Annotated in this window: 49 protein-coding genes and 2 tRNA genes (2 of these 51 cut by a window edge); 37 read left to right on the forward strand and 14 right to left on the reverse strand. The window is 40.8% G+C overall.

Going from position 1 to position 57,671, the window contains the following annotated elements; all coding sequences use genetic code 11:
* Window positions 1–715: the 5' portion of an NO-inducible flavohemoprotein gene (gene hmpA, locus M992_RS07465; RefSeq protein ID WP_053907992.1), read on the reverse strand. It extends 476 nt beyond the left edge of the window; the window shows 715 of its 1,191 coding nt (coding positions 1–715); it begins with the start codon at window positions 713–715; the stop codon falls past the left edge of the window.
* 360 nt (window positions 716–1,075) lie between these two features.
* Between hmpA and glyA the strand changes: the two genes are divergently transcribed.
* Both glyA and M992_RS07475 read left to right on the forward strand, forming a co-directional pair.
* A complete protein-coding gene (gene glyA / locus M992_RS07470; protein ID WP_053907993.1) occupies window positions 1,076–2,329 on the forward strand; it encodes a serine hydroxymethyltransferase in 1,254 nt (417 codons plus the stop codon).
* 161 nt (window positions 2,330–2,490) lie between these two features.
* Window positions 2,491–3,639: a 3-phenylpropionate MFS transporter gene (locus M992_RS07475; protein WP_053907994.1), complete on the forward strand. Its 1,149-nt coding sequence runs from the start codon at window positions 2,491–2,493 to the stop codon at window positions 3,637–3,639.
* Window positions 3,640–3,820: 181 nt separating this feature from the next.
* On the opposite strand, the gene suhB is transcribed toward M992_RS07475, so the two are convergent.
* On the reverse strand, window positions 3,821–4,624 hold the full coding sequence (suhB, locus tag M992_RS07480) for an inositol-1-monophosphatase (RefSeq protein ID WP_047256026.1): 804 nt from the start codon (window positions 4,622–4,624) through the stop codon (window positions 3,821–3,823).
* Between the two features lie 124 nt (window positions 4,625–4,748).
* Here suhB and trmJ point away from each other — a divergent pair, with 124 nt between their 5' ends.
* The 21 genes from trmJ to der all read left to right on the forward strand — a co-directional run bounded on the left by trmJ (window position 4,749) and on the right by der (window position 31,818).
* Complete coding sequence (gene trmJ, locus M992_RS07485) at window positions 4,749–5,531, forward strand: tRNA (cytosine(32)/uridine(32)-2'-O)-methyltransferase TrmJ (RefSeq protein WP_053907995.1); 783 nt, start codon at window positions 4,749–4,751, stop codon at window positions 5,529–5,531.
* 100 nt (window positions 5,532–5,631) lie between these two features.
* Entirely contained in the window at window positions 5,632–6,135 is a 504-nt protein-coding gene (iscR, locus tag M992_RS07490; RefSeq protein WP_053907996.1) for a Fe-S cluster assembly transcriptional regulator IscR, read from the forward strand.
* A 255-nt stretch (window positions 6,136–6,390) separates the two neighbouring features.
* Window positions 6,391–7,605 carry an IscS subfamily cysteine desulfurase gene (locus tag M992_RS07495; RefSeq protein WP_047256029.1) on the forward strand — a complete coding sequence of 405 codons (1,215 nt, stop codon included), beginning with the start codon at window positions 6,391–6,393 and terminating at the stop codon, window positions 7,603–7,605.
* A gap of 24 nt (window positions 7,606–7,629) precedes the next feature.
* The gene (gene iscU / locus M992_RS07500) at window positions 7,630–8,016 is read left to right on the forward strand and encodes a Fe-S cluster assembly scaffold IscU (RefSeq protein WP_047256030.1); all 387 of its coding nucleotides are present in this window, start codon (window positions 7,630–7,632) and stop codon (window positions 8,014–8,016) included.
* A 314-nt stretch (window positions 8,017–8,330) separates the two neighbouring features.
* Window positions 8,331–8,654: an iron-sulfur cluster assembly protein IscA gene (gene iscA / locus M992_RS07505; protein WP_047256031.1), complete on the forward strand. Its 324-nt coding sequence runs from the start codon at window positions 8,331–8,333 to the stop codon at window positions 8,652–8,654.
* Window positions 8,655–8,774: 120 nt separating this feature from the next.
* A complete protein-coding gene (hscB, locus tag M992_RS07510) occupies window positions 8,775–9,296 on the forward strand; it encodes a co-chaperone HscB (protein WP_047256032.1) in 522 nt (173 codons plus the stop codon).
* 11 nt (window positions 9,297–9,307) lie between these two features.
* Entirely contained in the window at window positions 9,308–11,158 is a 1,851-nt protein-coding gene (hscA, locus tag M992_RS07515; RefSeq protein ID WP_053907997.1) for a Fe-S protein assembly chaperone HscA, read from the forward strand.
* Between the two features lie 2 nt (window positions 11,159–11,160).
* Window positions 11,161–11,496, forward strand: a complete 336-nt coding sequence (gene fdx, locus M992_RS07520) for an ISC system 2Fe-2S type ferredoxin (RefSeq protein WP_047256034.1) — start codon at window positions 11,161–11,163, stop codon at window positions 11,494–11,496.
* Between the two features lie 26 nt (window positions 11,497–11,522).
* Window positions 11,523–11,723 (forward strand): Fe-S cluster assembly protein IscX, encoded by a 201-nt coding sequence (iscX, locus tag M992_RS07525; protein WP_047256035.1) that lies wholly within the window; start codon window positions 11,523–11,525, stop codon window positions 11,721–11,723.
* A 403-nt stretch (window positions 11,724–12,126) separates the two neighbouring features.
* Window positions 12,127–13,422: an aminopeptidase PepB gene (pepB, locus tag M992_RS07530; RefSeq protein ID WP_053907998.1), complete on the forward strand. Its 1,296-nt coding sequence runs from the start codon at window positions 12,127–12,129 to the stop codon at window positions 13,420–13,422.
* A 185-nt stretch (window positions 13,423–13,607) separates the two neighbouring features.
* Complete coding sequence (locus M992_RS07535) at window positions 13,608–14,069, forward strand: enhanced serine sensitivity protein SseB C-terminal domain-containing protein (protein WP_047256037.1); 462 nt, start codon at window positions 13,608–13,610, stop codon at window positions 14,067–14,069.
* Window positions 14,070–14,509: 440 nt separating this feature from the next.
* Window positions 14,510–19,531: an alpha-2-macroglobulin family protein gene (locus M992_RS07540; protein WP_053907999.1), complete on the forward strand. Its 5,022-nt coding sequence runs from the start codon at window positions 14,510–14,512 to the stop codon at window positions 19,529–19,531.
* A 174-nt stretch (window positions 19,532–19,705) separates the two neighbouring features.
* Window positions 19,706–22,036 carry a peptidoglycan glycosyltransferase PbpC gene (gene pbpC, locus M992_RS07545; RefSeq protein ID WP_053908000.1) on the forward strand — a complete coding sequence of 777 codons (2,331 nt, stop codon included), beginning with the start codon at window positions 19,706–19,708 and terminating at the stop codon, window positions 22,034–22,036.
* A 290-nt stretch (window positions 22,037–22,326) separates the two neighbouring features.
* On the forward strand, window positions 22,327–22,752 hold the full coding sequence (gene ndk, locus M992_RS07550; protein ID WP_053908001.1) for a nucleoside-diphosphate kinase: 426 nt from the start codon (window positions 22,327–22,329) through the stop codon (window positions 22,750–22,752).
* A 268-nt stretch (window positions 22,753–23,020) separates the two neighbouring features.
* Entirely contained in the window at window positions 23,021–24,208 is a 1,188-nt protein-coding gene (gene rlmN, locus M992_RS07555; protein ID WP_053908002.1) for a dual-specificity RNA methyltransferase RlmN, read from the forward strand.
* Between the two features lie 341 nt (window positions 24,209–24,549).
* On the forward strand, window positions 24,550–25,521 hold the full coding sequence (gene rodZ, locus M992_RS07560; RefSeq protein WP_053908003.1) for a cytoskeleton protein RodZ: 972 nt from the start codon (window positions 24,550–24,552) through the stop codon (window positions 25,519–25,521).
* Window positions 25,522–25,731: 210 nt separating this feature from the next.
* A complete protein-coding gene (ispG, locus tag M992_RS07565) occupies window positions 25,732–26,853 on the forward strand; it encodes a flavodoxin-dependent (E)-4-hydroxy-3-methylbut-2-enyl-diphosphate synthase (RefSeq protein ID WP_053908004.1) in 1,122 nt (373 codons plus the stop codon).
* A gap of 241 nt (window positions 26,854–27,094) precedes the next feature.
* The gene (gene hisS / locus M992_RS07570; RefSeq protein WP_053908005.1) at window positions 27,095–28,372 is read left to right on the forward strand and encodes a histidine--tRNA ligase; all 1,278 of its coding nucleotides are present in this window, start codon (window positions 27,095–27,097) and stop codon (window positions 28,370–28,372) included.
* Between the two features lie 10 nt (window positions 28,373–28,382).
* Window positions 28,383–29,003: a YfgM family protein gene (locus M992_RS07575; RefSeq protein WP_053908006.1), complete on the forward strand. Its 621-nt coding sequence runs from the start codon at window positions 28,383–28,385 to the stop codon at window positions 29,001–29,003.
* A gap of 24 nt (window positions 29,004–29,027) precedes the next feature.
* Window positions 29,028–30,200 (forward strand): outer membrane protein assembly factor BamB, encoded by a 1,173-nt coding sequence (gene bamB, locus M992_RS07580; protein WP_053908007.1) that lies wholly within the window; start codon window positions 29,028–29,030, stop codon window positions 30,198–30,200.
* 142 nt (window positions 30,201–30,342) lie between these two features.
* Window positions 30,343–31,818 carry a ribosome biogenesis GTPase Der gene (der, locus tag M992_RS07585; protein WP_053908008.1) on the forward strand — a complete coding sequence of 492 codons (1,476 nt, stop codon included), beginning with the start codon at window positions 30,343–30,345 and terminating at the stop codon, window positions 31,816–31,818.
* A gap of 138 nt (window positions 31,819–31,956) precedes the next feature.
* Here der and M992_RS07590 read toward each other — a convergent pair whose 3' ends face one another.
* Window positions 31,957–33,096, reverse strand: coding sequence for a M4 family metallopeptidase (locus tag M992_RS07590; protein ID WP_053908009.1), 1,140 nt, complete (start codon window positions 33,094–33,096; stop codon window positions 31,957–31,959).
* A gap of 174 nt (window positions 33,097–33,270) precedes the next feature.
* Window positions 33,271–34,182 (reverse strand): oxygen-dependent coproporphyrinogen oxidase, encoded by a 912-nt coding sequence (gene hemF / locus M992_RS07595; protein WP_053908010.1) that lies wholly within the window; start codon window positions 34,180–34,182, stop codon window positions 33,271–33,273.
* A gap of 136 nt (window positions 34,183–34,318) precedes the next feature.
* On the opposite strand from hemF, the gene M992_RS07600 reads away from it, so the two are divergent.
* The 8 genes from M992_RS07600 to cysM all read left to right on the forward strand — a co-directional run bounded on the left by M992_RS07600 (window position 34,319) and on the right by cysM (window position 42,082).
* Window positions 34,319–34,750 carry a GNAT family acetyltransferase gene (locus tag M992_RS07600; RefSeq protein WP_047256050.1) on the forward strand — a complete coding sequence of 144 codons (432 nt, stop codon included), beginning with the start codon at window positions 34,319–34,321 and terminating at the stop codon, window positions 34,748–34,750.
* A gap of 266 nt (window positions 34,751–35,016) precedes the next feature.
* Window positions 35,017–35,619 (forward strand): RpoE-regulated lipoprotein, encoded by a 603-nt coding sequence (locus tag M992_RS07605; protein WP_053908011.1) that lies wholly within the window; start codon window positions 35,017–35,019, stop codon window positions 35,617–35,619.
* 254 nt (window positions 35,620–35,873) lie between these two features.
* Window positions 35,874–36,770, forward strand: coding sequence for a Dyp-type peroxidase (locus M992_RS07610; protein WP_053908012.1), 897 nt, complete (start codon window positions 35,874–35,876; stop codon window positions 36,768–36,770).
* A gap of 364 nt (window positions 36,771–37,134) precedes the next feature.
* On the forward strand, window positions 37,135–38,172 hold the full coding sequence (locus tag M992_RS07615; RefSeq protein WP_072165928.1) for a sulfate ABC transporter substrate-binding protein: 1,038 nt from the start codon (window positions 37,135–37,137) through the stop codon (window positions 38,170–38,172).
* A complete protein-coding gene (cysT, locus tag M992_RS07620) occupies window positions 38,172–39,002 on the forward strand; it encodes a sulfate/thiosulfate ABC transporter permease CysT (protein ID WP_047256054.1) in 831 nt (276 codons plus the stop codon). The genes M992_RS07615 and cysT overlap by 1 nt, the downstream gene beginning before the upstream one ends.
* Window positions 39,002–39,859: a sulfate/thiosulfate ABC transporter permease CysW gene (gene cysW / locus M992_RS07625; RefSeq protein ID WP_053908013.1), complete on the forward strand. Its 858-nt coding sequence runs from the start codon at window positions 39,002–39,004 to the stop codon at window positions 39,857–39,859. Before cysT ends, cysW begins: the two co-directional genes overlap by 1 nt.
* Window positions 39,860–39,881: 22 nt before the next feature.
* Window positions 39,882–40,970: a sulfate/thiosulfate ABC transporter ATP-binding protein CysA gene (gene cysA / locus M992_RS07630; RefSeq protein ID WP_053908014.1), complete on the forward strand. Its 1,089-nt coding sequence runs from the start codon at window positions 39,882–39,884 to the stop codon at window positions 40,968–40,970.
* A 230-nt stretch (window positions 40,971–41,200) separates the two neighbouring features.
* Window positions 41,201–42,082, forward strand: a complete 882-nt coding sequence (gene cysM, locus M992_RS07635) for a cysteine synthase CysM (protein WP_053908015.1) — start codon at window positions 41,201–41,203, stop codon at window positions 42,080–42,082.
* A 95-nt stretch (window positions 42,083–42,177) separates the two neighbouring features.
* Here cysM and melB read toward each other — a convergent pair whose 3' ends face one another.
* Together melB and melA are read right to left on the reverse strand one after the other, a co-directional pair.
* Window positions 42,178–43,635 (reverse strand): melibiose:sodium transporter MelB, encoded by a 1,458-nt coding sequence (gene melB, locus M992_RS07640; RefSeq protein ID WP_053908016.1) that lies wholly within the window; start codon window positions 43,633–43,635, stop codon window positions 42,178–42,180.
* Between the two features lie 125 nt (window positions 43,636–43,760).
* Window positions 43,761–45,116: an alpha-glucosidase/alpha-galactosidase gene (melA, locus tag M992_RS07645; protein WP_134473571.1), complete on the reverse strand. Its 1,356-nt coding sequence runs from the start codon at window positions 45,114–45,116 to the stop codon at window positions 43,761–43,763.
* Between the two features lie 417 nt (window positions 45,117–45,533).
* Here melA and melR point away from each other — a divergent pair, with 417 nt between their 5' ends.
* Entirely contained in the window at window positions 45,534–46,448 is a 915-nt protein-coding gene (gene melR / locus M992_RS07650; protein WP_053908018.1) for a transcriptional regulator MelR, read from the forward strand.
* A 158-nt stretch (window positions 46,449–46,606) separates the two neighbouring features.
* Here the strand turns inward: melR and crr are convergent, their stop codons facing one another.
* From crr to cysK, 4 genes are all read right to left on the reverse strand, one after another.
* Complete coding sequence (crr, locus tag M992_RS07655; protein WP_053908019.1) at window positions 46,607–47,116, reverse strand: PTS glucose transporter subunit IIA; 510 nt, start codon at window positions 47,114–47,116, stop codon at window positions 46,607–46,609.
* A gap of 53 nt (window positions 47,117–47,169) precedes the next feature.
* Window positions 47,170–48,897 (reverse strand): phosphoenolpyruvate-protein phosphotransferase PtsI, encoded by a 1,728-nt coding sequence (gene ptsI / locus M992_RS07660; protein ID WP_053908020.1) that lies wholly within the window; start codon window positions 48,895–48,897, stop codon window positions 47,170–47,172.
* 149 nt (window positions 48,898–49,046) lie between these two features.
* Entirely contained in the window at window positions 49,047–49,304 is a 258-nt protein-coding gene (gene ptsH / locus M992_RS07665; protein ID WP_047256063.1) for a phosphocarrier protein Hpr, read from the reverse strand.
* A 361-nt stretch (window positions 49,305–49,665) separates the two neighbouring features.
* The gene (gene cysK, locus M992_RS07670) at window positions 49,666–50,619 is read right to left on the reverse strand and encodes a cysteine synthase A (protein WP_053908021.1); all 954 of its coding nucleotides are present in this window, start codon (window positions 50,617–50,619) and stop codon (window positions 49,666–49,668) included.
* Between the two features lie 157 nt (window positions 50,620–50,776).
* Between cysK and M992_RS15555 the strand changes: the two genes are divergently transcribed.
* Window positions 50,777–50,902 (forward strand): hypothetical protein, encoded by a 126-nt coding sequence (locus tag M992_RS15555; RefSeq protein WP_255314096.1) that lies wholly within the window; start codon window positions 50,777–50,779, stop codon window positions 50,900–50,902.
* 45 nt (window positions 50,903–50,947) lie between these two features.
* Here the strand turns inward: M992_RS15555 and cysZ are convergent, their stop codons facing one another.
* A complete protein-coding gene (gene cysZ, locus M992_RS07675; RefSeq protein ID WP_053908022.1) occupies window positions 50,948–51,709 on the reverse strand; it encodes a sulfate transporter CysZ in 762 nt (253 codons plus the stop codon).
* Window positions 51,710–51,931: 222 nt separating this feature from the next.
* Between cysZ and zipA the strand changes: the two genes are divergently transcribed.
* The 4 genes from zipA to M992_RS07695 all read left to right on the forward strand — a co-directional run bounded on the left by zipA (window position 51,932) and on the right by M992_RS07695 (window position 56,790).
* Entirely contained in the window at window positions 51,932–52,924 is a 993-nt protein-coding gene (zipA, locus tag M992_RS07680) for a cell division protein ZipA (RefSeq protein WP_053908023.1), read from the forward strand.
* Window positions 52,925–52,982: 58 nt separating this feature from the next.
* Window positions 52,983–55,004, forward strand: coding sequence for an NAD-dependent DNA ligase LigA (ligA, locus tag M992_RS07685; RefSeq protein ID WP_053908024.1), 2,022 nt, complete (start codon window positions 52,983–52,985; stop codon window positions 55,002–55,004).
* A 222-nt stretch (window positions 55,005–55,226) separates the two neighbouring features.
* On the forward strand, window positions 55,227–56,411 hold the full coding sequence (locus M992_RS07690; RefSeq protein ID WP_053908025.1) for a NupC/NupG family nucleoside CNT transporter: 1,185 nt from the start codon (window positions 55,227–55,229) through the stop codon (window positions 56,409–56,411).
* 163 nt (window positions 56,412–56,574) lie between these two features.
* Window positions 56,575–56,790: a DUF3820 family protein gene (locus M992_RS07695; RefSeq protein ID WP_053908026.1), complete on the forward strand. Its 216-nt coding sequence runs from the start codon at window positions 56,575–56,577 to the stop codon at window positions 56,788–56,790.
* Between the two features lie 379 nt (window positions 56,791–57,169).
* Here M992_RS07695 and M992_RS07700 read toward each other — a convergent pair.
* From M992_RS07700 to M992_RS07710, 3 genes are all read right to left on the reverse strand, one after another.
* Window positions 57,170–57,245 (reverse strand) — tRNA-Ala (locus M992_RS07700).
* An 87-nt stretch (window positions 57,246–57,332) separates the two neighbouring features.
* Window positions 57,333–57,408 (reverse strand) — tRNA-Ala (locus tag M992_RS07705).
* 217 nt (window positions 57,409–57,625) lie between these two features.
* Window positions 57,626–57,671, reverse strand: partial view of a two-partner secretion domain-containing protein gene (locus M992_RS07710; RefSeq protein WP_053908027.1) — the end only. Its footprint extends 992 nt past the window's final position; only the last 46 of its 1,038 coding nucleotides appear in the window; its start codon lies off the right edge, out of view — the gene reads right to left on this strand; it ends in the stop codon at window positions 57,626–57,628.

A 57,671-nucleotide genomic window follows, 5' to 3' on the forward strand; every position in this document is an offset into this window, starting at 1 on the left:
GGTTTAAATGCTGATGCAGGTAATTCGATACTGCACCTTTTGATTCGCGCTTAACCGCAATTCGATAGCTATGACCATTAGCTGCTTCAGTTAATGAATATTGGCGAATTTCTTGATTATCAAATCTAGCATCATTGATATAAATAGTAAGATATTGGCCGGGTAAATAATCTACCACCGGCTGACCATCGACAGGGGCAAATTCAAAACTGGTAATCAGTTCGCTTCGCGGTATTTTTTTTACCAGTGTAAACTCACGTAGTCCCTGCCAGCCGCCAACTTTCTGTTTATTTTTTTGATAAATTTCAGCTTCACGTTGAATAAAAATATTTGCCAATACGCCATAGGCTCGTCCCCATGCATCTAATACTTCTTGTCCCGGGCTGAGTAATTCATCAATAGCCGCCAGTAAATTCTCGCCAACAATCGGATAGTGTTCTGGTTTAATATTTAAACTAGCGTGTTTTTGAGCAATTTTTTCAACTGCTGACATTAGTACTTCTGGGGTTTCAATATTGATAGCGTAGGCACAAATAGCATTAAATAACGCTTCGCGTTGATCCCCGGTTTCTTGATTACGCATATTAAAAATATCTTTTAACTCCGGATGATGTTTGAACATCCGTTCATAAAAGTGCGCGGTTAATTTAGGGCCGGTCGCGGCGATAGCGGGAATAGTTGATTTAACAATTGCGATAGTCTGGTGATCGATCATGCAGGTTCTCCTGAACATTTCTCATTATATCATGAAAATTTATAACATGTATTATAGATGCAACTTATATCGTTTTAAAGGTAAAGTAAATAGTCAGATTTTAATAAACCTATTTAAAGTCATGGCTTGCTAACTATCGATTAATATAAGGCGTATTTTTAGTGATATATGTCAATTTATATTTTATTAATAGTATTTAATAATGTTAATAGATTGTAGCTAAAATAATTTTAAAAATAATGCAATCGATTGCGTAATATTTGATGTTAGGGCTATCACCATGAAGAAAAAGAGTTTACACTGTTGGCATTCAGGTTCGAATGATTGACTACTTTGTATTAGCTGAGGCAGGAGAAGCGAATGTTAAAGCGTGAAATGAATATTGCAGATTACGACCCACAACTGTGGGAAGCGATGGAAAATGAAGTAAAACGTCAGGAAGAGCATATTGAGTTAATTGCTTCCGAAAACTACACTAGCCCACGAGTTATGCAAGCTCAGGGATCTCAGCTGACCAATAAGTACGCCGAAGGTTATCCAAGCAAACGCTATTATGGTGGTTGCGAATTTGTTGATGTGGTTGAGCAATTAGCCATTGACCGTGCAAAAGAGCTGTTTGGTGCAGATTACGCTAACGTACAGCCACATTCAGGTTCTCAGGCAAATGCAGCTGTATATATGGCATTACTGAAACCAGGTGACACTGTTTTGGGCATGAACCTAGCACACGGCGGACATTTAACCCACGGTTCACCAGTAAACTTCTCCGGCAAATTATATAATATCGTTCCTTACGGTATCGACGAAAGCGGTAAAATCGACTATGACGATATCGCTGCTCAAGCTAAAAAACATCAGCCTAAAATGATTATTGGTGGCTTCTCTGCCTATTCTGGCGTTGTAGACTGGGCTAAAATGCGTGAAATCGCTGATAGCATTAGCGCATATTTATTTGTTGATATGGCGCACGTTGCTGGTTTAGTTGCTGCAGATGTTTATCCTAATCCGGTTCCACATGCTCACGTTGTTACTACCACGACTCATAAAACACTAGCCGGCCCACGTGGTGGCCTGATTTTAGCTAAAGGTGGTGACGAAGAGCTGTATAAGAAGCTGAATTCAGCGGTATTCCCAGGTTCACAGGGCGGTCCTTTAATGCACGTTATCGCGGGTAAAGCGGTGGCATTAAAAGAAGCTATGGAACCAGAATTCAAAGTTTATCAACAACAAGTTGCTAAAAATGCTAAAGCCATGGTTGATGTGTTTCAACAACGCGGCTATAAAGTGGTCTCAGGCGGTACAGAAAATCACCTGTTCTTAGTTGATTTAGTTGATAAAGACATTACTGGTAAAGATGCCGATGCTGCATTAGGTCGTGCGAATATTACCGTCAATAAAAATAGCGTACCTAACGATCCTAAAAGTCCGTTTGTAACTTCTGGCGTACGTATTGGAACACCAGCAATTACTCGCCGTGGTTTTAATGAAGCTGATGCACGTGAATTGGCGGGCTGGATGTGCGATATTCTTGATGATCTTAATAACGAAGCAACAATCGAGCGTATTAAGCAAAAAGTATTAAATATTTGTGCTAAATATCCAGTCTACGCTTAAGTTAATATAAATTATATTCCTCAGATATTAAAAATTCTAGGTCCAAGCCACGTTTATTGACTTTTGTACCTACAATTTAGGCCATAAGGGGATATAATCTCTAACCCGCTGCGATAACCTCGCATAGCGGGTTTTTTGTTTTCTAAAAATGGGGGATAGGGATGGTCATTCCATCAACACGCTGGCTAGCGATAGATTACTTCACCTACTTTTTTGCCTATGGTATTTTCTTGCCCTTTTGGTCAATCTGGTTACAAGGAGAGGGTATCGATGCGCAGATGATCGGCTTATTACTTGGCATCGGATTATCTGCACGTTTTATCGGGGCACTGCTGATTACGCCAGCGGTTAAAGATCCCGCTAAATTGATCTCAGCATTGCGTATATTAGCGCTACTTACATTGATATTTGCGGTCGGTTTTTCTTTTGGTTCCCATTGGGCATGGTTATTTTTTGTAATGATAGGTTTTAACCTCTTTTTTGCTCCTATGGTGCCATTAAGCGATTCATTGGCGGGTACTTGGCAAAAGCAATTTACCTTTGATTATGGTCGATTACGTGTTTGGGGCTCGATAGCCTTTATTATTAGTTCCTCGCTAATTGGTTATTTGTCCGGTGTTTGGGGGCATAAAACTATCATGATCGCGCTGATTATCAGTATATTAGCGCTGCTACTTGCCACGTTACTCAAGCCTGCCATCATGCCCGCGGGGATCAAAAAATCAACCCATGGGCCTAAAATTTCGTTCAAACAGTTGATTGCTGACAGCTCCGTTTGGCGCTTTTTAGTCTGCGTTACGCTGCTTCAGGGCGCTCATGCGGCTTATTACGGTTTTGCATCGTTGTATTGGAAAGAAGCCGGCTATTCGGATTCGGTGATTGGTAATTTATGGTCATTGGGCGTGGTAGCTGAAGTAATTGTTTTTACTATTAGCCATCGCTTATTCCGTCGCTGGAGCGCACGTAATTTATTGTTATTATCCGCTATTATTGGAGTGATACGCTGGAGTTTGATGGGCGCATTTACCGCATTACCTGTGTTAATCGTGGTGCAAATATTACATGCGGGAACATTTACCGTATGTCATCTTGCAGCTATGCGATTTATTAGTGCGCGTAAAGATGATGAAATCATTCCGCTACAGGCTGCTTATTCAGCGTTAGCCATGGGCGGTGGATTAGCCATCGTTACTGTTATTGTGGGCTTTATATATGAACGGGTGCCTGATCAACACAGCTTAGTATTTTATTTTATGGCGTTATTAGCCCTACCGGCAATTTTTGTTCGACCTAAAATTGTAGCGCAGTAGCAGTAATCGGTTTGTCTTAGCCATTATTTAGAAAGTAATTTATGGATGATAAAGCAATGCGTAGATGAAACAGCGTGGCTAGTAAAACTAAAAGGCCAGAGTGAAGACGTTTCATTCTCTGGCCTTTAAATATCCGGCTTTATACAGGAGCCTTTAGAATAGACTAAAACGCGGAGTTAAATTAACGTTTTAAGGCTTCATTTAGCTCATCACGCATTGACGCTAATATATCTTTAACGACACGTGGATTACCCGCAACAATGTTACCAGAAGCGATGTAGTTATGACCGCCAACAAAGTCAGTCACAATGCCGCCTGCTTCACGCACAATCAATTCGCCAGCAAGGAAATCCCAAGGTTTTAAACCGATTTCAAAATAACCATCGACACGGCCTGCCGCAACGTAAGCTAAATCTAATGCTGCTGAACCTGTACGACGGAAGTCAGCACAGCTTTCAAACAGCTTAGTCATAATTTTCATATAAACAGCAGAATGCTGTTTTAATTTGAAAGGAAATCCGGTAGCAATAATAGTGCCTTCCAGTTCGCGAACATCAGAGCTACGTAGACGATAACCATTTAATTGAGCGCCTTGGCCACGTACCGCCGAGAATAATTCATTGCGCATTGGATCATAAACAACAGCTACTTCTGTACGGCCTTTAACGCGTACAGCGATAGAGACTGAGAAATGAGGAAGACGTTTAGTGAAGTTGGTAGTGCCATCCAGTGGATCAATTACCCATTGTATATCCTGATCTTTACCTGATAACTCACCACTTTCTTCGGTGATAATTGTATGATCTGGGTAAGATTTATGAATGATGTCAATAATCAATCGTTCAGAGTCACGGTCAACATTAGTGACGAAATCATTCATACCTTTCTGTGTGACTTGAATATTGCTCGGATTTTCGTAATTTTGAGCGATTTTATTTCCCGCCTTACGTGCAGCACGTATGGCGATATTGAGCATCGGATGCATGGGTTTTTTCCACCGGGATGTTAAAGAACGAATTTAAGAGCTGCATACTATACAGTTATTCGGCATCGTAATCAATTTTGTGTTAAGCTTGTGAGATCTTTTTTCGAAAAAAACGCAAAATATCATGCTAGACAATATCCGCATTATCCTCGTTGAAACTTCCCATACTGGTAATATGGGCTCTACCGCTAGAGCCATGAAAACCATGGGGCTATCGAATCTGTATTTAGTCAATCCATTAGTTCAGCCTGATTCTCATTCTATTGCGCTTTCTGCGGGGGCGAGTGATGTGATTGGTAATGCCAAAATAGTTAATACCTTAGATGAGGCATTAGAAGGGTGTGAATTAGTTATTGGCACCAGTGCACGCTCTCGAACATTATCATGGCCAATGGTCGAGCCGCGTGATTGTGGTGAAAAAGCGGTGACTCAATCTCAACGTTCGCCAGTCGCCATTGTTTTTGGGCGTGAGCGTGTGGGTTTGACCAACGAAGAATTACAAAAATGCCAGTACCATTTATATATTCCAACCAATCCAGAATACGGGTCGTTGAATTTAGCCATGGCAGTTCAGTTAGTTAGCTATGAGATCCGTATGGCATTTCTGGCTCGTCAACAGAAAAACGACACAGTCACCGAAGAAGAACATACGGTAGAATATCCTCCATCGGAAGATATCGAACGTTTTTATGTGCATCTTGAGCAGGTATTAAACCATTCAGGGTTTATTCGTAAAGCCCATCCAGGGATTATAATGAGCCGTTTACGTCGCTTATTTACCCGAGCTCATGTAGAGACCCAAGAGCTGCATATTTTGCGTGGAATTTTAACGTCGATGGAGAAGTGGGCAAGTGGCGCACCGAAAAGTGGCGATGAAAAAAATAGTGATGAAAAAGTATCAAAATAAGCATTGAAATAATAGTTGAGTGAAATAGTCAGGTAAATAGTTGACTAAATTACTCGGGAATGACACAATTTCATCTATTATTTACCTCGGAGTATACACTATGAGACTCACTTCTAAAGGGCGTTATGCGGTAACAGCTATGCTGGATGTTGCGTTACATTCTCAAACGGGACCTGTCCCTCTGGCTGACATTTCAGAACGTCAGGGAATTTCGCTTTCTTATCTTGAGCAGTTGTTTTCTCGTTTACGTAAAAATGAACTGGTTTCTAGTGTCAGAGGTCCGGGCGGCGGGTATTTATTGGGTCGCGAACCCGGTCAAATTTTTGTTGCTCAAGTTATTGCTGCGGTTGATGAATCTGTTGATGCCACCCGTTGTCAGGGGAATAAAGACGGTTGCCAAAATGGTGATCGTTGTTTGACTCATTCACTGTGGCGTGACTTAAGCGACCGTATTACAAGTTTCTTAAGTGGTATTAGTCTTGAGGAACTTGTTAATAATCATGATGTTATGGTTGTTGCTGACCGTCAAAATCAAAATAATAGCGGTCGTAAAACAGCCCCTTTAGGGATTACGCCTGAATCTATTATTAATGTAAGAGCATAATTCGGCAGTATTCACGGTAATCCAGTTATTAATTGATTGCCGTGCGAGTTATGTAGTTAGTATGCAAATAGATTATATCTAAACCGATTATATAAAACCGATTATATCTAAGTTAAGGATGAGTTAGGCAAAGTGGCAAACGAGAACATCTTGGACATCAGATGATTCTACAATAATAGCGCAGCTAACTCCCTTGAAATACAATAGATAGAATTGAATATTGAGACAACTTTTGTCTTACGGAGCAAGTGAGTAATGAAATTACCGATTTATTTAGATTATTCAGCAACTACCCCGGTTGATCCGCGTGTTGCTGAAAAAATGATGAAATGCCTAACAATGGATGGCGTGTTTGGTAACCCAGCATCCCGTTCTCACCGTTTTGGTTGGCAAGCTGAAGAAGCTGTAGATATTGCTCGTAATCAAATTGCTGAATTAGTGAATGCTGATCCGCGTGAAATCGTATTTACCTCTGGTGCGACAGAGTCTGATAATTTGGCGATTAAAGGCGCAGCCAATTTTTATCAGAAGAAAGGTAAGCACATCATTACCTGTAAAACTGAACATAAAGCGGTTCTTGATACTTGTCGCCAGCTAGAGCGCGAAGGTTTCGAGGTTACTTATCTTGCCCCTGAAAGCAATGGCTTAATTGATTTAAGCAAGCTAGAAGCTGCCATGCGTGAAGACACTATTTTAGTGTCTATTATGCACGTTAATAATGAAATCGGCATCGTGCAAGATATTGCGACTATCGGTGAATTATGCCGTAGTCGTGGTATTGTTTTTCATGTTGATGCGACGCAAAGCGTTGGTAAATTACCTATCGATTTGGCAGCACTGAAAGTTGATTTAATGTCTTTCTCTGCGCATAAATTATATGGTCCTATGGGGATTGGTGCTCTTTATGTGCGTCGTAAACCCCGTATTCGCCTTGAAGCCCAACAACATGGTGGCGGCCATGAGCGCGGTATGCGTTCAGGTACTTTACCGGTTCATCAAATTGTGGGCATGGGTGAAGCTTACCGCATTGCTAAAGCTGAAATGGCTGAAGAATCAGAACATTTACGTCAATTACGTCTACGTTTATGGAACGGCATTCAAGATATTGAAGAAGTTTATCTGAATGGTGATTTAGAAAATGGTGCTCCCCATATTCTAAATGTCAGCTTCAACTATGTTGAAGGTGAATCATTGATGATGTCTCTAAAAGATCTGGCTGTATCGTCAGGTTCTGCCTGTACTTCTGCGAGCTTAGAACCTTCTTATGTTCTGCGCGCACTTGGCATGAATGATGAACTGGCTCACAGCTCGATTCGTTTCTCCTTCGGTCGTTTTACCACTGAAGAAGAAATCGATTATGCCATCGTGCAAATTCATAAAGCTATTGAACATCTACGTGCATTATCTCCTTTATGGGATATGTATAAAGAAGGTGTGGATATCAGCAGCATCGAATGGTCTCATCATTAATTAGGCAGTTTCAGGAGTTTAAACATGGCTTATAGCGAAAAAGTAATTGATCATTATGAAAATCCACGCAATGTCGGTTCTTTTGACAATAGCGATCCTTCAGTAGGAAGCGGCATGGTCGGTGCACCTGCATGTGGTGACGTAATGAAACTTCAGATTAAAGTCAGCGATGAAGGTATCATCGAAGACGCACGTTTTAAAACTTACGGTTGTGGTTCTGCGATTGCCTCAAGCTCTTTAGTTACTGAGTGGATGAAAGGCAAATCATTAGACGAAGCAGAAGCGATTAAAAATACCACAATCGCTGAAGAACTCGAGTTACCGCCAGTAAAAATTCACTGTTCTATTTTGGCCGAAGATGCCATTAAAGCAGCGATTGCGGATTATAAAAGTAAACGTCAGGGTAAATAATAACCGCCCGATATACTTATAATAATTCGCAGTGTACTGGAGTGTAGTGGCGCGTAGTTAGTATGTAGTGAGGCGACAAACGATAGAAATAATCACGTATGCTTATTTAGTTTATTAATAATTAGCGAAATGATTAACTTTTGACGTTAAACTGTAACCCGGCTAATACTCCGCTATAAGCGAAGAGTTATCAGTATATAATGATAGTGATTGAAGGGCGGATACTGCTTAATTGACAGTGTCTGCCTTTGTTTATTTGCATGACTTTTTTTGCATATATTACTGTGCAAAATTGTTGCAGAGTGAGGTTCACAATGTCAATTTCCCTTACGGAAAGTGCTGCTCAACGCGTTCAGGCATTTCTGAAAAATCGTGGTAAAGGTGAAGGATTGCGTCTGGGTGTCAGGACTTCTGGGTGTTCAGGAATGGCTTATGTTCTTGAATTTGCAGATACTATTAACGAAGAAGACACCGTTTTTGAAGATAAAGGTGTTAAAGTTATCGTTGATGGTAAAAGTATGGTTTACCTAGATGGAACTGAGTTGGACTTTGTCAAAGAAGGATTAAACGAAGGCTTTCAATTTAACAATCCGAACGTTAATAGCGAATGCGGATGTGGTGAAAGTTTTAACGTATGATTTAACATTTAGTTTCAATATATAGTTTTAATATCATACAGTTTAAAAAATCACTTTGACTGATCCCAGCAGATGAGCTGATGCCAGTTGTTCTATCAGCTCCTTAATACCAGAGCATTTATGGATTACTTTACGCTTTTCGGGCTTGACCCAGTCTACGCTATAGATCGCGAGAAATTAACTCAGCGTTATCAGGAACTGCAACGCCAGTATCATCCTGATCGTTTTGCCACCCAATCAGAGCAAGACAAAATGCAGGCTCTTCAGCAGGCTGCGACCATCAATTCGGCTTATCAATCGTTGCGACATCCATTAAAACGCGCAGAATATATGCTGTCACTTCACGATTATGACATTAATAATGAACAGCATACCATGCACGATACTGCATTTTTAATCGAGCAATTAGAGCTGCGTGAAGAATTAGATACGATTGAAAACAGTCCACAAGCAGAGACGCTATTAACCCAATTTTTGTCTAACGTTGCGCAAATGATAGCTTCTCGTATGGCACTGATGGAGCAACAGATTGCGGCAAAAAACTGGGAACAAGCGGCCGATACGGTGCGTAAATTACGTTTTCTGGACAAATTGCAGCAGCAGGCTCAGCAGCTTGAAGAGCGGTTATTCGACGATTTTTAAGGTAAATAATTATGGCATTACTTCAGATAAGTGAACCCGGCTTATCAGCGGCACCTCATCAACGTCGCCTTGCGGTTGGTATTGATCTCGGTACGACCCATTCATTGGTCGCGACTGTACGCAGCGGTGAGGCACAAACTCTCGTCGATGAACAAGGCCGCTATTTACTGCCTTCTATCGTTAATTATCAACATGCTCAACCTATTGTTGGTTGGGATGCGAAGCAGATGGCGGAGCAAGATCCTTGCAATACGGTCATTTCGGTAAAGCGTATGATGGGGCGCTCCTTAACTGATATTCAACAGCGTTATCCGCACTTGCCCTATAAATTAACCGCCAGCGAAAACGGTTTGCCATTTATTCAAACAGCGAGCGGCCAAGTTGATCCTATTCAAGTTTCTGCTGATATTCTTAAAACACTGGCTCAGCGAGCAGAACAAACATTGGATGGGCAACTCGATGGCGTCGTTATTACGGTCCCGGCTTATTTTGATGATGCTCAACGCCAAGGAACCAAAGATGCCGCACGCCATGCAGGTTTGCATGTACTGCGTTTATTGAATGAGCCGACGGCTGCCGCTATTGCCTATGGTTTGGATTCAGGCCAAGAAGGGTTGATCGCTGTTTACGATCTCGGCGGAGGCACATTCGATATTTCAATTCTGCGGTTAAGCAGAGGTGTGTTTGAAGTATTAGCGACCGGGGGGGATACCGCACTCGGTGGTGATGATTTTGATCAGGTACTGGCGCAATGGATAGCACAACAAGCGGGATTGACGGATACCCAAGACTATCAGTTTAATCGGCAATTATTGAATATCGCCACGCAAGTTAAAATTGAGCTGAGCAGCCAATCGCTGGCGAAGATTGTGTTGCCACAATGGCAGGGCGAAATTAGCCGTGAAACTTTTGATTCATTGATTCACTCTTACGTTAAACGTACGTTAATGGCCTGTCGTCGTGCATTGAAAGATGCTGATGTCACAACGGATGAAATTATTAATGTGGTGATGGTCGGTGGGTCGACGCGGGTACCTTTAGTTAGAGATATGGTCGGTGAATATTTTGGAAAAACGCCATTGACCTCGATAGACCCCGATCAAGTTGTGGCGATTGGCGCGGCGATTCAAGCCGATATTCTGGTCGGAAATAAACCCGATAATGAAATGCTGTTATTAGACGTTATTCCGTTGTCTCTTGGATTAGAAACGATGGGCGGCTTGGTCGAAAAAGTAATCCCCCGCAATACCACTATTCCGGTAGCACGGGCGCAAGAATTTACTACCTTTAAAGACGGCCAGACCGGTATGACCGTCCATGTTGTGCAAGGTGAGCGTGAAATGGTCAGTGATTGTCGTTCATTAGCACGCTTTAGTTTAAAAGGTATTCCACCAATGCCAGCGGGAGGGGCTCATATTCGCGTTACTTTCCAAGTTGATGCTGATGGTTTACTGAGCGTTAGTGCGATGGAAAAATCAACCGGTGTTCAGGCATCTATTCAGGTTAAACCTTCTTATGGATTAACCGATCAAGAAATTGCTGGAATGATTAAAGATTCGATGTCTAACGCGCAAGATGATTTAACCGCGCGTCGTTTAGCGGAGCAAAAAGTTGAAGCCGCTCGCGTTCTCGAAAGTTTGACCCGTGCATTAGAGCAAGATGCACATTTATTATCAAAAGAAGAACAGGTTGCCATCGATCAGGCGGCCAATAACTTGATTGAAACTGTACAGGGCACAGATCCTGTTGCAATTGAACATTCGATTAAACTCCTGGATAAGCAAACTCAGAATTTTGCCGCGCGTCGTATGGATGATTCTATTCGTCAGGCGTTGTCTGGTCATTCTGTGGATGAGATATAACTATGCCAAAAATTGTTTTTTTACCTCATAGCCATTTATGTCCCGAAGGTGCAGTTGCCGAAGCACAGGCGGGAGAATCAATACTGGACGTGGCCTTGCGCTCAGGAATTGATATTGAACATGCGTGTGAAATGTCATGTGCTTGTACCACTTGCCATTGTATTGTCCGTGAAGGTTTTGATTCTCTTGAAGAAAGCTCAGAACTGGAAGACGATATGCTCGATAAAGCTTGGGGACTTGAGCCTGAAAGTCGTTTAAGCTGTCAAGCGACAGTGAGCGATGAAGATTTAGTTATCGAGATCCCTAAATATACCGTTAACCATGCACGTGAGCATTAATTTGTGCCATTTTTCGGAGCGTTATTATGAGCTTAACATGGTCAGATAGCCGTGAGATTGGTGAAGCACTGTACGATCAGTTTCCCGATATCGATCCTAAAACAGTGCGTTTTACCGATATGCACCAATGGATCTGCGAGTTGGAACAATTTTCCGATGATCCGCAAAAATCTAACGAAAAAATTCTTGAGGCTATTTTATTAGTTTGGCTAGATGAGTTCGCTTAAATAGGTTTGAGCTTATCTTATTAACGATTTTACGGTCTTATCATGGGTTGCTATTAATATAGCGCCCATTTTTTATGTAGCAAAATGAATTAATTACAAAATTTATTTATATATTTATTGTTGAACGATTGCGCTTTATTTATCTCTGACGCTCGCCAATTATGCATTTTATAATGTAACTGCATACTATTTTTTGGGGTTGCTAGCCGTGATGACGCTATATTTTACTGTGATGTCCGCATTTTCATACTACTTATCGTATGGGTTATGCGTTAATCTAGGAATAATGTGTCGAGCTGTATAAATACACCTTAAATGTAATTATTCACTAATATGCTACCAAGGCATGAGTTCGGCCGCGTTAAACTCATCGATATTTAGAACAATTAAAGTGAGAGAAACAATGACAAAACAAATTATGCCTGTAATGATTTCAACGCAAGCCGCCGCTCCTCGCTGGGGAGAAGGCGCACTGCTCAGTGCTGATGAGCAGGGAATGACAATTCATTTGAAACATCCAGGAAAATACTGCGCGGTACAAAGTGCAGGCCGCAAAATTGATAGCCAAGGGATCCGTAATGTAGCCTTAGTCGGTGAAGGCTGGGATTTAGAAAAAAGCTGGGCATTTTGGCAAGGTTTTCGTGCACCCAAAGGTATGCGCACGATTGAATGGCCCAATCTAGCAGATGCTGATCGGGTTGAATTAGAAAATCGTATCCGCATTATTGATTGGGTGCGTGACGTGATCAATGCGCCTGCCGAAGAAGTAGGTCCCGAGCAATTGGCGAAACGAGCTATCGATTTATTCTGTCATATCGATGGAGAGAATATTAGCTATCGTATCGTTAAAGGGGAAGATTTAGTCGACCAAGGATATATGGGGATCCATACTGTTGGTCGTGGGTCAAGCCGTCAGCCGGTCTTGTTATCTATTGATTATAATCCAACGGGCGATGCAAATGCGCCGGTATTTGCGTGCTTGGTCGGTAAAGGGATTACTTTTGATTCTGGCGGTTATAGCATTAAACCTTCTTCATCTATGAGTTCGATGAAATCAGATATGGGTGGAGCCGCCACTTTAAGTGGTGCTTTAGCTTTAGCTATTAGCCGTGGCTTAAAAAAACGCGTCAAACTTATTCTGTGTATTGCCGATAATATGGTTAGCAGCAATGCCTTCAAACTTGGCGATATTATTCGTTATCGTAATGGTAAATCGGTAGAAATTATGAATACCGATGCGGAAGGTCGTTTAGTATTGGCGGATGGTTTGATTGACGCCAGCGCAGAAAAACCACAATTTATTATTGATGCGGCGACATTAACCGGCGCGGCAAAAGTAGCGGTGGGTAATGATTATCACTCGGTACTGAGCTTTGACGATCAACTCGTGAATGAATTATTAGATTCATCGAATGAAGAATTAGAATTATTCTGGCGCTTACCATTGGCGGAATTCCATCGCCAGCAGTTACCGTCTGGATTTGCTGACCTCAACAATATTGCTTCACCATCGAATACTGCGGGGGCTAGTACAGCTGCCGCATTCTTATCGCATTTTGTGGAAGATTATCGCCATAACTGGCTGCATATTGATTGCTCTGCAACTTATCGTAAATCGGCAGTCAGTTTATGGGCGGAAGGTGCAACAGGTATCGGTGTAAGAACATTGGCTAATCTATTGGTAAAAAAAGCACAGTAAACTTATTTCTCTTATAACTGTAGAAATAAGCCATAATAAAAGAAGAAATAAATAAGTTATCAGGCACTGAGAGCGAGACTTTCAGTGTCTGTTTTTTTACTATAAGCAGATTATTTAGTGCTTATTGCCTATTTCATGATTGGCTTATTTTATATTACTGATTTATATAAGTATGGAGCGAGCAGATGTCACACCCTCAAGAGCCGAAACCAGAGCTAGTTACTCCGAATGACGACATTCAGGTAGCTAAAATTACTGTCCCCAGCGGCAGTGCAATCAAGTTATCAGCCGTAGAAAATCAACCTCCAGCTTTGGTAAATACCCTCAGTGAGTTATTCAAACAGCATAAACTTATTCGCCGTGCTTTTTTGGTGCTCGCACAGGAAGAGAAAAGTGAGGATCCTGCGGTAATGTTGATAGGCCTAGAAATGACAGGCGATTGGGATGAAGACACTCTGGACAATATTATTCATCAAGCTGGAACTTTGGCTTGTGAACATTTAGAAGATGGTGAGTCGATTGATTTCTGTTTGGTTAATGAAGACGAGGCAGGGATCAGCCATTTTATGACTCAGCATATTGCGCCTTTTTATCAGCGCCGTTTAGGTGGATTTATCCGCGATGCTATTCCTATTAAAAATACCTAATAGATACAGGGAAATCACGGGCGTACTCTCTCTAAACACAATTTATTTGTACCGTTCACAACCGTGAGTCCGTCTTCAATACTAGGGCCAGAGAAACGCTGGCCTGATCAGCAAATTCGTCCTTTTATCTTATTTCAGTCAACCGCACACTCTGTTACATTGTCTACTCAATAAAGTGTCTACTCAATAAAGTGTTGACACAAATAAAGTATTGACCAAAAACGTGTCTACCAAATATCGCGTTTATTCAAATTGTATTGACTAAATTGGTTAAATTAACCATGTAGTTCAGGCAGAATAACCACATTAGTAACAGATTTTCCAAACGCTAAGCTAAGGTTTGGCCTGGAGAAATACCCTACTCCGCGTGGCTAGGCATCTCGTTTGGCGGTGGCATAAATATAACAAAAAATATCCCATTCAAAGGAGAGCGGGCGGAGATGAAACCTCATTTATTCACCGGATTATCGACCAATAAACGTTATCTTGTCGTGGCATTAGCCTCGGTTTTTGCCTTGTCAGGCTGTGATGATAAATCTGATACGGTAACAACAGCGGCAGAGAAATCCTCTTCTCAGACCTCGGCACCACACACTGTGCCACAGGCAGCCGTTCAACCGGCGAGTAAAATGTCAGCCGAGGCATTAGCCAAGCGTTATGCTGGTAAAGAAGTTAGTGTTTTGGATGCCTCAGAATTACAGCTGGATGGCGCCAGTGCACTGGTAGTGACATTCTCTGTACCGTTAGCGGCCGATCAAGATTTCAGTCAGTTTGCTCATTTAGTCGATGTGAAAGAGGGTAAATTAGACGGCGGGTGGGAGCTTTCTGATAATCAAATGGAATTAAGATTACGCCATTTACCACCGTCACGAGAATTACGCTTAACCCTCGACCCCGGCATTAAAGCCATTAATCAGCGTACGCTGAATGAGACATTTGAACATAAAATAACCACGGCGAATATTATTCCAACCATTGGCTTCGCGAGCAAAGGCTCTTTATTGCCGAGTAAGTTTTCCATGGGCTTGCCGGTTATCGCCTTGAATGTTGATAAAGTTGATGTCAATTTTTTTCGCATTAAACAGGCGCAATTGCCTCAATTTTTAGCGGCATGGCAATACCGTAGCAATTATGAATATTGGTATTCAGAAGAATTTCTAGATAAAACTGAACTGGCCTACACCGGACGATTTGATTTAAATCCAGATAAAAATACCCGCCAAAGCATTCTGCTGCCATTAAAAGATATTAAAGAATTACAACAAGATGGAGTTTATCTTGCCATCATGCAAAAAGCGGGCGGCTACAGTTATCAATTTCCCGCTACGGTATTTACTCTCAGCGATATCGGCGTGTCACTGCACAGCTATCAAGACCAAATTGATGTCTTTACCCAATCACTCGCCAAAGGTAATGGACTGAAAAACGTCGAATTACAAATTCTCGATGAAAAAGGTCAGCTGATCGCTAAAGCCACAACGGACAGCGACGGGCATGCGAAATTAGAAAAATTAGCAGGTGGAAAATTGCTGCTAGCCACGTTAGATGGGCAAACCAGCATGATTGATTTAACCCAGCCAGCATTAGATCTTTCTGAGTTCGATATTGGCGGACCGCAAGGTTATGCTAAACAACTGTTTGTCTTTGGTCCTCGCGATCTGTATCGCCCTGGTGAATTATTGTTGGTGAATGGATTACTGCGCGATGGCGATGGTCAGCCGATTAAATCACAACCAGTAAAAGTCGATGTACTAAAAACTGACGGCCAAGTGGCGCGCAGTTTTGTTTGGCAGGCACAAGCTGATCATGATGGGTTATATCAATATCAATTCGAAATTCCTAAAAATGCTGATACCGGCATGTGGACATTACGTTTTGATTTAGGCGATGGCTCTCCGCTGCGTTTTTACAAATTCCACGTTGAAGATTTCATGCCTGAGCGTATGGCGCTGGATATTAGCGGCCATTCTACCCCAGTGCTTTCTAACCAACCAATTGATTTTTCTATTGAAGGGCGTTATTTATACGGTGCTCCTGCCAGTGGCAATCAATTGCAAGGCCAAGTATTTATGCGCCCATCCCGAGAGGCTGTCGCTAAATTACCGGGTTTTGAATTCGGGGCAGTTAATGAAGATGGATTGCGTCGTAAATTGGATGAATTTGATTTAACCCTCAATGATGACGGGACATCAAGTCTTGAAATTGACGCCAATAATTGGCGGACTATTCGCTCGCCAATTAATGTGGTTCTGCAAGCCAGTTTGCTAGAAACCGGCGGACGACCGGTGACTCGTCGAGCAGAACAAGCGGTGTGGCCGGCGGAAAAACTGGTGGGTATTCGTCCACTATTTAACCAGAAGAAAATTTATAACTATTCGACTGACCGCGATGAAATGCGTTATAACGTTGATGAAAACTCGCTGGCAGAATTTGAATTAGTTTATGCAGATGCCGCGGGTAAAAAATATCAGGCGGATAATTTAACTACACGTTTGGTTTATGAACGTCGCGATTATTATTGGCGCTGGTCAGAAAGTGGTGGCTGGGAAGCTAATTTTGATCAAAAAGATTTGGTGATGGCCAATGAAAATATTGCTATTCAACCCGACGGCAGTGCCAAAGTTTCTTTCCCTGTTGACTGGGGATCTTATCGTTTAGAGGTGCTCAATCCAGAAAACCAATTAGTTTCTAGTCTGCAATTTTGGGCGGGATATTCATGGCAAGATAACACGGGGGGGACGGGCGCTATTCGTCCCGATCAAGTTAAATTGAGTTTGAATAAGCCGGCTTATACCGCGGGTGAAAAAGCCGTTGTTCATATCGAATCACCGACCGCTGGTAAAGGTTATATCTTGCTAGAATCGAGTAATGGCCCATTATGGTGGCAAGAAATCAATGTATCTGAAAAAGGGTTAGATATTGATTTGCCTATTAATAAGCAATGGGCTCGGCATGATCTGTATGTGAGTGCGGTGGTTATTCGTCCAGGGGATGATTCTAAACAAGCGACGGTAAAACGCGCGGTTGGCGTGCTGCATTTACCGTTAGCCGATGTGAATCGCAAGATTGCATTGAGTGTCGATACGCCACCGAAAATGCGTCCTAATCAAGATTTAACGGTGAAAATTAAAGCCACGGCTCAGGATGGCAAGCCGCTACCAGAAAAAATCAATGTTCTAGTATCAGCAGTGGATACTGGCGTACTGAATATTACTGATTTTAAAACCCCCGATCCGTACCGTGCATTTTTAGGCCGTAAATGGTATAGCGTTGATCAGTACGATGTCTATGGCAATCTAATTGAAGGGCAGGGTAAATTTGCTAACTTGCGTTTTGGTGGTGATGGCGAAGATGCGGCAGTAGATAAAGGCGGCATGAAACCGTTAACTGAGGTGCAGATAATTGCGGAGCAAGCGCAACCCGTGACGCTGAATGCCCAAGGGGAAGGTGAAATTTCGTTAGCGATCCCCGATTTTAATGGTGAATTACGAGTTATGGCTCAGGCATGGAACGGCAAAGATTTCGGTCAAACCGACAGCAAAGTGGTAGTTGCCGCGCCGTTAGTCACGCAAATGTCAATGCCACGTTTTATGGCTGGGGGAGATAACTCTTATTTTACTCTCGATTTGACCAACCTCACGCAGCAAACACAACAGTTGACGGTGTCGTTCAAAGCTCAAGGTTTGGTTAAATTACAAGGGCCTAGCAGTAAAGAACTGAGCTTAGAGGCGGGTAAGCGCACCTCTATTAATTTACCAGTCAAAGCCGATTATGGCTTTGGTGAAGGAAAAATTAGTATGACAATCAACGGATTAACTGTTCCGAATGAGCAGCTTAAACCGTATACTAACCAGTGGAACATTGGCGTGCGTCCAGCGCAGCCCGCAGAGACGGTGGCTTTTGCCGAGTCTATTCAGCCGGGTAATATTTGGACCTTACCGTCAGAGGCGATAAGCGGATTATCCCCAGACACACTGGAAGGACAAGTATTGTTAACTAGCCGTGCACCATTACAAATATCTCGTTATATCAGCGAATTATTTGCCTATCCTTATGGATGTTTGGAGCAAACGGTCAGTGGATTGTATCCATCGCTGTATTCTAATCAGGCCGAGTTACAAAAATTAGGGATTAAATCGCAAACCGATGAAGATCGCCGTAAAGCGCTTGATTTGGGGATCCCTCATTTATTGAGTATGCAGCGTCATGATGGCAGTTTCTCTTTGTGGGACAGAAGCGGCAGCGAAGAATTTTGGTTAACTCCATATGCAACAGATTTTCTGTATCGTGCCAATCAACGAGGTTATGCGGTGCCTGCCGAGGCATTGAATAGTGCCAATAATCGCTTATTAAGCTATTTACAAGATAAAGAGCAAATATCGACTCCTTACGCCGACAATCCAGAAGCAATGCGATTTGCTGCCCAATCTTACGCGGGCTTAGTCCTTGCGTCGCAACAAAAAGCACCTTTAGGCGCATTGCGTCAAATCTATGAACGTAAAGATAATGCGCAAAGTGGATTGGCTTTAGTGCAATTGGGGATCGCGTTAGATCTGATGGGCGACAAATCACGCGCGCAAGAAGCTATTATTCAAGGGCTGAAAAAACAGCGTCCACGTCAAGGCGGTTGGGGAGATTACGGCAGCCAGGTACGTGATGATGCGATGATTATCGCCTTACTGAATGAATATAATTTGATGCCAAAATCGCGTGATCAAAAATTGCAAAATGTAGTTAATGAATTAACCGGTAAACGTTATTTCTCCACGCAAGAAAGTAACGCGTTATATTTGGCAGGACGTTACTATATAAATCAAACCGAAGCCCCTTGGGAAGCGGTGATTAATCAACAACAGCCTCCCGTTATCTCGGATAAACCATTGAATGAGCTATTAACATCGTCACAAATTCAAGCTGGGATTTCGATTGAAAACCACGGTGAAAATACGCTGTATAATCGTGTGACAGTGGTCGGTTACCCTCAATCTGCACCGTCGCCGATGTCTAATGTATTACAAATTAAACGCAGTTATTTAGACTTACAAGGTAACCCTATTCAGTTAGACCGATTAAGAAGCGGTGAAATGGTGGTGGTTAAGTTAGACGTTAATGCGGATCAAACGGTTCCCGATGCCTTAGTCGTGGATTTATTACCGGCAGGATTGGAGTTAGAAAACCAGAATCTGGCCAATAGCAGCGCTAACTTGAGTGATACTGCGCCGAATCTACAAGAGGCAATTAATGATATGCAGCAGGGCGCTATCCGTCACACTGAATATCGTGATGATCGTTATGTAGCCGCTATTGAGGTGAATGCTTATCGACCAACGACGTTGCTGTATTTGGCACGCGCGGTAACACCGGGAGTTTATAGTGTGCCTGCTCCGCAAGTCGAATCGATGTATGTTCCTGCATGGCGAGCGGTTGGTAATACTGTGAATAAATTGGAAATAGTACGTTAAATTTATCCTCTGATGCCCTTATTTCTTGGCTAATTTAAGCCGGAAATAAGGGTTATTTATTGGCGAATATATTGTTAGTGTAAAGGCCTTTATTCTTTGGATTAATACGCTCTAGTTATAGACCTTATTTTATTAATGTCCTGTTTATGAAACTATATTTATGAAGCTAAGCCCATGAAACGTTGGTTTCGACGATTATTGCATATCGTGTTGATTTCATTCTGTATATTGTTTTTTTTGCTGGGGAGCTTGTGGCTGGCAGATAAACTGTGGCCGCTGCCGATTAAGCATATCGAGATGGCGAAGACAGTGGTCGCCGAAGACGGTACACCATTATGGCGTTTTGCCGATAAACAAGGAATTTGGCGTTATCCAGTCACCCTGAATGAGGTTTCACCAGACTATATTGAAGCGTTGTTAACTTATGAAGATCGTTATTTTTATTATCATCCAGGGATAAATCCACTCTCATTAATGCGCGCGGCATGGCAAGATTTAAGCTCAGGGCGTATTGTTTCAGGCGGCAGTACTATTTCGATGCAGGTTGCTCGATTAATAGATCCACACTCTCGAACCATCGGAGGAAAGCTCAAACAGTTGTGGCGTACGGCGCAATTAGAATACCACTATTCTAAACCGCAGATTTTAGAAATGTATTTAAATCGCGCGCCTTACGGAGGGACGATTGAAGGTATCGGCGCCGCAAGTTGGGTTTATTTAAATAAATCACCGGCGGCATTAACCGCCAGTGAAGCGGCATTGTTCGCAGTTCTGCCACAGGCACCAAGCCGTTTACGTCCTGATAGATACCCTGAACGCGCAGAAGCTGCTAGAAACAAAGTACTTGATAGGCTGGCTCAATATGGGGTGTGGTCAACAGCTAAAATAGCTGATATTAAACAAGAAAAAATTTGGTTAGCCGCGCGAAAAACACCAAATTCAGCGCCATTATTAGCGCGTCGAATTATCCAAGGCGAAATAGGGTCGATACATCACACCACGATTGATGCCGGATTACAGCGCCAGCTAGAGCAAATGACCTATAATTGGAAAAGTCAGCTTCCCGAAAAAACCTCCTTGGGATTGCTGGTGGTTGATCATCGCGATATGTCGGTCAAAGCCTATATAGGCTCACTGGATTTTCAAGATAATAGCCGATTTGGCCATGTCGATATGATCAGCGCATGGCGCTCGCCGGGCTCAACATTGAAACCGTTTTTATATGCCTTAGCGCTGGATGATGGGCTTATTCATGCCGGCTCCCTGCTGCAAGATGTACCGCGGCGCTTCGATGCCTACCGGCCCGGGAATTTTGACAGTGGATTCAATGGGCCGGTAAGTGCCAGCGATGCATTGGTGCGTTCACTTAATTTACCCGCGGTGCAGCTTATGGAAGCCTATGGGGCTAAGCGCTTCACCGCTAAACTGCGTAATGTAGGAACACAACTGCGTTTTCCTTTAGCCAGTGAACCCAATTTATCGTTAATTTTAGGCGGTACTGCGGCGAGAATGGATCAACTGGTTAGTGCATTTAGTGCCTTCGGACGTGAGGGACTCGTTTCTCCGTTACGCTTTAAACCTGATGATCCGTTAAACAATAGGCGATTATTCTCGCCGGGCGCTGCATGGATTGTTAGGCGTATCATGGGGGGAGAATCGCGCCCCATGCCTGAAGCTAGTTTGTCTGCTCAGGTGCGCTTAGCATGGAAAACGGGTACCAGTTATGGCTATCGTGATGCCTGGGCTATCGGGATTAATCCTCGTTATACTATTGGTGTATGGGTTGGACGCCCAGACGGTACGCCAGTTGCAGGACAATTTGGTTTTGCGACAGCGGTGCCGATTATGGGGCAAGTTAACAATTTATTGCTGCTGCGTATGGCGCAAGATAATGTACCGCTGCCTAAAGATCAAAAACCCGCTTCTGTTTCACAAGCGATGATTTGCTGGCCTAGTGGAACTGTTTTACCGAAAGGCGACACTAATTGTCGCCAACGTCGATTAAGCTGGATTCTAGACGAGACTGTCCCTCCTACGCTGTTGGCTAACGAACAAGAGTCCATTTTTGGCATTAAAAAAAATATATGGATAAATTCGGCAGGTTTTCAAGTCGCTGCTGATTGCCCGGATGCCCAGCAAAAAACGATTGATTTATGGCCGATTACTCTCGAATCATGGTTGCCAGCAAGTGAGCGTCGTATTAATCGTCTGCCTAAAATTGATAAAAATTGCCCTCCGCAAAATAGTGAAGCACCGCCCTTGTTAATTTCTGGCCTCAGAAATAATGATGTATTAAAACGCTTACCGGGGCAGAGAAGCTTGGATTTACGTTTAGTAACTCAAGGAGGGAAGGGGAAACAGTGGTGGTTTTTAAACGGTGAGCAAGTGGCTGAAAATTTTCATGATCAGCCGTTAGTTCTCAGATTAGATAAAGTGGGCAATTATCAAGTTTCGGTTCTTGATTTAAGTGGGCAAGTGGCCTTGCTAAATTTCAGTGTAAAGTAAATTGATGAAGTTAAAAAATTCAGCTGATCGGATTAAAATGTGATTTATGCGAAAAAATAGTGATATTTGCTGCAAATAGATTAACGAAATGTTGATATTACTGTAGGCAATTATATTAACAATCTTTATAATCAACGCCTTATTTTTTCTATGCTTATAGATCACAGTAGGGCTACATTAACGCCAAGCAACCTCATGTTGCATTAGCCTAATAATGATAATCGGCAGATAAAAGTTTTAATAATTAAAACAACAGACATTAATGTCAAATAAAAGCTAAGAGGTTATTTATGACGGTTCAACGTACTTTTTCAATTATTAAACCTAACGCAGTAAAGAAAAATGTTATCGGTGCGATTTATGCCCGTTTTGAAAGTGCTGGCTTTAAAATTATCGCAGCAAAAATGTTACATTTAACCCGTGAACAAGCAGAAGGTTTTTATGCTGAACATAAAGATCGTCCTTTCTTCAATGGATTAGTTGAATTCATGATTTCAGGCCCGATCATGGTACAAGTTTTGGAAGGCGAAAATGCTGTATTACGCCACCGTGACCTGATGGGCGCGACTAACCCAGAAAATGCATTAGCCGGCACTCTGCGTGCTGATTTTGCAGACAGCTTCACGGAAAATGCGACCCATGGTTCAGACTCTATTGAATCTGCTAACCGTGAAATTGCTTATTTCTTCGCTGAAGATGAAATCTGCCCGCGTTAAGATTTAACGTTAAGAATAAAAGCTATTTTGGCGGTTTCGGTTCATTATTCGCGAGCCGCTTATGCGGTAGGATTTATAACTTGAAGCGCGCAGGTGTAGCATTATTATTTTAAAATTTGTACAATGCCGAATAACTTGTACGTTATCACGCCCTGTTAATTTAATTAATAGGGCGATTTATTTTGTTATTATTTGAAAATCTGTTTATTGCCGTGCTGAGTATCATTCTCAGCATACGCCGTAAAGTGTAACAACGAGGCAAACCACAATGTCCGAACTAACCAACGACGCACAATGTGCCGCACAATGTGCGACTTCACCTGCTATTCCTTCAGAAAAACCGGCTGAAAAAATCAATCTACTTGATTTAGATCGCAAACAAATGCGTCAGTTTTTTGCTGAAATGGGCGAAAAGCCGTTTCGTGCCGATCAGGTCATGAAATGGATATATCATTATTGCTACGATGATTTTGATCAGATGACTGACATCAATAAAGTGCTACGCGCTAAATTGAAACAAGTTGCCGAGATCCGTGCACCAGAAGTGGCAGAAGAACAACGTTCTTCTGATGGTACGATTAAATGGGCTATTACTGTTGGTGATCAACAAGTTGAAACTGTTTATATCCCAGAAGATGACAGAGCAACGTTGTGTGTATCTTCACAAGTGGGCTGTGCGTTAGAGTGTAAATTTTGTTCCACGGCACAACAAGGGTTTAACCGCAATCTGCGAGTCTCGGAGATTATCGGTCAAGTTTGGCGTGCTGCAAAAATTATCGGTTCGCTAAAATCCAGTGGACGTCGACCAATTACCAACGTCGTGATGATGGGAATGGGTGAGCCATTACTTAATCTGAATAATGTAGTACCAGCGATGGAAATCATGATGGATGATTTTGGTTTTGGCTTATCAAAACGCCGTGTAACCTTATCAACCTCAGGCGTGGTTCCAGCTCTGGATAAATTGGGCGATATGATTGATGTTGCATTAGCTATTTCACTACATGCACCAACCGATGAATTGCGCGATGATATTGTTCCGGTTAATAAAAAATACAATATTGAAATGTTCCTCGACAGTGTTAACCGTTATTTATCTAAATCTAACGCTAACCAAGGGCGAGTTACTGTTGAATACGTGATGCTCGATCATGTTAATGACAGTGTAGAGCAAGCGCACCAGTTAGCTGAGTGTTTGAAAAATACCCCGAGTAAAATTAACTTGATCCCATGGAATCCGTTCCCGGGAGCACCTTATGGCCGTAGCTCAAACAGTAGAATCGACCGTTTCTCTAAAGTATTGATGGAATATGGATTCACCACTATTGTGCGCAAAACTCGCGGTGACGATATCGATGCAGCCTGTGGTCAGTTAGCGGGTGAGGTAATTGACCGAACTAAACGTACGTTAAAAAAGCGTATGGTTGGGGAACCAATCTCGGTTAAGGCAGTCTGAGTTCTAGAGTTTTATGCTATCGCTAAATAATTTATGCTGACACTCAGTGATTAACGTAAATTAATCGCTAATTGACTGGGTAACCAAGCAATGGTTGATATAAGCCATAAGGGGATAAAAATAATCATATAAAAATAGTTATATCGTAGATTTGCTAGGAGAACAGTAAATTGTTCATATGATTATAAATAGGATTATCCGGGGATTTATCAACCGTTGCTTGGGATTTAATGTAAAATATTAAATTAATCAGATAAATATTACGCCATAAGTATTGAGTGTGTTTATAATCGGTCATTCAATCTTATCTTTATTAACCTCAGAATCAGTGTTGTCAGCCAATGAATATCGAAAATAATACATCAGATACACAACTTACTGTCGGGCAACTGTTATCCCAAGCACGGGAATCCATGGGGCTGTCTCAAGAAACTATAGCTGAACGCTTGTGCCTAAAAGTGGCGATAGTGCGTGCGATAGACGAAGATAGTAAACCCGCAGGCGTTGAACCGACTTTTCTGAGGGGGTATATGCGGTTATATGCTCGTCTGGTTAATTTGCCAGAACAGCAGATATTAGCATTGCTCAATAAAGACAACCCGATTCAAGAAGCCAAAGTCTCACCGATGCAGAGCTATTCTTTAGGCAAGAAGCGTAAAAAACGTGAAGGCTGGCTGATGAAGTTAACGTGGGTTATATTTATCATTCTCATTGCTATGGTTGGTGTATGGTGGTGGCAAGATCACCAAGCTCAGAAACAAGAGTTTGTTTCTATGGCAGAACAGAATGAGAAGATCATTTCACAGCAAGATCAAGATAATGAAAAGTCTCAAACTGTGGAACACAATGAACCTACAACACCAAGCTCTCCCTTTGATAGTTTATCACAAGGGGCGGCGGCCAGTAATATAGCATCAGAGGAAACCTCCGATACGCGTACTCAAGCTGCGGTAACGCAGCCAGAAACTATCAGAACTGTTCCTTTGCCCGGCAGCCAAGTGACTCCCGCACCCATCGATCGTAGCCAGATAAACAATGAGACTGCAGAGCCTGCAGCTGTCGTTAAAAATGATACATTGAACCTGAATTTTACCGGTGATTGCTGGTTAGATATTCGTGATGCGAATAAAAAAGTATTATTCAGCGGAACGAAAAAACGTGGTGATACATTGAATTTGACCGGTAAATTACCGTATCAAGTCACTCTAGGTGCACCAGCTAATGTTCAAGTTCAATTCCAAGGTAAAAATATTGATTTAAGCCGTTTTGTTAAAGCTAGTCGCGCGGCAAAATTAAAAATACCTGAAGCTTAATGCTATCGATAGGCACTATTGAGGGATTATTTCACCGAGATACGCGCACTATTAAGATAGTTTTTAGCGAGTTAATGTGTATATAGTGCAGGTTGCGTAGTAATACAGGCAGCGAGTAATCGATAAGATTATTCACAGTAATAAAGAACATGAATCAACGGCTATGGTCATAAATAATATAGTCATAGGGCAGCTCGGAGAATAAAAAAAATGAATAATAGATCACCAATAAAACGACGTAAATCTACGCGTATTTATGTGGGCGATGTTCCGATTGGAGATGGTGCCCCTATTGCAGTTCAGTCGATGACCAATACACGGACTACCGATGTTGAAGCAACGGTTCGACAAATTAAAGCATTAGAGCGGGTCGGGGTTGATATTGTTCGCGTTTCAGTTCCTACCATGGATGCCGCAGAGGCATTTAAGCTGATTAAACAGCAAGTTAATGTTCCTTTAGTGGCTGATATTCATTTTGATTATCGCATTGCATTGAAGGTAGCGGAGTATGGCGTTGATTGTTTGCGGATTAACCCAGGTAATATAGGCAGTGAAGATCGTATTCGCTCGGTAGTAGATTGTGCTCGCCATTATAATATACCTATTCGTATTGGGGTAAATGGGGGTTCGCTAGAAAAGGATATTCAAGAGAAATATGGCGAACCTACGCCAGAAGCATTGGTTGAATCTGCAATGCGCCATGTTGATATTTTAGATAGGCTAAACTTCCACCAATTTAAAGTCAGTGTCAAAGCCTCGGATGTGTTCTTAGCGGTGGGTTCTTATCGTTTACTGGCACAAAAAATTGATCAGCCACTGCATTTGGGAATCACTGAGGCAGGTGGGGCGCGGGCAGGCTCAGTAAAATCAGCGATTGGATTAGGTATGCTATTATCTGAAGGGATTGGCGATACGCTGAGAATTTCTTTAGCTGCAGACCCGATTGAAGAGGTTAAAGTAGGTTTTGATATCTTAAAATCACTGCGCATCAGGGCACGAGGGATTAATTTTATCGCTTGTCCAACTTGTTCACGTCAAGAATTTGATGTTATTGGTACCGTCAATGCGCTAGAAGAACGGCTGGAAGATATTGTAACGCCAATGGATATTTCGATTATTGGTTGTGTGGTTAATGGTCCCGGCGAAGCTGAAGTTTCGACAATGGGTATCGCGGGTGCGAAAACAAAAAGTGGTTTCTATGAAGATGGTGTTCGTCAGAAAGAACGCTTAGACAACAATAATATGATTGATCAACTAGAAGCTAAAATTCGCGCTAAAGCAGCTATTATGGACGAAAAGAAACGTATCGAGATTAACCAAATCGATAATTAATTTAAACTGGCTCATCGATTAATGAGCCAGTTTTGTTTTTACTTTAATACCAATATCATCTCGATTAATTAAGTGAACGATAGGATTTGCACTCAATTAGCCATACCTTAGATGTAAATAACATCAGGTAAGACAAAATATTTCCACTTTCAGTGGCATTATTGTTGTTTGTTGATTGAACCTAATAACACTTCGCTTTTATAATCAGAGCCATGTGATTGTTGAAAAATAGAGAAATAACGTGGGAAAAAATATCCAAGCCATTCGTGGTATGAACGATTATTTGCCAGCAGATACTCGAGTATGGCAGAAAATTGAAGAGACACTAAAAGGTATTTTACGCGGTTATGGTTTCAGTGAGATCCGTACCCCGATTGTAGAGCATACCCCGCTATTCCGCAGAGCTATCGGTGAAGTTACCGATGTGGTTGAAAAGGAAATGTACACTTTCAACGACCGCAATGAAGAAAGCTTAACCCTGCGCCCTGAGAATACTGCCGGTTGTGTGCGTGCAGGTATCGAGCATGGTTTGCTGTACAATCAGGAACAACGTTTGTGGTATTTTGGTCCAATGTTCCGCTATGAAAAACCACAAAAAGGGCGTTATCGTCAATTTCACCAAATGGGGGCAGAAGTTTTTGGTTTAGCGGGTCCCGATATTGATGCTGAAATTATTATGATGACCGCACGCTGGTGGCGGGCATTAGGTATTGCAGAGCACGTAACATTGGAACTGAACTCGATTGGTTCAGTCGAAGCTCGTGCAAGTTATCGCGATGCGTTGGTTGAATTCTTAGAGCAGCATAAAGAGAGTCTCGATGAGGATTGCCAGCGTCGTATGTACACTAATCCTTTGCGAGTTTTAGATTCTAAAAATGTTGGTGTACAACAATTATTAAATGATGCACCAAAACTTTTTGACTATCTTGATGATGAATCTAAACAGCATTTTGAAGGTTTATGTGCATTGCTAGATGCAGCTGGTATAACGTATCGTATTAATCAGCGTTTAGTTCGTGGCTTAGATTATTACAATCGTACTGTTTTTGAGTGGGTAACAACAGCATTAGGCGCGCAAGGAACAGTATGTGCGGGCGGGCGTTATGATGGTATGGTAGCTCAATTAGGTGGCCATTCTACGCCAGCGGTAGGTTTTGCTATGGGCATGGAGCGTATGGTTCTGCTGGTGCAAGAAGTTAACCCCGAATTTACAGCAGGTACCGCAGTCGCCGATGTCTATTTTGCTTCATTTGGCACCGATAGCAAACCTGCGGTATTGTTGTTAGCGGAAAAAATTCGTGATGAAATGCCATCACTGCGACTGATGACTAACCACGGTGGTGGTAACTTTAAGAAGCAGTTGAGTCGTGCGGATAAACACGGAGCTAAAGTCGCGTTAATTCTCGGTGAAGATGAAATCCGTGAAGGACAAGTAACGGTTAAAGATTTACGCAATGGTCAGCAAAATACTATTGCACAGCATGATATTACGGCACATTTGACTGAACTGTTAGGTTAAGGAGAGACTTGTGGAAGTCTATACCAATGAGAATGAACAGGTAGATGCAATTAAGAATTTCTTTATCGACAATGGTAAAGCGATAGTCATTGGCCTAGTTTTAGGCATTGGTGCGGTTGTCGGCTGGAATTACTGGCAGTCTCATCAGACCAACCAGTTACAGGAAAGTGCACAGACTTTTGAAAAAGTTTCAGCACAATTACATACCGGTTCAGCTGAATCAGTGGCTACGGCAGAAAAATTTGCCGCAGATACCAAAGATGTTTATAGCGCGTTGATAGATTTACAATTAGCACAGCTCGCGGTTGAAAATAATAAGTTAGCTGATGCAGAGAAATCATTAACTGCTGCAATAGAAAAAGCAAAAACAGATGAGCTCAAGGATTTGATCCATCTTCGTCTTGCACGTGTTCAGTTGGCACAGAATAAGGCTGATGCAGCCATTCTTTCTTTGGATAAAATTACCGGGAAAGGTTGGGGGACTGCAGCAGAGAATGTCCGTGGCGATGCGTTATTGCACAAAGGCGACAAAGCTGGCGCCAAAGCTGCTTATAGCAAAGGATTAGAAGCGGATGGTTCTCAGGCACTGAAATCTTTGATGACCCTGAAACTGAATAATGTGTCTAACTAACAACGAATAAAGGGAACGATAAACATGCAGCTGCGGAAAACACTTTTAGTTGGTCTGGTCGCTTCTGTTCTTTTAGTGGGCTGTTCGAGCGAAACTGACTCAATTGTTATGGCGCCATTGCCACAAGTTGAAAATCAGTTTACCCCAAGTATTGTCTGGGACAGATCAGTAGGCGATGGTGTTGGAGAATTTTATTCTGACTTATCACCTATCTGGGATGGCACCGCTGTTTATGCCGCAGATCGCAAAGGTTTAGTGAAAGCGTTTGAGTTAGACAGTGGAAAAGAGATTTGGTCAGTTGACTTGTCTAAACGAACAGGCTTTCTGTCTGCCAATTTATCCGCGTTACTTTCTGGCGGTTTAGCTGTATCTGGTGACAAATTATTTATTGGTACCGAACGCGCTAAAATGATCGCGCTGAATAAAGAAGACGGCCAAGTTATTTGGGATGTTGATGTTGCTGGTGAAGCACTTTCGCGCCCTGTAGTCGGTGAAGGTCTGGTACTGACGCATACTAGCAATGGCATGTTACAGGCATTGGATGAAAACACCGGTGAACTGAAATGGAGTGTCAATATGGATACTCCATCATTATCTGTACGCGGAGAATCAGCACCCGCTATTGCCTATGGTGCTGCTGTTGTGGGGGGAGATAATGGCCGTGTTAGTGCCGTATTGCTGTCTCAGGGCCAATTAATTTGGCAACAGCGTATATCTCAGATAACAAGTTCTACTGAAATCGGCCGCTTGAACGATGTTGATATGACTCCAATTATTGACGATGGCATTATTTATGCTATCGGTTATAACGGAACTTTATCAGCCCTAGATATGCGTTCTGGTCAAGTAACTTGGAAACGTGATTTAGGTTCAGTCAATAATATGGTTGTCTCGGGCGAAAACCTGTATTTGGTTGATCAGAATGACCGTGTATTATCGATTCGTAAAAGTGATGGTGTGACATTATGGACGCAAGAAGAGTTGTTGCATCGTAATTTGACACCGCCTGAAATGTATAATGGCTATCTGGTTGTGGGTGATGGCGAAGGCTATTTGCATTGGCTAGATATGAGTAATGGTAGTTTTGTTGCACAGAATAAAATTAACAGTTCTGGCTTGTTAAGCCGTCCAGTAGTCGCCAGTGATAAACTGATGGTTCAAGCGAGAAACGGAAAAGTCTATCTGTTAACGCGTTAATTTTCTGACATTCTGTGATTTTATAGCTAAAATTAACGGTTCCTGAAAGACAGGGGCCGTTTCGTTTTTTTGTTTTCTGAGAAGGCTATGTTGTTTAAGCCTCAGAATCGTTATTGTAAATTTAAGTTGTGAGGCACCAAAGATGATACCTGTCGTTGCGCTGGTTGGGCGTCCGAACGTAGGAAAATCCACGTTATTTAACCGATTAACCCGTACCCGAGATGCACTGGTTGCTGATTTCCCTGGTTTAACTCGTGACCGTAAATACGGTCGAGCTGAAGTAGAGGGACAGGAATTCATTATTATCGATACGGGGGGTATTGATGGTGCCGAAGATGGCGTTGAAACCCATATGGCATCACAATCACTGCAAGCTATTGAAGAAGCAGATATTGTATTATTTTTAGTCGATGCCCGAGCAGGACTTATGCCGGCAGATCAGGGTATCGCGAAGCATTTACGTAGCCGCAAGAAAAAAACTTATTTAGTGGCGAATAAAACTGATGGTATTGATATTGATACCTCTATCGGTGATTTTTATTCTTTAGGATTAGGCGAGATCCATTCTATTGCAGCATCTCATGGTCGCGGCATTACTCAGCTGATTGAGCAATGTTTAAAACCTTTTTATCCTAAGGAAGAAGAGGTTGAACTCACGGATGAAGAAGAAAATGCCGCATATTGGGCTGCAATGGAAGCTGAAGCATTAGAAGCTGCCGAAGAAGAAGAAGATTTTGATCCATCGACACTGCCGATTAAAATGGCAATTGTTGGTCGTCCAAATGTAGGGAAATCAACGCTGACTAACCGTATTTTAGGCGAAGATCGAGTGATTGTTTTTGATATGCCTGGCACAACTCGCGACAGTATTTATATTCCAATGGAGCGAGATGGCCGTGAATATATCATTATCGATACGGCTGGAGTACGTAAGCGCGGTAAAGTTACTGAAACAGTTGAAAAATTCTCAGTAATCAAGACATTGAAAGCGATTGAAGATTCCAATGTGGTGCTGCTAGTTATTGATGCTCGTGAAGGCATTTCTGATCAGGATCTATCTCTGCTGGGCTTTATTTTGAATTCAGGCCGTTCTTTAGTGATTGCCGTTAATAAATGGGATGGCATGTCACAAGAAGATCGTGACCACGTTAAAGATATGCTTGAATTGCGCCTTGGTTTTGTCGATTTTGCCCGTATTCACTTTATTTCTGCGTTACACGGCAGTGGTGTGGGTAACTTGTTTGAGTCTATTCAAGAAGCCTATGAATCAGCAACGCGTCGCGTTAGTACCTCTATGCTCACACGAATTATGAAGATGGCGGAGGATGATCATCAGCCTCCAATGATCCGTGGTCGCCGTGTGAAAATGAAATATGCCCATGCGGGGGGACATAATCCACCAATTGTGGTTATTCATGGTAACCAAGTCTCTGATTTGGCTGATTCGTATAAACGTTATTTGATGAATTACTTCCGTAAATCATTAAAAGTCATGGGTACACCAATACGTATCCAATTTAAAGAGTCCGTTAACCCATTTGCCGATAAAAAGAATGTGTTAACTGCTACCCAGTTGCGTAAACGTAAACGCCTACTAAGTCATTTGAAAAAAGGTTAATAATTAACTTTTCAATGATAACTATACCCCAAGTTATGTAGTTTGCTTTTTAGTGATAATCGTGCAAAAACATGTTTGGGGTATATTTTTATCGCACTATCAATTAGATGATTTATCCTTTAAAACCAGTAATGTAAATTACGTATCTATTCCAACATCAAACCAGCTTTTTCGAGTTTTATAAGCAACGTCTATGCTAAATAATTGTGATGCATGTTTTACGGTCAATTTAGCAAATTGCCTAAAATCAGTCGATGGATTAGCATTTTCATCCAGTAATGCATTAAGCCAGATTTTACCCGCTCTTTCCCATGAATAGCCGCCTAATGATTTGGCTAATAAGTAAAATGCCTTATTTGGGATCCCTGAATTACTATGTACGCCACCATTATCTTGATAAATCGATAAATAACGGTATTTATTCATATGACCCACTTGGTCATCTTTGATACTCGCTGAGAAATAGAAAGCACTGCCAGGATCCGACATTGAACGTAGCCCTGGTGCACGTTGTCTATCTAGAAATAAATTTTCTCCCAGTAACCAATTTGATTGATGTACATCTTGCTGCTGAATATACTGTTTTACCATGATACCAAAAACATCAGCAACGGATTCATTTAATGCTCCTGACTGGAATAAATAGGTAAAATTAGCATTTGAAGTAATAAATCCGTGACTGAGTTCGTGAGCAATAATATCTATATCATTATAAAACGCGCCCATTCTACGACCATCCCCATCACCGAAGAATATGGCTTGGCCATTCCAAAAAGCATTGGCGTAATTTTTACCATAATGAATAATTGCATTTACTTCACTACGGCAGCCTAGTACATCACTAATATTTAATTTTTCAGCAAAGAACTGAGAAATAATGCCTATTTTATCATAGATAAAATGAGCTATTGGTTGTTGAGCTTTTATTTCACCTTCAGTTAATACTACTGGGAAATCTTCATGCGCCAAATGTGGGGTGGTTGGGGCAAGAGTCGAATTCGAAGGATAACGGCGGCAAATTGGTAAAGATAAATGATTATGTTGTTCATTTTCAACTTGTTGCTGTGCATCACGTATAATACGGTAGTTATTATATAATACCGTTTGATCATCATAAAATGCTCGACGATGTTCTATAATTTCATCTTCATCATATGATTGGTTCATAACCGCATTAGTATGGATAAGTGTTGAGGCTAGATTAGGACACTCATCTTCGTCATTCAAAGCTTTTATTAGTAAGGGAGAAACAAAGGTACGACCTAAGGTATTATTCATAAATAAATCTCATTTCGGATTAAGGGAATTGATTATTATCGCGAAATGGAAATTTTATAAAGCTTTGAATGATAACGTTTTTTATTAGGGATTGAGTTTTTTAGTCACAAATAAATACAGTACTTATAAAAATACTGTATTTATTCAGTTAATTATGGTGATTTATATTTGATACTAAATCCATTCTTTATGCGGGACTAAAAAATGCTGATATAGTCTTTCTTCTTCAGAACCAGGTTCTGGAGAATAATCATATTCCCAGCGTACCAATGGTGGCAGAGACATTAAAATCGATTCAGTTCTTCCGCCACTTTGTAGGCCGAATAGTGTGCCTCTATCCCAAACTAGATTGAATTCGACATAGCGCCCGCGGCGATATAATTGAAATTGGCGTTCACGCTCCCCCCAAGTATGATTTTGACGGCGTGTGACTATTGGTACATATGCAGCTAAAAAAGCATTGCCGACATCTTGAGTAAATTGAAAACTAGTCGCAAAATCAGGCTGATTTAAATCATCAAAAAATAGGCCACCCACACCACGCGGTTCATTTCGGTGTTTAAGATAGAAATAATCATCACACCAGCGTTTGTATTTAGGGTAGACCTGCTCGCCATAAGGTGTGCATAGATCGCGTGCCACGGTATGCCAATGAATAACATCTTCATCGAATCCATAATAAGGGGTTAAATCAAATCCTCCTCCAAACCACCACACTGGAGCTTCACCGTGTTTTTCGGCAATAAAAAAGCGGACGTTAGCATGAGTAGTTGGAATATATGGGTTCAGCGGATGAATGACTAGAGAAACGCCCATGGCCTGATAACTGCGTCCGGCAAGCTCTGGCCGATGTGCTGTGGCTGAACCGGGTAACTGGGCACCACTTACATGGGAAAAATTAATACCGGCTTGTTCAAAAATAGCGCCAGCACGAAGTACACGGCTACGGCCTCCTCCACCCTCAGGGCGATCCCATACTTGTTCTTCAAATGTGCTTTTACCATCTATATTGGCAATTTGCTGGCAAATTCTATCTTGTAAGTCGAGTAGAAATTGTTTAATACGAGAGATATCAGGGAGTTCCATACTGTGTTTTTCGTAGTTATTGATTAAATTTATGAGTTAAGTATAGCCTTTTTAATAGTGAAACTCATTTTTAATATTGATCCTGTAAAAAAAGCAGAGATAATGAAAGAGTAATCAGTATAAACAGGTAATTAACATGGAAATACGTATTTTTCGTCAAGGTGATTTTGAAGATGTGCTGATGCTGTGGGAGCGCTGCGAACTTAATGAATTCGGTTATGATCCTGAATTAATTATTGAACGCAAATTACAGTGTGGCGCCGATCTTTTCTTAGTTGCAGAAGTAACCGGCGAAATTGTTGGAACAGTAATGGGCGGTTATGATGGTGTAAGAGGCCGGGCATATTATCTTGCAGTTCATCCTGAATATCGTGGTCGAGGAATTGCTAATGCCTTGATTAGTCGTTTAGAGAAAAAATTATTAGCGCAAGGTTGCCCTGTTATAGAATTATTAGTTAATGAAGAATATGACTCAGCTATTTGCATGTTTGAAAAAATGGAATATGAAGACGAGCAACCGGCACGCTTAATTTATAATAAACGACTGAATGATGGAACTGCATTCTGAGCTAGTCATTAATTTGTATCGCGTGATTTAATAGGCTTAATTGTATACTGATAATCGCACAATAAAATTTAATATACTGAGCAAATAATTCTAAAATTACGAATGAATAATGATGTTTCAACCTTCATTTTTGATATTGCTATCCAAGCGACTATTTTTCACTTTATCTTATTTATTCGTCAATTAGCTAAGATGATAATGAATGTTTTATTATTTTCGTTGTCACAACTCACATTAGAGATTAACACCGTACAATCGAGGATCAGATGCAAAATAAAGGCACTAAGATAACGCTTCCGCTTCGCTTGGCATTAATCAGCAGTGCGTTGATGCTGGGTGGATGTGCTGGTACGGGCGCTTTTTGGTCCAGTTTGTCACCGATGAATTGGTTTGGTCATTCGCTAGAAATTACCCCGCAAGGCGTTGGAAAAGTAACCAGTTCTTCACCAATGATCCAAAGTACGATTAGTGAGCAGTTAGACAATAAATATCGCTTACGTTCGGGTATGCAAACTAGTAAAGGTCAGATTTTAGCTGTTTATCAGGGAATGAACGATGAACAGGTTAAAATTGACGTTATTGGTCCTGAAGGAGGGAACGTATCGACAATTATTGTGAGTGATTCTCAAGTAAAAACATCTTGGGGAACTCAAATTGGCGATGCGTTTTCAACTATTTATCAGCAAGCTTATGGCGTCTGTGAACAAGGTGAGATGATTAATCAGCAGCCCACTATTGAGTGTCAATCTCCACAAAGCAAAAATATCAGTTATCGATTTACTGGTAAGTGGCAAGGGCCAGAAGGATTAATGCCGTCAGATGATGTGCTACAACATTGGAAAATCAATCAGATTATTTGGCGCAAATAACGGTCGATTGAAATTATTTATTTCTGATTATTGATTTCATTTAAATGCAATTACCCTAAATGTAAGTTTAGGGTAATTTTTTGATCATCTACAAAAAATTGTTTTAAAACAAGATGATTCTTAATATAAATCAGTTATTATTAGTGCCAATAATTATTCTAAATAGCTCAACTATATAGCTCAATTATTTTCGCGATGAAAATAGTATGAAATATGTAGGGGTTATATTTTATCCATTGTTAAGGGTTTTTTTTATGTCTCATTCTCAGAGTGGCATCTTATTAGATCATAGTCGTTTTGGTATTTTTATTGAAGCGATGATCCAGGGTCCACTAGACGAAATTAAAGCTGGGTGCCAACGTTTTATTGCTGAATTACAGAAACTACAACCTGAATATCCAAGCGATCGTCTCGGCGCAGTTGTGGCCTTTGGTTCCGATGTCTGGAAGCAATTATCTACAGCAGAAAGCGCCCCTGAACTTAAACCTTTTCAGCCATTAGGTAAAGGATTAGCTCCAGCAACACAGCGCGATATGTTTATTCATATCCAGTCGCAACGCCATGATATTAATTTCTCTTTAGCCCAAGCCGCCTTGAAAGCATTTGGCAACGTAATTCACGTTGAAGAAGAGATCCACGGTTTTCGTTGGGTAGAAGAACGCGATTTAAGCGGTTTTATCGATGGAACAGAAAATCCACAAGGTGAAGAACGCGAAGAAGTTACACTGATCCCTGAAGGGATTGATATGGGTGGAAGCTATATTCTGGTTCAGCGTTATGAACATAATCTGGATAAATGGGCGCGCTTCTCTGAACACGAACAAGAGAAAATGATTGGCCGAACTAAAAAAGACAGTATTGAGTTGGACGAAGATGCTCGCAATATTACGTCTCATGTTTCTCGCGTTGCACTGGATGAAGGGGAAGGTGAGTTAGCAATTATGCGCCATAGCTTGCCATATGGAACCGCGAGCGGAAAACATGGACTATATTTTATCGCTTACTGCAGTCGCTTGTATAATATAGAGAAGCAGTTATTAAGTATGTTTGGCGAATTAGATGGTAAGCATGATGATCTCTTACGTATGACTAAAGCGGTGTCTGGTAGCTATTATTTTGCACCCTCAATCGAAACGCTGCTATCTTTATAATTAATATAGCAGGAGTAATTAATTATAATTATTAATGTTCGAGAGCTGCAAGGATGCAGCTTATATTTGCGCGAGTATATTGCTTCGTGATGTTATTTATTTATATGCAGTTGAAGATAATCTCTGCTTATTTATGTTCACAGCGCTAAATCACGTCTTTTTTACTATTCAAATGAATATCCTTCAATCGAACTTATACCCCTAATGATTTGAAATATAAAGAATTTAATAGGCTTATTGCATTTTTATCTTTCTAATGCGAATTTGTTATATTAAAAAGGAATACATAGCTACACAGTTATAAACAAAGCGGATAAAGTAACAGCATAGTTTGTAAATATTTCATTTAATAAGCAGGTGATTAATGAAAACGATACTGATTAAAACTAAATCAATCAAAAAAACCATACTCGCCAGCTTAACGGCATGCACTCTGTTTGCTAGCCCTCAAGTGCTGAGTGCTGAATTATTAAATAGCTCTTATGATGTTGCGAGGGAGTTATTTACTGCACTAAATCCGCCTTTTGAAAAACAATGGCAGCAGCAACATCCCGATGACAAATTAACTATTAAACAGTCACATGCCGGATCATCAAAACAAGCACTAGCTATTTTACAAGGTTTAAAAGCCGATGTAGTGACGTACAATCAAGTGACGGATGTACAAATTTTACATGATCGCGGTAATTTAATTCCGGCAGATTGGCAATCTCGATTACCTAATAATAGCTCGCCATATTATTCCACTATGGCATTTTTGGTACGCAAGGATAATCCTAAAGGCATTCATAGTTGGGATGACTTAGTCCGTCAAGATGTTAAATTAATTTTTCCTAACCCCAAAACTTCAGGCAATGGGCGCTATACCTATCTTGCAGCTTGGGGAGCGTTTCAACAACAAAATGGCGGCGATCAAGCAAAAACTTATCAGCAAATGAAACAATTTTTACAGAATGTCGAGGTTTTTGATACCGGCGGGCGGGGAGCAACCACCACATTTATTGAACGTAATTTAGGTGATGTACTTATTAGTTTTGAATCTGAAGTGAATAATATTCGTCAGCAATATGGTGAAGATAATTATCAAGTTATTGTACCACCAGTGGATATTTTAGCTGAATTTCCAGTGACTTGGGTAGATAAAAATATTCAAAAAAACGGTAATGAGGCGGTGGCAAAGGCCTATTTAAATTATTTATATAGCCCAGAGGCTCAAGAAATTATTACTAGTTTTAATTATCGAGTTAACGATAAGCAAGTGATGGAAAAATATAGTAATAAATTCCCTCAGACCAAACTATTTACTGTTGAACAGCAATTTGGTAGCTGGCCTCAAGTTATGACTAATCATTTTATGACTGGTGGTAAACTGGATCAGCTATTGGCTGAAGGGCGTAAGTAATGTTTGGCGCTGGGAAACGATTTTTACCTGGATTTGGTCTGACATTAGGCAGTAGTTTATTGTATACCTGCCTAATATTATTGTTGCCACTAAGTGCATTAGTCGTGCAATTGTCGAGCATGACATGGGAACAATATTGGACAGTGATCAGTTACCCGCAAGTAGTTGCAGCCTATAAAGTCACTTTACTGGCAGCATTAGCCGCGAGTCTTTTTAATGCGGTATTTGGGATGATTTTAGCTTGGATATTAACTCGTTACCGTTTTCCTGGTCGAACTTTACTGGATGGTCTAGTTGATCTACCTTTTGCCTTACCGACGGCGGTTGCAGGGTTAACATTGGCGACTTTATTCGCGACATCAGGTTGGTATGGGCAATTTTTACATCAATTTGATATTAAAGTGGTGAATACGTGGCTGGGTATTTCTGTAGCAATGGCGTTTACTAGCATCCCGTTTGTGGTCAGAACCGTACAACCGGTATTGGAAGAGTTAGGACCCGAATATGAAGAGGCGGCACAAACGTTAGGGGCAACCCGCTGGCAAGCATTTAGACGTGTAGTATTACCGGAATTATCGCCGGCATTATTGGCCGGAACTGTTCTGTCATTTACACGTAGCTTAGGTGAGTTTGGCGCGGTAATTTTTATTGCTGGCAATATTGCATGGCAAACTGAAGTGGTTTCTTTAATGATTTTCAGCCAGTTGCAACAGTTTGATTTTGCAGCTGCGAGTGCTATTGCCTCGGTTATTTTGGCGGTCTCACTGCTGCTATTATTTAGCGCGAATATCGTACAAAGTCGTTTTGGTAAACGCTTAGGGGGCAAATGATGGCTGATATTACACCATTAAGACAGGCTACTCGAGCGCCAATAAATTGGGCTAAGTGGAGCTTGATTATCATCGGGTTATTATTTTCACTGCTGCTATTAGTGATCCCAATTATTTGGATATTCATGACTGCTTTTGCTAAAGGTATTGATCAGGTTCTGCTCAATTTAGTGGATCCTGATATGCTCCATGCGATTGGTTTAACAGTATTTATTGCTCTTATCACTGTGCCGGTTAATCTGGTTTTTGGGGTTATGATGGCATGGCTAGTGACGCGGTTTAAATTTCCCGGTCGCCAGTTACTGTTGACACTCATTGATATTCCATTTGCGGTTTCACCAGTGGTCGCCGGCCTGCTGTATTTACTATTTTATGGTTCGAACAGCTGGTTTGGTCAATGGCTGGAAGGTTTTGATATTCAGCTAATGTTCTCTTGGCCGGGGATGGCTTTGGTAACTATTTTTGTAACCTGTCCGTTTGTTATCCGTGAGTTAGTGCCATTGATGCTAAGCCAAGGTAGCCAAGAGGATGAAGCCGCGGTGCTATTAGGCGCCTCGGGTTGGAAAATGTTTTGGCGTGTAACATTACCGAATATTCGGTGGGCCTTATTGTACGGAGTAGTGTTGACCAACGCTCGAGCAATTGGTGAATTTGGCGCCGTTTCTGTAGTTTCAGGTGCCATACGCGGAGAAACATATACGTTGCCTTTACAGGTTGAGTTATTACATCAGGATTACAATACGGTCGGGGCATTTACTGCTGCTGGTATTTTAGCATTGATTGCGATAATCACGCTGATTATTAAAAGTGCACTGCAATGGCGTTTAGACCATCAGCAAAACTCGGCCGGGAGTTAACCGATTCAGGAGTAAACAGGTTATGAGTATTCAGATAGAAAACATCAGTAAATATTTTGGTAGCACACAAGTTTTACGCGATATTTCTTTGGATATCCCATCTGGTGAAATGATGGCTTTGCTTGGGCCTTCGGGCTCAGGGAAAACTACCTTGTTAAGGATTATTGCGGGATTAGAGCAACAGAGCCGAGGGCATTTAAAATTTCATGAGCGAGATGTTAGCCGTTTGCACGCTAAAGATCGCCAAGTTGGGTTTGTTTTTCAGCATTATGCATTGTTTCGACATATGAGTGTGTTTGACAATGTGGCTTTTGGCTTAACGGTATTGCCGCGTAAACAGCGCCCTTCTGTAAATGAAATTAAGCATAAGGTAATGAAATTACTTGAAATGGTTCAGCTATCTCATTTGGCTCAGCGTTTTCCCGCCCAATTATCTGGAGGACAAAAACAGCGGGTAGCTTTAGCTAGAGCATTGGCTGTTGAGCCTCAAATTTTATTGCTTGATGAGCCTTTTGGTGCACTGGATGCCCAAGTGCGTATGGAATTAAGACGTTGGCTACGCCAATTACATGAAGAGCTAAAATTCACCAGTGTATTTGTAACCCATGATCAGGAAGAAGCCATGGAAGTGGCTGATAAAATTGTGGTTATGAGCCAAGGACATATTGAACAAGTGGGTACACCGGAACAAATTTGGCATACACCAGAGACGCGTTTTGTTTTAGAGTTTATGGGGGAAGTAAATCATTTATCTGGCGTTATCAAAGGATCTCAATTATTAATTGATAAGTATAGTTTTGGTTTACAACATACCCCTATTGAACAAGGTGCTGTAGATGTATTTATGCGCCCGTGGGAAATTAGTTTAGCTCAACAAAGTGATAGTTTTCATCAGCTTCCCGTAAAAATTATTGAAGCGGGGCCTCGTGGTCACTTTTGGCAATTGACAGTACAGCCATTGGGTTGGGGTCAGTTGCCGATTTCAGTCGTTTGGCAGTCTGGCGCGAATATTCCTGTGCGCGGTGAACATTATTTTTTAGGTACCAAACAGCTGCGTATTTACCAAGATAATAACCAAGTAATGTTACGAGAATTAGCATGTAGTGCTTAAATAGTGTTTATATAATAATGGTGATGTGTTATTCCTAAAAAAGCTTATTAGTAGCCAAGGTTATTAGCTAGCAATCTTATTTCAGACTGAATGACTTTATGCGGATAAAGTTATTCGGCTTGAAATTTTTTCATTATGGCAGGCAACAAGAGTGCGTGTAATTATTTATTGCGCTAGTATCTTTACTGTACTGATTTATTATTATTTAAAATTATAAGAAGGATTTGACTGTGGTAAGTCTGGATCAATTTATCGGGAATACGCCGTTAGTACAGTTACAGCGGTTAACGCAAGGATTTGATGCACAAGTATGGGTCAAGCTGGAAGGTAATAATCCCGCAGGTTCGGTCAAAGATAGAGCGGCTCTCTCGATGATTAGTCAGGCTGAATTACGGGGAGAAATCACACCGGGTGACACCTTAATTGAGGCAACTAGCGGCAATACAGGGATCGCCTTAGCCATGATTGCAGCAGTAAAGGGCTATCACTTGAAATTATTGATGCCAGAAAATATGAGCTTAGAGCGTCAGGCATCAATGCGTGCTTATGGCGCGGAGCTAATTTTGGTCAGTCGTGAAGTTGGCATGGAAGGGGCGCGAGATTTAGCTCAAGAAATGCAGCGTAGAGGTGAAGGTAAAGTTTTAGATCAATTTAATAATCCTGATAATTCACTGGCCCATTTTAAAACAACTGGCCCAGAAATTTGGCAGCAAACCGACGGTAAAATAACTCATTTTGTTTCCAGTATGGGGACTACGGGAACAATTACTGGTGTTAGCCAATATTTAAAATCAAAATCAGATAATGTGCAAATAATAGGTTTGCAGCCGGCAGAAAAAAGCCAAATTCCTGGCATTCGGCGTTGGTCTCCTAATTATTTGCCCGCTATTTTTCAGCCTAAATTAGTTGATAGTATTTTAGACGTCACCCAAACTGATGCGGAAAATACGATGAAAGCACTGGCTCAGAAAGAAGGTATTTTTTGTGGCGTGAGCTCAGGAGGCGCAGTATTTAGTGCGCTAAAAATAGCTAAAGAAAATCCGGGAGCTGTAGTAGTTGCGATTATTTGCGATCGTGGTGATCGTTATTTATCGACGGGTGTATTTAATTAATTTTCTCGTATCTATAAAATCAATCAAATTAAATTAATAGGAGAAAGCCAGTGCTTTCTCCTATTGTATTTATAATAATTTATGTCTGAGCTATATTAAGACAGTATTTTAGCATTATCTATTATGATTGTACTTGATTCAGTTTTATGCTGTGAGATAATTTCTGAATTAGGCGTTTTACGGTATTTATCCAGTAGCGTAATTTGGATTTTACGTAAGAAATCACCATTCAATTTATAGTATTTAAAGTAGAGGATTAAGGTAATCGCAAAGAAAATACTGGGTAGCAAAATCATTATATATTGCATCCCGGCTATTGTTTCTAAGCTTTGTATTGCATTTGGAATATAACCGACAATCGCTAACATAACACCAATAAAGAAAGCTGCAAATGCAGAGCCGGCTTTCACCACTAGCGTTTGTACTGAATAGGCGATACTTTCGCAACGAACGTTAAGTTTATATTCCCCGTAATCTACCGTGTCCGCTACCATTATAACTTGTAATACCCAAAATAACCCAGAGCCCACGCTAAGTAACATTCCTGCAAACAGGATAATACTAGCGCTGTGACTTTCAATAATCGCGCAATATACTAGAACACAACAGCCCAAAATTGGCATAATAGACGCACAGGCCCATAATATCCGCCGGCCAAAGAAGCTGGCTAATTTGTGGAAGAATATTAGTGCAATAAGATTAGCGGCTCCAGCATAGGACATATAATAAGGAAATAATGAATCATCACCAATAACATAGGTAAAATAGTAGATGGCAAATCCGGTAATGATATTAGAGGCAATATTGTAAGATAATGCCATGCCTAATAAACAGAAAAGCTGATCATTTTTAAAAATAATCTTAATCATTTCTTTTAAGTTTAAGCTTTCTTCTTGTTTGACATGAATATCAGGATCATTTATGACTTGGCCGGAGGAGTAAACTTCTTTGACTGACCATAGGGTTACTATGGTTGAAATAATAAAGAACAAAATCAGAATTAATGTGAACATTTGAAAGCCAAAGCCTTTATCTTCACCTCCGATATAATTAACAAAAGGCAAGGTAATACCCGCAGTAACAAAGCCGGCTAAGCTAGCAAAAAAACGAGGATAAGGAACTAATTGTTCGCGCTCTTTTTTATCTAAGGTAATTGTAGGGACTAAAGACCAGAATGGAATATCCATAATGGTATAAGTCATTCCCCACGCGATATAAGTAATCGCCACATAAGCCAAGCGATAATTATCATCAATTAAGTGGGCGCTGAATAATAGAAATAAGGCGATTGAATTGGCGATGGTACCGACAAGGATCCACGGTTTAAATTTTCCCCAGCGAGAACGGGTATTATTAACTATCCATCCCATTATTGGATCATTAATGGCATCCCATATACGAGCAATCAGAAAAATAGTGCCGACTACCCCAACGGATAAGCCAACAATATCGGTGTAATAATACATCAAGTACATGTAAACAATACCAATTGCAAAATCTTTACCGAAGGCGCCAAATCCATAACCGAGCTTAGTTTTTATCGATATACTCATAAGGTTATTAGTTGAAGTTACCTGCAACTACCCTGTTATCTATCATTGGGTGCTGCGAGCTAATAGCCATAAAATAATTAAATATTAATGGAATAATAGCTATGGCAGCACTATTTTATTCATAATTAATTATGAATCCACTCAGGTAACCAATTGCCGTGGGCTTTAATTAAATCATCGACTAAGGCATATATTTCATCGATACCGAGTACCGCTGCGGTATGTGGATCTAATAATGCGGCACGATAAATTTGTTGTTTATCTTGATTTATAACGGCTTCAGTTAATAACATTTGTACGTTGATATTGGTTTGCATTAATGCAGCCAGATGGCTCGGAATTTTACCAACTTTTGTTGGGCGGATCCCCATTGCATCGACCAAACAAGCTACTTCAACGCAGCATCCTTCAGGTAAATTATCGATCAATTGGTTATTACGTACGTTGCCATAAACAACGCTAGGTGTACCGGTCCAGATAGAGTTAATAATGGTACTTGCATATTCGTTTGATTGTTTAATATCAATACGATCAGTATTTTTATATTCCGCTAATTCTTTATTCCAATTATCTATCTGTTCAACGCAGCGTTTTGGATATTCATCTAATGGCACTTTATAGCGTTCTATTAAATCGGGTCTGTTCGGTTTAATAAAATAAGGCGTGTATTCGGCAAAATGCTCAGAGGATTCAGTGACAAAATATCCCAGTTTTTTGAACATTTCATAGCGTACAATATTTTTACAGCGTGTATTACCGTGAATATTATCTTTAGGCGCTATGCCTGCTTCATAAGCTTTTAATAATTCAGGATAAATACTTGAGTATGAGCCATCGGCATTTCTTTTCTCTAGTTCAAGATAGAATGCCATGTGGTTGATCCCTGCGCTGCGATAACGTAAATCTTGGTAATCAATATCTAGATCACGGGCTAATTCTTCTGCGGTACCTTGCACTGAGTGGCACAAACCTACTTGTTTAATATGTGGATATTTTGCATACATTGCCCAAGTGTTCATCGCCATTGGATTGACATAATTGAGCATAGTGGCTTCAGGACAAACATCGGTCATATCATCACAGATTTTCCATAAATGAGGAATGGTCCGCAGTGCGCGCATAATACCACCAGGACCTAATGTATCCGCAATTGTCTGTTCTACACCATACTTTTTACAGATTTCAAAGTCAGTGACTGTACAAGGCTCATAACCCCCAATTTGAAAGGCAACGATGACAAAATTAGAATCTTTTAGGGCTTCTTTTTGATCTGAATGACAACTTATTTTTCCAGTAGCTTGAGCTGATTTCATCAGTTTCTCAACTACAATATGTGATTCTTCTAGACGACGCTGGTCAATATCCATTAATGCAATATGGGCATTTTTCAATGCCGAGCGGTGAAATACATCGCCAAGAATATGTTTAACGAAAACGGTGGAGCCAGCGCCGATAAATGTAATTTTTGGACCTATCATGATCAATTTCCTTCAGTATGCGATAATTCATAGGTTTATTGCTTTAATATCATACTGACACAGTAATTTAACAAAAATCGTCCATGTATTGATAGAAAGACTCCTGGATCCTCACATCGATTATATTGAACACATTAATCTGAGTTTTCGAGATAAACTTTATCTAAAATGGGAATTTATAGTGAGAGCGATAAAAAATAATGTTTAAAATCGTTAAGTTATATTGATCACATATTTTATATTTAGTGTCTGGATTAGTTAATAACAGCTATATTATTCCCAATTATTAAGATTAGACTGATAAATAATAATAAATATATATATCGTAAAATCATATTTTATCTTTTTTAGATATAACGTTTTAGTTACAGATAATGTGATTACCAATATTGTCGTTATAAATATGAATAAGGTATGAGTATGCCGACTAAGAAAAATAATTTAAATTCTGATTACGTCGGAATAGAGGACGGGACAACCAGTCCTTTAGCTCTCTATTCTGAATACCAACGCATGGAAATTGAATTACGTACTCCAGAAACTATGCTTATACCTCATTGGCATGGGCAAGTTGAGGTTAATATTCCTTTTGATGGAAATGTTGAATACTTGATTAATGGTGAGAAAATTAGTGTAGAGCAGGGGCATATTACGATATTTTGGGCTTGTGTTCCTCATCGATTAATTAGTGTGAATAACTGTACCTCGATGGCAATTTTTAATTTGCCAATGCATCTCTTTTTATCTTGGCCATTAAAAAAAGAGCTTATTAATCATATCACCCATGGGATGGTTGTGAGATCTAGCTTTCCACATCAAGTCAGCCCATTTGAGGTCGCACGCTGGCAAGCTGAGTTAACGCAATCGAATGAACAAATTAAGCAGATTACTATTGAAGAAATCAGTTTAATGATTAAACGATTCGGTTTTATGGGATGGAATTCTTTATTGGTCAATAAAGCAGCTAAAACATCCAATAATGGCGTTTCTAAACATTCTCAATTTTATGTCAGCCAAATGCTTGAATTTATAGCTGAAAATTATGATACATCACTCTCAGTCAATCAGGTCGCAGAGCATGTAAAATTAAATTCAAATTATGCGATGGGAATATTCCAGAGTGTGATGCAGTTGACGATGAAGCAATATATTACAGCGATGCGTATAAATCATGCGCGGGTATTATTAAGCGACAGTGATAAAACGGTATTTGATATAGCGTTGACCGCTGGGTTTAATTCTTCTAGCCGCTTTTATGATACTTTTCGTAAGGTTGTTGGTATGACGCCCCAGAAATATCGAAAAATGACTAAGTCACAAATACCATCGGAATAAGTGCAAGAGGTATTTTAATGGTGATAGTATTTTTTAGTTAAGTTATCAAATTATCTTCAAACTATTTTAGTCATAAAAAAACCTATGCTTTATAGCATAGGTTTTTAATCCCTCAGCTATCAATAAGTCATTGATAGCTGAGTATGGAAGATCAATAATTATTTTTTGATCTTCATGATTACTGTTTCACCTACGGTAACTGAACCACTTAATTTGCTCAGTTCTTTAATCTCGTCCATATTTGAGATAACAACTGGTGTCAGGACAGATTTAGCTTTTTCTTCTAGCAATGCTAAATCGAATTCGATGATTAAATCACCTTTCTTCACCGCCTGGCCTTCAGAAGCAATACGTTTAAAACCTTCACCTTTAAGTTCAACGGTATCGATACCGAAGTGAACAAAGAGTTCGATACCATCAACAGACTCGATAGAGAACGCATGGTTAGTTTCAAAAATTTTACCGATAGTACCATCAACAGGTGCAACAATTTTGTTACCAGCGGGCTTGATAGCAATCCCATCACCAACAATTTTTTCTGCGAAAACAACATCAGGAACATCTTCAATATTGACAATTTCACCGGATAAAGGTGCGATAATTTCAATATAGTCAGTACTAGTTTTAGCTTCCGAAACCAGTGATTTTAGTTTATCAAACAGACCCATGGACCTTCTCCTAATCGTTTTAATATGGAACCGGGTTTAATGTACATCCCTTATTAGCATAACGTTTTTTCTTTGATAAAGGTATCTACAACGTTCATCAAATCCTGAGCAGTTGGCTGAGCAAGTGCTTGCTCAGCTAATGCCTGGGTATCTTTGAAATTTGCATTACGGATCAATTTTTTGATACCAGGGATTGAAATTGCGCTCATACTAAACTCATCCAGACCCATACCGAGCAGCAATAAGGTTGCTCGTTCATCACCGGCCAGCTCACCACACATTCCTGTCCATTTACCTTCAGCATGTGATGCATCGATCACTTGCTTAATCAGATTTAAGACAGCAGGTGACATTGGGTTGTACAGATGAGAAATCAGTTCATTACCACGGTCAACGGCTAAAGTATACTGAGTGAGATCGTTGGTTCCAATACTGAAAAAGTCAACTTCTTTTGCAAGATGATGAGCTATAACTGCTGCAGCTGGCGTTTCAACCATGACACCCACTTCAATGTTTTCGTCAAATGCTTTACCTTCTTCACGCAATTGACTCTTCAGTATTTCTAATTCAGCTTTCAGCTCGCGAACTTCCTCAACTGAAATAATCATTGGGAACATAATACGCAGTTTACCGAAAGCTGAGGCTCTTAAAATAGCCCGTAACTGAGAATGTAAGATCTCTTTGCGATCAAGGCAAATACGAATTGCACGCCAACCTAAGAAAGGATTCTCTTCTTTAGGTAAATTCATATAAGGCAGATCTTTATCGCCACCAATATCCATCGTACGGACGATAACTGCTTGGCTTCCCATCGCTTCAGCAACGGCTTTATAAGCTTGTAACTGTTCTTCTTCTGTTGGTAGAGTATCTCTATCCATAAACAGAAATTCTGTACGGTAGAGACCAACACCCTCAGCACCGTTACGCTCTGCACCAGCAACATCACGGACAGTACCAATATTGGCACAAACTTCGACCTGATGTCCATCAAGAGTGATGGCGGGTAAATCTTTTAGTTTTGCGAGTTCGTGTTTTTCTTGATTAAATTCGTCTCTGAATGCTTTTAGTTTTTCAATTTCGGTATCAGAAGGATTGACATAAATCTTATTATTAACACCATCTAATACAATATAATCACCGTTTTTAATCACACGGGTTGCATCTGATGTACCGACAATAGCAGGCAGTTCTAACGAACGAGCCATAATAGAGGTGTGAGAAGTACGGCCACCGATATCAGTAATAAAACCAAGTACTTTATCTAAATTAAGCTGTGCGGTTTCTGAGGGTGTTAAGTCTTGGGCGACTAAAACTACTTCTTCAGTAATTGCACTTAAATCAACGATATTCATGTTTAGAATATTTTTGAGTAAGCGTTTTCCGATATCACGAACGTCTGCTGCACGTTCTTTCAGATATTCATCATCTAAATCTTCAAGTGCTTGCGCTTGATCTTCAATAACTGAATGTACCGCTGCATCGGCAGTTTTTTTATCTTTCTGAATCAGAGTGATAATTTCTTGTTCCAACTCTTCATCTTCAAGTAGCATGATATGACCTTCAAAAATCTCTGCTTTTTCAGCGCCAAGATTTTTTTCAGCCTTCTCTTTGATAATATTTAACTGATCAGCTGATTTATTGCGTCCATCAATAAAGCGCTGAATTTCTGATTCAATCTGGCCGTCATCAATTTTTTTTGAGCTGATAACAATAGGGTCTTCTTTTAGGAGAAGGGCGTGACCAAAAGCAAAACCGGGTGAAACTAAAATTCCTGAGATCATAATATTACCTTACTACTGAGATGTTCTGATGCTGAGAGTTAACAGTTGGGCGTAATGTGAATTACTAAACTGATATCCCTGGATTGAAAACCCAGGGATGGAGAATGGAACATTAATATAACTGGTTATATTGTTTAACAACAAACAAATTATTCCAGTTCTCCCATCAATTTTACCAAATGCTCAACGGCTTGTTGCTCATCTTCACCTTCGGCAGAGATAGTCACTAAAGTGCCTTGAGTCAGGCCGAGAGTCTGCAATTTGAATAAGCTTTTTGCGCTGGCAGATTTACCGCTTGAAGTCAGCGTAATATCAGATTTAAACGCTTTAGCTTCTTTAACGAATTGGGCTGCTGGACGAGTGTGTAGGCCATTTGGTGCTGTAATAGTGACTTCTTGCTGGAACATAATATTTCCTCAATATCTTTAGATTTTATTAAATCCAGAATTATTGTAGATGAAATAATCTGGTTTTGCGTATACTTAGAGTATGAACCAATAAAAAGGTTTCATGCATTGTTTATCGTCAAATCTTTGTCAGTTAGATGACTGAATAATTCAAAAGATTATAAGTTAGCTTACCAGTCTACTAAACAAAAATCATCGTCTGAAAGGTATTAATTTCGCGGCTCGAAATAATTAGTGATTTAATACTAAACCCATAGAAATAAATCATCTCTATACATGCTAAACTTTGATCTAATGCACAAAAAAAGCACCATTAAGGTGCTTTTTGTAACTAAATTTTAACCGAATTAGCTATTTTAGGCTAATCATCAGCTAAGTCAGCAAATAATACTGTACTCAAATATCGTTCACCGGATGATGGCAGGATAACTACAATGTTTTTATCTTTAAATTCGGATTCTGCGGCCATTTTGACGGCAGCAGCAATAGCTGCTCCAGAGGATATACCCGCTAAAATACCTTCTTTTTCCATAATCGCGCGCGCTGTACTGATAGCTTCTTCGTCGGTAATTTTTACGACACGATCGATTAATGAAAGATCCAGATTGGCAGGAATAAAGCCCGCACCGATGCCTTGAATTTTATGGGGACCCGGTTTGACTTCTTCGCCAGCTAAGGTTTGACTGATGACTGGTGAGGTTTCTGGTTCGACAGCAACCAAGGTAATATCTTTACCTTGTGTTTGTTTTAAATAGCGTCCAATACCGGTGATAGTACCACCTGTGCCGACGCCGGCAATTACTACATCAACTTTACCATCGGTATCTTGCCAGATTTCTGGCCCGGTAGTTTTTTCATGAATTTCGGGGTTGGCTGGGTTATTGAATTGCTGCAATAATAAATAGCGATTAGGCGAACTATTAACGATTTCTTGGGCTTTTTCTATCGCGCCTTTCATTCCTTTAGCGCCTTCAGTCAGAATTAGTTTGGCACCTAAGGCTTTGAGCAGTTTACGGCGTTCGATACTCATAGTTTCTGGCATAGTAAGGGTCAATTTATAGCCTCTTGCCGCGGCTACATACGCTAAAGCAATCCCCGTATTCCCACTGGTTGGCTCAACTAATTCTTTATCTTTGGTCAGGGTACCTTTTTTCTCGGCATCCCAAATCATATTAGCTCCAATACGGCATTTAACACTGAAACTTGGATTACGAGATTCTATTTTTGCCAGAATATTACCGTTACCGAAATGTTTTAGGCGAACCAAAGGAGTATGGCCAATTGTCAACGAATTATCATCATAGATTTTGCTCATCGGATATCCTTAATATTCATTAAATGTAGGTACTGCCGTACTGAAAAAATTAGAATTACCATACGTGAACAATGGGTTATTGCAAATATGTTTTATCTATAAGCTTATAACCAATTATCATTTTATTCCTATTGGTTCTATCAACAAGTGGAATACTTTGGCAAGGAGTATTTATCCTTTTATCAGTGATTCAATTGTAGCGATCGTTATTAATGAGCAGGGCGACTGGCGCTTATGGCAAGATGCCGCCCTGTATGGAGATGAGTTACTGTGCTTAATGTGATTATTAATCGATATATTGCTGATTAATATTGATATTATCTACACATTAAAAGCGCTTATGTTGTTCACGATAACGGTCTACCCACATTGCGGTAGCGCCACAGACGGCCACAGGCATAATCAATAAATTTACAATAGGGATCATCGTGAGTAAGCTAACTACTCCGCCAAATTGAATATTATTGAGTCGGTCTTTGCTTAAGGCTTGTTTCATTGAAGGAAAGCTAACACGATGATTATCGAAAGGATAATCACAATACTGGATAGCCATCATCCACGCACCAAAAATGAACCATAAAATGGGCGCGGCTGTTTGTCCAAAACCAGGGATTAAAAAGAGCAGTAATAAGATAATCGCGCGCGGGACAAAATAAATCAATTTGACCATTTCGCGTTTCAGTATCCGAGGTACGTCTTTGATAAGGTCAGCCATGCCCATATCGGGGGATGGGATCCCTGTTAATTCAGATTCCAGTTTCTCCGCTAACCAGCCGTTAAATGGCGCAGCAATAATATTGGCGACGGTACTGAAGAAATAAGTAAATACCAGTAATACCGATAATACCGCTAATGGCCAAATAAGATAATCAAGCCATTGCAGCCAGTGGGGAACGTAACTCATTAATTGTGGGATCCAATCCCCCAGTTTGCTGTATAGCCACCAAAATGCACCTCCCAGTAAAATAATATTTGCTAATAGGGGCAATAATACAAATCGTTTAATGCCCGGACGGGTGACTAAATGCCAGCCTTGGGCAAAATAATAAAAGCCGCTCCTATTTTGTCGCGAATTTGTCGAATGCGTCATACTTCTTATTATCTCCTTTGCGGTTGAACCTGTATCATATAGTCTGTATTTTTGTCTGGCTAGACGGTGTTTGTTTGAAAAATACGCAAACAGGGGGCGGAATATTCTCTTTCTTGCAAGAAAAGCGTTCTGAGGGTTGCACTTAGCGCGTTTGACAAATAATCTTAGGGGAGAAGTTTCTGCCATATTGGCATTATCATTTAACAACTAGAGATAGCAGCGATGCAGGATTTGCGTCTGATATTAGTGGTCGTGGGTGCGATAGCCATAGTAGCTCTGTTACTACATGGTTTGTGGACGAGTCGTAAAGAGCGTTCTAAATTATTTCGTAATCGCCCAATTAAACGCCGTAAACAAGAGGATCAACAATTATCGTCAGAGGATGAACAAGACTCGGCGTTATTTGTAGAACCGCAACAAAAAAGAGAACAACCCGCGCCTCAAGTGCCAGCTCAGGAGCCAACTCAGCCGCGCGTGGAAAACACTGAGTTACCATCGATGACGGCTACTCAGCATGAACCGATGCAAGAACGCGAGTTAATTCAGTCACAAACAGTTGAGCCGACAGTCAGTGTTGAGGCCGCGCCTCAAGCACCTTCTGCGCCAATCGCACCGGTTACTGCTCCGGAGCAGCAACCCATGGAAACAACTGAACAACCTGTTAAGGTAAAATCTGCTGACTCGGTACCAGAAATGACACCTAGTGCATCTCAGTCAAAATCTGAGCAGCCGGTTCAGCCACAGCCTGCTCAGACGAATACTGAAAAAGCGCCTGAATCAAAAGATAATCAGGCCGCTAGCAGTAAAGAGACGGTATTAGTTCTGCATGTTGCCGCACATCAAGGACAAATGCTGGACGGTGAAGTCTTGCTGCAAAGTATTCTACAGGCGGGTTTTCAATTTGGTGAAATGCGTATTTTTCATCGCCATGTCAGCCCTTCAGGGACTGGGCCTGTGCTATTTAGTATGGCCAATATGGTTAAACCTGGCTCGTTTGATCCTGAAACGATGGCTAATTTTGCAACCCCAGGGGTGACTATGTTCTTGATGGTTCCTTCTTATGGCGATGCAGCTCAGAATTTTAAATTGATGCTGCAAGCGGCACAACGTATTGCATCAGATGTGGGCGGTATTGTGTTGGATGATGAACGTAAATTGCTGACACCTCAAAAAATAGAGGTTTATCAGGCTAGAATACGCAATACATTGAATTAATCAATTCTCATTAATAAAACCCCCGCTCAATGGGGGTTTTTTATCGCTGTTGGTGATCATGAAAACAAAACAACAACACCTTGACCAGTTGAAACAACAACTTCGTCATCATGAATATTTGTATCATGTGCTTGATGCTCCTGAAATTCCGGATGCGGAATATGACAAGTTGATGCAGGAATTAAAGGCTATTGAAGCCGAATATCCACAGTGGGTAACTTCAGATTCACCGACTCAGCGTGTCGGGGCGCAACCTTTATCGTCGTTCGAAACCGTTCGCCATGCTATTCCTATGTTGTCATTAGATAATGTGTTTGATGAAGCCAGCTATTTATCATTCGATAAGCGAATTCATGATCGGCTTAAAAATAATGACGATCTTATATTTTGCTGTGAATTAAAGCTGGACGGTTTAGCGGTCAGTTTGCTGTATGAAAATGGAGAATTAGTTCAAGCGGCCACGCGTGGTGACGGTACCACCGGTGAGAATATTACCGCTAATGTTCGAACTATTAAGGCAATCCCACTGCGTTTGATTGGCGACAATATTCCTCAGCGTGTCGAAATTCGCGGTGAAGTATTTATGCCGCAAAAAGGCTTTGAGGCATTGAATGAAGCCGCTCGACGTACAGATGGTAAAGTTTTTGCTAATCCGCGTAATGCTGCCGCAGGTTCATTACGTCAATTAGATCCGCGAATTACGGCTAAACGCCCATTAACTTTTTACTGTTATGGCGTTGGATTACTGGAAGGCGGAGAACTGCCAAGCAGTCATTATGAACGATTGATGCAGTTTAAATCGTGGGGATTACCCGTTACTGAATGGGTTCAATTGTGCAAAGGTAGTGCACAAGTATTGGCATTTTATCATAAAGTGGAAGCTGCCCGTCCAACCCTCGGTTTTGATATTGATGGCGTGGTAATTAAAGTTGATTCATTGAGCTTGCAACAAACCTTAGGTTTTGTCGCGCGTGCACCGCGTTGGGCGACGGCGTTTAAATTCCCTGCGCAAGAACAAATGACATTACTGAGAGATGTTGAGTTCCAAGTCGGGCGTACAGGCGCAATTACCCCAGTCGCACGCCTAGAGCCAGTACAAGTTGCTGGCGTAATGGTAAGTAACGCGACACTGCATAATGCGGATGAAATCGCCCGTCTAGGTGTACGTATCGGTGACACCGTGGTAATTCGTCGTGCGGGTGATGTCATCCCTCAGATTGTGAATGTTGTGATGGATCAACGGCCTAAAGATAGCCGAGAGATTGAATTTCCGATCCATTGCCCAGTATGTGGCTCTGATATCGAACGCATCGAAGGTGAAGCCGTCGCACGTTGTACGGGGGGATTAATTTGTGGCGCACAACGAAAAGAGGCATTAAAACATTTTGTTTCACGCCGCGCGATGGACGTCGATGGAATGGGCGATAAGATAATCGATCAGCTGGTGGAGAAAGAATATGTCCATACACCAGCTGAACTGTATCAACTGTCTGCGGGAATATTAACTGGTCTCGATCGGATGGGGCCCAAATCAGCGTTGAATCTGATTAATGCGCTGGAAAAGTCTAAGCAAACTACATTAGCTAGATTTATCTATGCTTTGGGTATTCGTGAGGTTGGAGAAGCTACAGCCGCAAATTTAGCGGCTCATTATGGCAGCTTAACTGATTTAATGGCTGCTGATATCGAGTCATTGAAAACGGTACAAGATGTGGGTGATGTGGTGGCTAAGCATGTAGTTAATTTCTTTAGAGAAACGCATAACCAAGACGTTATCAATGAGTTAGTTAACAAAGCAGGGATCTACTGGCAGGAAGTTCAAGTACAGGATATTAGTACTTTTGATTCGCCGTTTGCTGGCAAAACGGTGGTGCTTACCGGTTCATTAACTCGGTTAACTCGAGATGAGGCAAAAGATAAGCTGGCGGCCTTAGGTGCCAAGGTTACCGGGAGTGTTTCGAAAAAAACAGATATGGTTATAGCCGGCGAAGCCGCAGGTTCTAAATTGGTAAAAGCTACTGAATTGGGTATCCAAGTCATTGATGAAGATGAAATGATCCGTCTCTTTGGCGAAGTATAAAATGTGGTCAGTAGCCTGATAATCTAGTTATTGGTGAGGCTACTGACCTAGATCAAATTTATTTTCAAATAGTTAGCAATAGCCCTAAAGTGTGATCAAGCTAGCTTATTTTAAAAATAGGCTCTAAGCATTTTCATATTATTGTGACTTTAATCTCATTTTATTGTTTCTTGTTACATAGAATGAAGTCATTAATTATTTACTGATCTGATGGAGTCGCTAATGACCTCAATCCTACATTTTATCTTATCACTAGTTGTAATTTGTGGACTGGCTATCTTAGCTAGTAATAACCGTCGAGGGATTCGTCCTCGTTATATTATTCAGCTGCTAGTTATCCAAATTGGGCTTGCATGGTTTTTCTTAAGCTCTGATGTAGGTGAAGGTTTTGTGCGTGGCTTCGCAAATATTTTCCAATATCTTTTAGGATACGCGCGGCATGGGACTGAGTTTGTCTTCGGCGGCATGATGGAGGGTGGACTGGCATTTTTCTTCTTACAAGTACTTTGCCCGATTATCTTTATTTCTGCACTTATTGGTATTCTGCAACATATTAAAGTATTGCCATTAGTTATCCGTGCGATCGGGACTGTTTTATCTAAAGTCAATGGCATGGGAAAATTAGAATCTTTTAATGCGGTGAGCTCATTGGTGCTCGGCCAATCAGAAAACTTCATTGCATACAAAGATATACTTAATAAGATGTCAGATCGTAGAATGTACACTATGGCAGCAACGGCGATGTCTACCGTTTCCATGTCGATTGTTGGTGCTTACATGACTATGCTAGATCCTAAATATGTCATTGTTGCATTGGTGTTGAACATGTTTGGTACCTTCGTTGTTTTATCACTTATTAATCCGTATGAGGTTGATAAAGAAGAAGATATTCAAATGAATAATCTTCATGAAGGTCAAAGTTTTTTTGAAATGTTAGGCGAATACATTCTGGCTGGTTTTAAAGTTGCCTTGATTGTTGCAGCAATGCTGATTGGTTTTATTGCGTTAATAGCAATGGTAAATGGTATTTTCTCTGCAGTCTTTGGTGTTGATTTTGAGACTATCCTCGGCTATGTATTTTATCCTTTTGCTTGGATCCTCGGTATCCCTGCGGATGAAGCATTAAAAGTGGGTGGGATAATGGCGGTTAAATTGGTGTCTAACGAATTTGTTGCCATGGATAGCTTGACCAAAATTATTGGCGAACTATCTCCACGTTCTATCGCTATTCTGTCTGTTTTCTTAGTCTCTTTTGCTAACTTTTCTTCTATTGGAATTGTAGCGGGAGCGATTAAAGGCTTAAATGAAAAACAAGGCAATACCGTTGCACGTTTTGGATTGAAATTATTATACGGCTCAACGCTGGTCAGTTTCTTGTCTGGGGCTGTTGTTGGATTAATTGTCTAATATTCAGAGCATAAATAATAGCAAAACGGCATTCTTAGGAATGCCGTTTTGCGTTATATTGCTTATTATTTTTTATGACTAGATTCAATGAATACATTCTAACAACAGTGAACAATAACAATCCTATCATTGGGATTAAAATCTTTGAGGGAGATCTGCTAGTATGGAAAAACACGATTTATTAGATATTGCTAATACTATAATGCCGTTTGGCAAATATCATGGCAGAGTACTGATCGACCTTCCTGAAGAATATCTACTATGGTTTTATCGTAAAGGAACCTTTCCCGCAGGTCGTTTAGGCCAATTGATGGAGATGACCCTAGCAGTGAAGATTGAAGGGCTTGATGGGCTAATTAAACCGCTAAAGCGCAAATAAGTGCTTTAGCGGCTCTAGATTGATTTTAATCCGATTATCTATACACACTTATATTTTGTAGCAGAAATGCCAATGAATTGGACTAGACTGCTTATTCGTCGTCGGTTTATATCCATATAGCTGCTGAAATATAGCGTGTAAAAATAACACGATATAAAAATATCGGCGGGAGGTCTATCTGCAACAGCTTATATCCACAATAGACTATGAATTATTAGCTTGCTAGAGCGATAGATGGTAGAGAGATGAAAATGATCTAAATAGCGAGTGCGCTGCATGAATTTGTAGGATAGACAAAACCGGAAGGTTATTTACAGAGTGGACTTATTATTTGCTCAATAGTAAAAACCCCGAAAGCACACTTTCAGGGTTTAAGAATTGGTGGAGCTAAGCGGGATCGAACCGCTGACCTCTTGCATGCCATGCAAGCGCTCTCCCAGCTGAGCTATAGCCCCGAAATACAAAAAATTATTTATATTTATCAACTATATAGTTAGATTACATAGTTAGACTTCGATAAAACCAATCTATCTGGAAAAGATTGGTGGAGCTAAGCGGGATCGAACCGCTGACCTCTTGCATGCCATGCAAGCGCTCTCCCAGCTGAGCTATAGCCCCGAACAATTCTGTATCTGTGCAGAATGATATTCAAGCTTAGCTAAGGTGTCAATTAAATAATACGATTTTGCGTTTATCTGCTGAAATATAGAGCGTTTTTTATTTTTTCAGTAGTAAGGGGTAATAGCAATTTGGCGATTATTAGTATACAACAAGTGGGGCATACGCTATCGAGTATGCCCAGATACGGCTTTAAATATAGAATTAAACCCAAACTTTAATAGTCAAATCCTCCACCAATATACAACCTTGAATGGGTTAAT

The sequence above is a fragment of the Moellerella wisconsensis ATCC 35017 genome, from assembly GCF_001294465.1.
Taxonomy (GTDB): Bacteria; Pseudomonadota; Gammaproteobacteria; order Enterobacterales; family Enterobacteriaceae; genus Moellerella; species Moellerella wisconsensis.

Coding starts and splice junctions, on each gene's coding strand:
- glyA (WP_053907993.1), top strand. CDS start 1,076: ATGTTAAAGCGTGAAATGAATATTGCAGATTACGACCCACAACTGTGG.
- M992_RS07475 (WP_053907994.1), top strand. CDS start 2,491: ATGGTCATTCCATCAACACGCTGGCTAGCGATAGATTACTTCACCTAC.
- suhB (WP_047256026.1), bottom strand. CDS start 4,624: ATGCATCCGATGCTCAATATCGCCATACGTGCTGCACGTAAGGCGGGA.
- trmJ (WP_053907995.1), top strand. CDS start 4,749: ATGCTAGACAATATCCGCATTATCCTCGTTGAAACTTCCCATACTGGT.
- iscR (WP_053907996.1), top strand. CDS start 5,632: ATGAGACTCACTTCTAAAGGGCGTTATGCGGTAACAGCTATGCTGGAT.
- M992_RS07495 (WP_047256029.1), top strand. CDS start 6,391: ATGAAATTACCGATTTATTTAGATTATTCAGCAACTACCCCGGTTGAT.
- iscU (WP_047256030.1), top strand. CDS start 7,630: ATGGCTTATAGCGAAAAAGTAATTGATCATTATGAAAATCCACGCAAT.
- iscA (WP_047256031.1), top strand. CDS start 8,331: ATGTCAATTTCCCTTACGGAAAGTGCTGCTCAACGCGTTCAGGCATTT.
- hscB (WP_047256032.1), top strand. CDS start 8,775: ATGGATTACTTTACGCTTTTCGGGCTTGACCCAGTCTACGCTATAGAT.
- hscA (WP_053907997.1), top strand. CDS start 9,308: ATGGCATTACTTCAGATAAGTGAACCCGGCTTATCAGCGGCACCTCAT.
- fdx (WP_047256034.1), top strand. CDS start 11,161: ATGCCAAAAATTGTTTTTTTACCTCATAGCCATTTATGTCCCGAAGGT.
- iscX (WP_047256035.1), top strand. CDS start 11,523: ATGAGCTTAACATGGTCAGATAGCCGTGAGATTGGTGAAGCACTGTAC.
- pepB (WP_053907998.1), top strand. CDS start 12,127: ATGACAAAACAAATTATGCCTGTAATGATTTCAACGCAAGCCGCCGCT.
- M992_RS07535 (WP_047256037.1), top strand. CDS start 13,608: ATGTCACACCCTCAAGAGCCGAAACCAGAGCTAGTTACTCCGAATGAC.
- M992_RS07540 (WP_053907999.1), top strand. CDS start 14,510: ATGAAACCTCATTTATTCACCGGATTATCGACCAATAAACGTTATCTT.
- pbpC (WP_053908000.1), top strand. CDS start 19,706: ATGAAACGTTGGTTTCGACGATTATTGCATATCGTGTTGATTTCATTC.
- ndk (WP_053908001.1), top strand. CDS start 22,327: ATGACGGTTCAACGTACTTTTTCAATTATTAAACCTAACGCAGTAAAG.
- rlmN (WP_053908002.1), top strand. CDS start 23,021: ATGTCCGAACTAACCAACGACGCACAATGTGCCGCACAATGTGCGACT.
- rodZ (WP_053908003.1), top strand. CDS start 24,550: ATGAATATCGAAAATAATACATCAGATACACAACTTACTGTCGGGCAA.
- ispG (WP_053908004.1), top strand. CDS start 25,732: ATGAATAATAGATCACCAATAAAACGACGTAAATCTACGCGTATTTAT.
- bamB (WP_053908007.1), top strand. CDS start 29,028: ATGCAGCTGCGGAAAACACTTTTAGTTGGTCTGGTCGCTTCTGTTCTT.
- der (WP_053908008.1), top strand. CDS start 30,343: ATGATACCTGTCGTTGCGCTGGTTGGGCGTCCGAACGTAGGAAAATCC.
- M992_RS07590 (WP_053908009.1), bottom strand. CDS start 33,096: ATGAATAATACCTTAGGTCGTACCTTTGTTTCTCCCTTACTAATAAAA.
- hemF (WP_053908010.1), bottom strand. CDS start 34,182: ATGGAACTCCCTGATATCTCTCGTATTAAACAATTTCTACTCGACTTA.
- M992_RS07600 (WP_047256050.1), top strand. CDS start 34,319: ATGGAAATACGTATTTTTCGTCAAGGTGATTTTGAAGATGTGCTGATG.
- M992_RS07605 (WP_053908011.1), top strand. CDS start 35,017: ATGCAAAATAAAGGCACTAAGATAACGCTTCCGCTTCGCTTGGCATTA.
- M992_RS07610 (WP_053908012.1), top strand. CDS start 35,874: ATGTCTCATTCTCAGAGTGGCATCTTATTAGATCATAGTCGTTTTGGT.
- M992_RS07615 (WP_072165928.1), top strand. CDS start 37,135: ATGAAAACGATACTGATTAAAACTAAATCAATCAAAAAAACCATACTC.
- cysT (WP_047256054.1), top strand. CDS start 38,172: ATGTTTGGCGCTGGGAAACGATTTTTACCTGGATTTGGTCTGACATTA.
- cysW (WP_053908013.1), top strand. CDS start 39,002: ATGGCTGATATTACACCATTAAGACAGGCTACTCGAGCGCCAATAAAT.
- cysA (WP_053908014.1), top strand. CDS start 39,882: ATGAGTATTCAGATAGAAAACATCAGTAAATATTTTGGTAGCACACAA.
- melB (WP_053908016.1), bottom strand. CDS start 43,635: ATGAGTATATCGATAAAAACTAAGCTCGGTTATGGATTTGGCGCCTTC.
- melR (WP_053908018.1), top strand. CDS start 45,534: ATGCCGACTAAGAAAAATAATTTAAATTCTGATTACGTCGGAATAGAG.
- crr (WP_053908019.1), bottom strand. CDS start 47,116: ATGGGTCTGTTTGATAAACTAAAATCACTGGTTTCGGAAGCTAAAACT.
- ptsI (WP_053908020.1), bottom strand. CDS start 48,897: ATGATCTCAGGAATTTTAGTTTCACCCGGTTTTGCTTTTGGTCACGCC.
- ptsH (WP_047256063.1), bottom strand. CDS start 49,304: ATGTTCCAGCAAGAAGTCACTATTACAGCACCAAATGGCCTACACACT.
- cysK (WP_053908021.1), bottom strand. CDS start 50,619: ATGAGCAAAATCTATGATGATAATTCGTTGACAATTGGCCATACTCCT.
- cysZ (WP_053908022.1), bottom strand. CDS start 51,709: ATGACGCATTCGACAAATTCGCGACAAAATAGGAGCGGCTTTTATTAT.
- zipA (WP_053908023.1), top strand. CDS start 51,932: ATGCAGGATTTGCGTCTGATATTAGTGGTCGTGGGTGCGATAGCCATA.
- ligA (WP_053908024.1), top strand. CDS start 52,983: ATGAAAACAAAACAACAACACCTTGACCAGTTGAAACAACAACTTCGT.
- M992_RS07690 (WP_053908025.1), top strand. CDS start 55,227: ATGACCTCAATCCTACATTTTATCTTATCACTAGTTGTAATTTGTGGA.
- M992_RS07695 (WP_053908026.1), top strand. CDS start 56,575: ATGGAAAAACACGATTTATTAGATATTGCTAATACTATAATGCCGTTT.